Below are 57,350 nucleotides of genomic sequence, written 5' to 3' on the forward strand. Positions count from 1 at the left end.
CAGCGAGCGGGCGTGCAGCCACTGCCGGGACAGCCCCAGCCGGGCCGACAGCGTCGGGTCCGCGCCGTAGGTCAGGTCGCCCACACAGGGGTGCCGCATGCTGGAGAAGTGCACCCGGATCTGGTGCGTACGCCCGGTCTCCAGCCGCACGTCGAGCAGGCTGGCGGCGGGGAACGCCTCGAGCGTGTCGTAGTGGGTGATGCTCGGCTTGCCGCCGGAGACCACCGCCCAGCGGTAGTCGTGGTGCGGGTGCCTGTCGATCGGCGCGTCGATGGTGCCGCGCAGCGGGTCCGGGTGGCCCTGCACCACGGCGTGGTAGCGCTTCTCCACCTCGCGGTACTTGAACGCCCGCTTCAGCGCGGTGTAGGCGCGCTCACTCTTGGCCACCGCCATGATCCCGGTGGTGCCGACGTCGAGCCGGTGCACCACGCCCTGCCGCTCGGCGGCGCCGCTGGTGGAGATCCGGTGGCCGATGCCGGCCAGGCCGCCGATCACAGTCGGGCCGGTCCAGCCCGGGCTCGGGTGCGCCGCCACCCCGACCGGCTTGTCCACCACCACGATGTCGTCGTCGGCGTACACCACGGTCAGGCCGGGTACGGCCTGCGGCACCACGACGGGCGGCGCGGCCGGCGCGGGCAGCGTGACCTCCAGCCACGAGCCCGCCTTGACCTTGTGCGAGTTGGGCCGGGCCACGCCGTCGACGAGCGCGTCCCCGGCGTCGATCAGGCCGGCGGCGGCGGTGCGGGAGAGCCCGAACAGGCGGGACACGGCCTGGTCCAGGCGCATACCGTCGAGACCGTCGGGCACGGGCAGGGAACGGGTGTCGCCGCCGGCGGCGAAGGCGGAGGTCATGCGCTCTCCCGCTGCTCGGCCGGGGCGGTGTCGTCGCGCTTCTCGTCGCGCAGCCGGGAGCCGTCTCGCTGCCGGCCGGTCAGCTCCAGGAAGACCGCGAGCACCACGCCGCACACCAGCGAGCTGTCGGCCAGGTTGAACACCGGCCAGACCTGGCCGTACGGGTCGAACAGGCTGATCATGTCGACCACGTGGCCGACGAAATGGCCGGGCGCGCGGAAGATCCGGTCGATCAGGTTGCCCAGCGCGCCGCCCAGCACCAGGCCCAGCGACACCGCCCACGGCAGCGAGCGCAGCCGCAGCGCCATCCAGGTGATCCACCCGATCACCACGAACGTGATGATCGGGAAGACCCAGGTGTGGTCCGAGCCGATGCTCCAGGCCGCGCCGCTGTTGCGGGTGAGGCTGAAGTAGACGGTGCCGCCGAGCAGCGACACCGGCTCCCGGCCGGTCAGCTCGGCGAGCGCGAGCTGCTTCGTGCCGAGATCCGCCAGCAGCGAGAACAGGGACACGCCGAGCAGCAGGCCGACGGCCTTACGGCGAGGCGCGCCGGCGCCCGACTCGGTGGTGCCGGCCCCGGCGGGCGGTGCTGCGGTCATCTGCTCCCCATCGACGCTCGCGAGACGGTGCGGTCACCGTCTGCCGTACGGCCGCCGGGGAGCGGTGATCAGCGCCGCTCCTCCAGCTGCTTGCACGTCACGCAGAGGGTGGCCGACGGGAACGCGGCGAGCCGCTCCACCGGGATCGGGTTGCCGCACCGCTCGCACCAGCCGTAGCCACCCTCGTCGAGGCGCTCCAGCGCGCGCTCGACCTGCGTGATCCGTTCCTTGATGCTGTTGGCGAGAGAGATCTCCTGCTCCCGCTCGAACGTCTTGGTCCCGGTGTCGGCCTGGTCGTCCCCGGCCGAGTCGGTCAGCCGGTCGCGCTGCAGCTCGGTGATCTCGCTCAGCGTCTGATCGTACTCGGCGTTCAGCTCGTCCCGCCGTGCCGCCAGGGCGGCCCGGATCTTCTCGGTCTCCGCCGCGCTGCGGGTGGCCTTCGCCACCGGCTTGCGACCGGCGGTCCTGGTGTCGGCTGGCTTCGCCATCGTCAGCTCCCTCAGCCGCGCGGAGCGGCGGTCAGCGGTGCGTGGGCGGGACGCCGTCGTCGGCGTCGTCCGCGTACGGAAGGGTGCACGGCGAGCGGGCCCGCCGTGCACTCCGGAGGTTGGCAAGAATACGGAACGTACAGGCGTCCGACAACGTGCCGCACCGTCGTCCCACGTATCCGCCCCGGACTGCCATCAATCGGGGCAAAAGGAACGGTAGCAGATCAGCGGGCCCTCTCCTCGCCGTACTCCCCGAACCACCTCGCCAACCGCCCCCGGCGACTCACCGCCCGCAGCCGCCGCTCGGTCTCGTCCCGTACTCCGGCGGTGGCGACGATGAGCAGGCTGTCCCCGACCTTGAGCCGGGTGTCAGCGCCCGGCACGAAGCCGACCCCGTCACGCAGCACCAGCGTCACCGCGGCGCCGACCGGCAGCCGCAGCTCGTCCACGTGCACCCCGGCCAGCCGCGACCCGGCCGGCACCTCCAGCTGGAGCAGGTCGGCGCGCATCCGTTCCAGCGGGGCCGTCTCCAGCAGGATCTCGCTCGCCTCGGCCGGCGCGGTCACACCCAGCCGCCGGGCCGCCGGCGCCAGCGTCCCGGCCTGGAGCAACGTGAAGATCACCACCAGGACGAAGACGGCGTCGAACAGGCGGTCCGCCCCCGGCACGTGCAGCGACAGCGGGATGGTCGCCAGCACGACCGGCACCGCGCCGCGCAGCCCGGCCCAGGACAGGAACACCTGCTCGCGCAGGTTCACCCGGAACGGCAGCGCGGAGACCGCCACCGACAGCGGCCGGGCTAGCAGCAGCAGCGCCAGCCCGGTGATCACGGCCGGCAGCACCGCCGAGTCCAGCCGGCTCGGCGAGACCAGCAGCCCGAGCAGCACGAACAGGCCGATCTGGGCCAGCCAGGCCAGCCCGTCGGCGAACCCGAGGATCGCCTGGCGGTGCGGCAGCCGGGAGTTGCCGAGCAGCACGCCCGCGACGTACACGGCGAGGAAGCCCGAGGCGTGCATCACCGAGCCGGCCGCGTACGCCAGCACGGTGAAGCCGACCACCGCGATCGGGTACAGGCCGGCCGACGGCAGCGCGGCCCGGCGCAGCGCGTACCGGCCGGCCAGGCCCGCGCCGACCCCGACCGCCGCGCCGGCGCTCAGCTCGTAGCCGAGCAGCAGCACCTCGTACCACCAGGGGTGGGCGGCCTCGACCCCGGCGCGGGACAGCAGCAGCACCAGCAGCACGACCGGGGCGTCGTTCACCCCGGACTCGGCCTCCAGCGCGGCCACCAGCCGGGGCGGCAGGCGCAGCCGGCGCAGCGTGGCGAACACGGCCGCCGCGTCGGTGGAGGAGAGCACCGCGCCGTAGAGCAGCGACAGCCGCCAGTCCAGGCCGAGCAGCAGGTGCACCACCACGCCGACGACCACGATGCTGACCACGACACCGACCGTGGACAGCGCCGCGGCCAGGCCGAGCACCGGCCGCAACGTGGTCCACCGCGCGGTCAGGCCGCCCTCCGCGATGATCACGATGAGCGCGCAGAACCCCAGCACCCGGGTCAGCTCGACGTCGTCGAACCGGATGCCCAGGCCGGCCTCGCCGAGCAGCACGCCGAGAGCCAGGTAGACCAGCAGGCTCGGTACGCCGAGCCGGGTGGAGAACCGCACCGCGCCCACCGCGACCAGCAGCACGGCGGCGCCCACGAGCAGCGCGACGTCGAGCCCGTGGGTCATCGCCGTCCGGCCCGACCGGACCTCACGCCGTGCTGCCGTCGCGCAGCCGGCGCAGCACCTCGGGCAGCCCGTCGTGCGGGCGCTCGACCAGGAACAGCTTGTCCCGGCTGGCCGCGCCGGAGCGCAGCGACACGGTCGCCGGCCGGACGCCGAGCGCGTCGGCGAGCGCGCGCCGGGCCGCCTCGGTGGCGCGGCCGTCCACCGCCGGCGCGTGCACCGCGACGACGAGCGCGGGACCGTACGGCCCGTCGAACCGCCCGCCCACCCGGGCGCGGGCCGCCCCGGGCTTCACCCGCACCGCGACGGTGAGTGTGTCGTCCGCGATCGTCATGGTCAGCGCGGCCGGCCCTCGGCGAGCAGGGTGGTGGCGGCCTCGCAGTGCGCGCACGGGGTGAAGCCCAGCGCGACCGCCTCGGCGACCGGCAGCGGTTCGTCCTCCCGGCCCACCAGGTGCGAGCAGCCGGGCAGGTGGAAGCGGGGATGACCGTCGACCACCAGCACGTCGCCCGGTAGCCGGACCAGCCGGGCGACGTCGCCGGTGGAGAGGTACTCGGCGGGCGGGTCGCCGTCGAACGCCTCGCCCGGCGCGGGCGAGGTGGGCCGGGCGGTCTCCGCCACGCGCGGGCCGGGCGGCGAGTAGGGCGTGGCGTCCGCGACGACCGGGTCCGCGTACGCCGGATCCGTGTCCAGCGGTGCCGCGTACGGCCCGGCGGGCTCGGCATCGAACGCGTGTGTGTACGACCCGGCTTCGGCGTCGGACGCCGGCGTGTACGGCCCGGCCTCGTACGGCCCGGCGGCGGGCGCGTACGGCCCGGCGTCGGAGGGCTCGGCCGGCGGCGAGTACGCGGCCGGCGGCGGGGCGTCGTCCGGCTCGGTCACCGGCGATCCGGGCGGTTGCCGCCACCCGGATCCGCCGGCGCCGACCGTGGACGTGTGGTGCGGGACCGGGCTCACCGGCTCGTCCGGGGACGGGACGGTGTGCGTGGTCCGTGGTCGCGGTCCGGTCTCCCGGCCGGCCGTGGCCCGTGCCGCGGCAGCCTGGCGGGCGAACGCGACGAAGGCGACGGCGGACAACAGGCTGGCCGCGATCGAGACGATGAGCAGGAGGCTGGACCCGCCGGCGAGACCGGCGATCAGCAGCACGACCGCGACGAGGATGAGCAGGATGCTGGCGGCTACCACGGCTCACCCCCGGCCGCGTCGTGTCGGTCTGGGCGGTCGGTGGCCGTCACGGGGACGGCCACCGACGCGGGATCAGCGGCCGGACTCGAGCGAGCCCGCGCGGCCACCGCCGTAGGAGCCGGCGAGGCCGGCCGCGGCGAGACCGTTGCTGCCGGTGGCACGGTTGCCCTCGGAGCGGTTCATCTCCACCTCGAGACCCTGGCCGCGACCGTCGAGGTCACGCAGCTGGCTCTCCAGGTACGCCTTGAGGCGGGTGCGGTACTCGCGCTCGAACTGCTTGAGCTCCTCGATGTGCTTCTGCAGCGCGGTGCGCTTGGCGTCCAGGCCGCCCATGGCCTCCTGGTGCCGCTGGCGGGCGTCCCGCTCCAGGGCGTCGGCCTTGGCACGCGCCTCCCGGGTGACCTCCTCGGCCTTCGAACGGGCCTCGGAGAGCAGCTGGTCGGCCTCGCGACGGGCGTCGGAGACGTGGTCGTCGGCGGTGCGCTGGGCCATCATGAGCACCCGCAGCGCCTGCTGCTCGCCGTCACCGGTCACGCCGCCGGCCGGGCCGCCCTGCGTGCGGACCTGCTCCAGCTCGGCCTGCATCGCGCGGGCCGCCTGCTCGGCGGCCGCCTTGTCGCGCTGCACCCGGTCGAGCTGGGCCTTGACGTCGTTGAGCTCCGCCGCGAGGCGGGCGTCACCGCCGGGGCCGGCGGGAGCGCCACCCCGACCGCCGCGCTCCACCTGGGCGCGCAGCTCGTTGTTCTCCTCGATCAGACGGGCCAGCTCGCGCTCGACCTCGTCCAGGAAGGCGTCGACCTCCTCCTCGTCATACCCCCGCTTGCCGATCGGCGGCTTTTTGAAGGCGACGTTGTGGACGTCGGCCGGGGTCAGCGGCATCGAAACTCCTCGGGTCAGTTGCGGCCGCGAAAGCGCTCTGGTCAGGCAAACGCGAAGATCAGGCGCCTAAACACGAACTCCATCAGCACGAACAGGATAACCAGGAGCACAAGGGAGGCCAGGTCGATGCTCACGGTACCAATTCGCAGTGGTGGGATCACACGCCTCAACGCTCGCAGGGGCGGATCAGTGACGCTCCACACGACTTCCAGTCCCGCCGACGCTCCCCGTCCCGGTTGCCAGCGGCGACCATAGGCCAGCACCGCCCCGAGAACAAATCGCGCCAATAGGACAATCAGGAAGATGTACAGCAGCAGGTAGAGCACCTGGAACAGGATCGACAACACGGCAGGCGACGTCCCTCGGTCGTGCGGCTCAGCTCAGGCTGAAGAAGCCGCCCTCAGCGATCTTGGCCTTGTCCTCCGCGGTGACCTGGACGTTGGCCGGTGAGAGCAGGAACACCCGGTTGGTCACGCGCTCGATCGTACCGCGCAGACCGAACGCGAGCCCGGCGGCGAAGTCGACGAGCCGGCGGGCGTCCGCCTCGTCCATCTCGGTGAGGTTGATGATCACCGGTACGCCGTCGCGGAAGTGCTCGCCGATGGTCCGCGCCTCGCGGTACGTGGTCGGGTGCAGCGTGGTGATCTGGTAGCGCTGCTCGTCCTCCGGCGCCACACGCTCCCGCTCGCGCGGCTGGGCCTGCGGCGCGAGCGCGAGATTGTCCCGGGTGTGGTAGCTCAGGGCACCAGAGGTGTCACCGCCGGAGGACCGGGTGATCGACCGCACGCTGGACCGCTCGGCCCGCTCCGGGCGCTCGGTCTCAGCCCGGTCGACGTCGGCGGCGCGGCTGGAGGCGCGCTCGGACAGCCGGCCCCGCTCGCCGAGCCGGCTACGCGTCGTCGGCGGCTCCTCGGCCTCGTCGTCGTCCTCGTCGGCGAACTCCTCGGCGTACCGGCTCGACCGGTAGCGCGACGAGTCCCGGTAGCCACCCTTGTCGTAGCCACCGTCCTCGTACGCCCGCTCGTCGTCCTCCTCGACGAGACCGAGCCAGACCCCCGCCTTGCGCAGTGCACCCATCCCCGCGCCCTTCCGTCCGCCGTGCGGCACGCGCCCCCGTGCCGTGTCGCTTGATCACGAGTGGACGATCATGCCCACCGGACCGGATCGGCAATCCCCTGACGTGCGGTTCGCGGTCCGCCCGTCACGGCCCCCGGCTACGGGAACGCCGTCCTGAACAACACTGATGTAATTTGCTTCCGTCGTGGTGAGGCTACCGCAGCGCAGGGCGCATTCCGAGCAACGCGCTGCCGACACGGACATGTGTCGCGCCGTGACCGATCGCGCTCTCCAGGTCGCCGCTCATCCCCGCCGACAGCACCGTCGCGCCCGGATGGTCGGCCCGCAGCGCCTCCGCCACCTCGGCCAGCCGGGCGAACGCCCGGTCCGGCTCCCAGCCCAGCGGTGCCACCGCCATCAGGCCCGCCAGCCGCAGCCCGGTGGCCCCGGCCACCGCCGCGGCCACCGGGTCGAGCCCGCGCTGCGGATCGGCCACGCCCGGCAGCGCGCCGCCCCGGGCCGGGTCGCCGTCGATGCTCACCTGCACCAGCACGTCCAGCGGCCGGTCCCGGACCGCCCCGGCGGCGGCGTCCAGCGCGGCGGCCAGCCGGACGCTGTCCACCGACTGGACCACGTCGGCGTACCGGACCACCGAGCGGGCCTTGTTGCGCTGCAACTGGCCGATGAAGTGCCAGCGCGGTGCGGCCCCGGTCTCTGCCACGGCCTCCGCCTTCGGCGCCGCCTCCTGGTCGCGGTTCTCCCCGACGTCGGTCACGCCGAGCCCGGCCAGCGCGACCACGTCCGCCGCCGGGTACGTCTTGGTCACCGCGACCAGGGTGACCTCGTCGCGCGGCCGCCCGGCCGCCGCACAGGCGTCGGCGATGCGGGCCCGGACCCGGGCCAGTCCGGCCGCGAGCTCGGCGCGCCGCTCGGGCCGCACCGCCGTCTGTGACTCCGTCATCGGCGCGGCTCAGGACCCGTTCTTGAGGAAGTCGGGCACGTCGACGTCGTCGAACAGCACCCGGCGCGACGGCTGCTGCGGCGCCGGCATGGTGGCCGGCGGGCTCACCGGAGCGTTCGGCTGGGCCGGCGGGTTCTGGTTGCTCTTGCGCGGCGGCTCGACCGCCTTGTACGCCGGCGCGCCCCCGTCGAAGCCCGCCGCGATCACCGTCACACGCACCTCGTCGCCGAGCGCGTCGTCGATGACCGCGCCGAAGATGATGTTCGCGTCCGGGTGCGCCGCGTCGGTGACCAGTTGCGCCGCGTCGTTGATCTCGAACAGGCCGAGATCCGACCCGCCGGCGATGGAGAGCAGCACGCCGCGCGCGCCGTCCATGCTCTGCTCCAGCAGCGGGCTGGAGATGGCCGCCTCGGCCGCCTCGACGGCGCGGTTCTCGCCCCGGGCGCTCCCGATGCCCATGAGCGCGCTGCCGGCGCCGCTCATCACGCTCTTCACGTCGGCGAAGTCCAGGTTGATCAGACCCGGCGTGGTGATCAGGTCGGTGATGCCCTGGACACCGGAGAGGAGCACCTGGTCGGCGGTGCGGAACGCGTCCATCATGGAGATGTTGCGGTCGCCGAGCGCGAGCAGGCGGTCGTTCGGGATCACGATGAGCGTGTCGCACTGGTTGCGCAGCTCCTCGATGCCCGCCTCGGCCTGGACCTGCCGGCGCTTGCCCTCGAACGAGAACGGCCGGGTGACCACACCGATGGTGAGCGCGCCGAGCTTGCGGGCGATGTTCGCCACGACCGGCGCGCCGCCGGTGCCGGTGCCGCCGCCCTCGCCGCAGGTCACGAACACCATGTCGGCGCCCTTGAGGACCTCTTCGATCTCGTCGCGGTGGTCCTCGGCGGCGTTCTTGCCGACGTCCGGGTTGGCGCCCGCGCCGAGCCCCCGGGTCAGCTCCCGGCCCACGTCGAGCTTGACGTCGGCGTCGCTCATCAGCAACGCCTGCGCGTCGGTGTTGATCGCGATGAACTCGACGCCCTTGAGCCCAACCTCGATCATCCGGTTGACGGCGTTGACGCCGCCGCCCCCGATGCCGACGACCTTGATGACCGCCAGGTAGTTGTGCGGAGGTGTCATCTCCGGTCCTTTCCCTTCGAGATTGGCATGGGCCGACCCCACACGGCTTGGCCGGATCAGCGGCCGGACACTCCCCCGGTGGCTCCGACGGCTGAACCCTCACCCTCTACTAGAGGCTTAGAGTTATGTCAACCACTGATCTCTTCGGGGCAACGTATGCGCCGCCGCGCCAGGAGCCAAGGACCTGTTCCGGCGTGTCGCCGACCGAGCGACAGGGGACACATCGCCCGCTCGCTGAGCCGCGGGTCACTCGAACGTGACCACGTCCGGCGCGCTGACGTCGATCCGGTCCGCCTTGCGGCTCAGCAGAGCGGTCGCCACCGTCGACTTGTCGGTGCCACGGGAGGCGTCGCCCCAGAACACCTGACGCTCGCCGCGCAGCAGCAGCGTGATCCGGGCCAGCCCGGCCACATCCACCGCGACCAGCTCCGCGCGCAGCTTCTCCCCCAGCGCGGCGAGCACCGCCAGCCCGGCCCGCGTACCCGGGTCGTCCGGGCCGGGCCGGGCCACCCGGACCTGCGGCAACCCGTCCGGCGCCCGGTCCAGGCGCTGGAACACCACGCCCGAACCGTCGACGACCACGAAGCCCTCGCCCTGCGGCACCGCCGCCACCGGGGTGCGCTCCCGCACTCGGATCACCAGCGTGCCCGGCCACTCCCGTTCCACAGTGGCGTCCGCCACCGGCGGCAGCGTGCCGACCTTGCGGGCGGTCGCGTCCAGGTCCACCCGGGCCAGCGGCGCGTTGTCCGGCACCGCCGCGGCGTCGCGGATCTGCACCGGGGTGACCAGCCGCGCGCCGACCACCCGCACCTCACGGACGCCGAACAGGCCGGTGCCCAGCACCGTCCACGCCACCAGGCCCACCACGGCGAGCACCGCCGCCGCGACCGCCCACGGCAGCGCCGCGCGCATCCGCCGCTGCCGGGCCCGGGCCATGAACCGGCGGGTCGACGGCGGCACCGCGTCCGCGTTCGCCCGCACGAGCTGCCAGCGCCGGGCCGGGCTGCGCCGCCCGCCGCCACCGTCCGGTCCAGGGGTACGGCCGCGGGCCGGACCGGGACTCATCCGGCCCGGGTCGCCGCGCCGTCCGGGTCGACGCCGGCGCCGAGCCCCGTGCCCCCGGCGGAGCGGGCGAGCAGGGCGTCGAGCAACTGGTCACCCATCAGCGAGATCGGCGGCGCGCCCATGGTCACCACCACGTCGCCCGTCCGCGCCCGCCGGGCCACCTCGGCCGGCACGTCGTCCCACGACTCGACGAACACCTTGCGTTCGGCCGGCAGCGACACCTCCTGGATCAGTGCGGCCGAGCCCTCGCCGGGGCGGCGCGTCTCGCCGGGGCCGAAGACCTCCAGCAGCACCACCTCATCGGCGATGCCGAGCGCGGCGGCGATCTCCGCCTGGTTGTCCCGGGTGCGGTAGAGCCGGTACGGCTGGAACACCACGATCAGCCGGCCGTCGCCGGCGACCTCGCGCAGCGTCTGCAACGCCAGCGTCATCGAGGTCGGGTGGTAGGCGTACTCGTCGTAGACCAGCACGCCGTCAGCCACGCCCTTGCGCTCGAAGCGCCGCCGCACGCCGGGGAACGCGCCGAGCGCAGCCTCCGCCGCGGCCACCGGCAGTTCCAACAGGTACGCGGCGAGCACCGCGGCGGCGCTGTTGAGCGCCATGTGCCGGCCCGGTACGGGCAGCCGGATCTCGCCCAGCGGCCGGCCCTCGACCTCGGCCTGGTAGCGCACCCCGTGCGCGGACGAGACGACCTCGCTCATCCGCAGGTCGGCGTCGGCGGACTCGCCGTACGTCCAGACCCGGCGGCCCTCGGCCCGCAGCGTCTCGGCCAGCCGGCGCCCGCCCGCGTCGTCGGCGCAGGTGATCACGAAGCCGGCCGGGTCGGTGAGCCGGGCGAACTCGGCGAACGCCGCCTCCAGGGTGGCCAGGTCACCGTAGGTGTTGAGGTGGTCCGCCTCGATGTTCGTGATGATCGACACGAACGGGCGGTAGATGAGGAAGGAGCGGTCGCTCTCGTCCGCCTCGACCACGAAGTGCTCGCCGGTGCCGTGGTGCGCGCCGGAACCCACCTCGGAGATCTCGCCGCCGATCACGAACGACGGGTCGGTACCGGCCTGCTGGAGCACCATGGTGACCATCGACGTGGTGGACGTCTTGCCGTGGGTGCCGGCCACCGCCACCGTGCGGCGGCCGGTCATCGCCGCGGCGAGCGCCTCGGAGCGGTGCAGCACCCGCAGCCCGCGCCGGCGCGCCTCGACCATCTCCAGGTGGTCCTGCGGGATCGCCGAGGAGTAGACCACCGTGTCCACCCCGTCGAGGTTGGACGCCTCGTGCGTGGAGTGGATCGTGCCGCCCAGCGCCCGCAGACCGGCCAGCGACGGCCACTCCCGCAGCTCGCTGCCGGAGACCGGCAGGCCCCGGGTGAGGAACAGCCGGGCCAGCCCGGCCATCCCGACCCCGCCCACCCCGATCAGGTGGATCCGGCCCAGGTCCTCCGCCGTCATGGTGCCGGCGGGCGTGAACTGCGCGGTGTTCATCAGACGTACCTTCCCGTCGCGGTGTCCCTCATCAGCGGGAGACCGCCTCGTAGACGAAGTTCAGCAACGCCACGTCGCCGTCGCGGCGGCCGTAGCCGGCTGCGGCGTGGCTCATCGCGTACAGCCGCTGCGGGTCCCGGATCAGCGGGATCACCGTCCGCTCCACCCAGGCCGGGGTCATCTCGGCGTCGTCGACGAGCAGGCCACCGCCCGCCTCCACCACCGGCAGCGCGTTGCGCTTCTGCTCCTGGTTGCTGTGCGGGTAGGGCACGTAGACGGTGGGCAGGCCGATCGCGGCCACCTCGGCGCAGGTCATCGCGCCGCCCCGGGCAAGCATCAGGTCGGCCGCGGCGTAGCCCAGCTCCATCTCGGACAGGTACGGCAGCGTGACGTACGGCACCGGCAGGTCGGTCGGCACGGAGACCGGCTCGTTACGGGCGCCGATGACGTGCAACACCTGCACACCGTTGCGGGCCAGCTCCTTCGCCGCGCCGGAGACGGCCAGGTTGATCGAGCGGGCACCCTGCGAACCACCGGCGACGAACAGCACCGGCAGGTCGGGGCGGAGTCCGAAGTGGGCGCGCGCGGCGTCCCGCAGCGCGGCCCGGTCCAGCCCGGCGATGCCCCGGCGCAGCGGCACACCGACCACCCGGGCGTCGCGCAGCGCCTCGGCCTGGGCCGGCTGGTGCGGGAAGCCCACCGCGACGTTCTTGGTGAACTTCATCCCGAGCCGGTTCGCCACGCCCGGCGGCACGTTCACCTCGTGGATGACGATGGGCAGCTCCCGCCGCCACGCGGCCAGGTAACCGGGCACCGAGACGTACCCGCCGAAGCCGACCACGGCGTCGGCCTGGACCTCGTCGATCACCTTGCCCGCCGCGCGCGCCGCCTTCCACATCCGGTCCGGGGTACGCACCAGGCTCATGTTCACCGACCGGGGCAGCTGGTAGGCCGGGATCTGCCGCAGGTCGTAGCCGGCCGGCGGGATCAGCTCGTTCTCCAGCCCCTTGGGTGTGCCCAGACAGGTGATCCGGACGCTCGGGTCGTGTCGGCGCAGGCAGTCGGCGAAGGCGAGCAGCGGGTAGATGTGCCCGCCCGTACCCCCTCCGCAGAGCACCACCGAACGCAGCGGACCCATCAGCGTCTCCTCTCGCTCGCCGCGCCGGCGCGCGCCCGGTCGGACCGGGCGCCGCGGGGCGCGGCCTGGTCGTCCTGCCGCCGCTGACGGGACCGGGGCACGGACCCTCGGTCGGCCGGGGGCGGCGCCGGTCGGCGGCGCCGGCCGGGAAGCGGCGGCAACGGGGCCCACACTAGTCGGACCCATCGGGCGGGCGGACGGGCGTGCAGCGCTCGCGCCGCATCCGGCTCGGCGCGGGCGAACGAGGCGAGCATGCCGATCGCGGCGAGCGTCACCACCAGGGCGCTGCCGCCGTCGGAGATGAACGGCAGCGGTACGCCGGTCAGCGGCAGCAGTCCGGTCACGCCACCGATGTTGATGACGGCCTGGCCGACCAGCCAGGCGGTCACGCCGGCGGCGGCGAGCCGGCGGAACGGGTCCTCGACCCGGCGGGCGATCCGCATCCCGGTGTACGCGAGCACGGCGAACAGCGTCAGGACCACTGTGCAGCCGACCACGCCCAGTTCCTCGGCGACGATGGCGAAGATGAAGTCGTTGTGCGCCTCGGGCAGGTAGTTCCACTTCAGCGAGCTCTGCCCGAGGCCGACGCCGAACCAGCCGCCGTTGCCGATCGCGTAGCGGGCCTGCACGAGCTGGTAGCAGTAGTCGAGCTGCTGCTCGAAGCAGGTCTTCGGGTCCGGCGGGTCGAGCCACATGGTGAGGCGGCCCAGCCGGTAGTTGTCGGCGTCCCGGGAGCCGGAGCCGGCGCCGAGCGAGGCGGCGGCCACCAGCAGGCCGACGCCGGCCAGGCCGATCGTGGACAGCGCGGCGAAGACGCGGGCCCGTACGCCCGCCGCCCAGAGCATCCCGACCACCAGCGCCAGCAGGCAGAGCATGCTGCCCAGGTCGTTGTAGCCGACGAGCACGAACAGCAGGCCCACCACCGGGAACAGCGGCGTGGCCAGTTCCTTCCACCAGCCCAGCGCGGCGCCCTTGCGGGCCAGCACGTGCGCCGCCCACAGCACCAGCGCGAACTTCGCCACCTCGACCGGTTGCAGCGAGATCGGGCCGAGGGAGAGCCACAGCAGTTCGGCCTTCAGCGGCCCGATCGAGGTCACCCCGAACAGCGAGTTCAGCGCGACGAGCAGGTTGAGCGTGAGCAGCAGCGCCACCGCAACGCCGAGCGCCGGGCGGCTGACCGCCCGGAACGTGCGCGCGGGCAGCCGCTGGCAGGCCCAGAACGCGCCGATGCCGATCACCGCGAACACGGCCTGCTTGGTCAGGGACGCGGACGCGTCGCCGCCCTCGGCGAAGTCCTTCACGCTCGTGGCGGAGAAGACCATGGTGAGGCCGATCAGCAGCAGCAGGCCGGCGCTGGACAGCAGCAGGTAGTACGAGGCCAGCGGCCGGGCCAGCAGGCCGCGCAGCGCGGCCAGGCCACCGGCCGGATCCCAGCGTGCGGCCGGCGGTTCGGCCGGTGGCGTGGCCGCCGGGGCACGGCGGGCCGGCGGGTCGCTGGTCACCTGGATGTCTCGTCCCTCCCCCACAGGCCCATCATGGCCGGTCGACCCGCCCGCCCGTGGCGCAACCGCCCGGTCGGCGTGTCGGATCTGAAGCAAGGGCCCCTTATCAACAGACGTCTGTTGATGAGGGGCCCTTCCTTACACCCGAGCCGTCAGCTGACCGCGGCAAGGAACTCGCTGTAGAACAGGCCCAGCGCGATGGCCACCCCGATACCGGCGATGATCCAGAACCGGACCACGATGTTGACCTCGCTCCAGCCGGCCAGCTCGAAGTGGTGCTGCAACGGCGACATCCGGAACACACGCTTGCCGGTGGTACGGAAGGAGATGATCTGGATGACCACGGACATCGTGATGATCACGAAGAGGCCGCCCAGGATCGGCAGCAGCAGGATGGTGCGGGTGGACATCGCCATGCCGGCGATCAGGCCGCCCAGTCCGAGCGCGCCGGTGTCGCCCATGAAGATCCGCGCCGGGGACGTGTTCCACCACAGGAAGCCCACGCAGGCGCCGGCCGCCGCGCCGGCGATCAGCGCGATCTCCAGCGGGTCGCGCACGGCGTAGCAGTACGACTCGGTGTAGTTCGGGTCGGCGCACCAGTGCCGGTACTGCCAGAACGCGATCAGCGCGTACGCCGCCAGCACCATCACCGAGGCGCCGGTGGCCAGGCCGTCCAGGCCGTCGGTGAGGTTGACGCCGTTGGTGGCCGCCATGACCACCATGATGATGACGATCACCGCGCCGATCTTGCCGATCTCCAGCGCCGGGATGTCCCGGATGAAGCTCAGCGTGGTGCTGCCCACGGTCTCGGTGTTCGTCGCGTTGCCGCCGGCGTCGGTCATGCTCGACGGGAAGTAGACGGCCACCGCGCCGAAGACCGCGCCGACCAGGATCTGCCCGGCCAGCTTGCCCCGCTTGTTGAGACCGCCGCTGTGCCGCTTGCGCACCTTCAGGAAGTCGTCGATGAAGCCGACCGCGCCGGAGAACACCATCAGCCCCAGCAGCACCAGCGCCGTAATGGTCGGCTCGACCTGCGCGATCTGCGCGTCCGGCAGCGTGGTCAGGGCCAGGTGCCCGGCGACGTACGCGATGACGGTGGCCAGGATGAAGACCACGCCGCCCATCGTCGGCGTGCCCTTCTTTCCCTCGTTGCTGGCGAGCCCGAGGTTCGATCGGATCGGCTGGCCGGCCTTCAGCCGGGCGAACACCTTGATCGCGATCGGCGTGCAGAACAGCGAGATCAGGAACGCGACCCCGATGGCGACGATGACCGCCCTCATGCGGCGCCGCCCTCCGTCGCACCCTCCCGGGCGTCCGCGCGCAGCGCGTCGGCCACCTCCCAGGTCCGGTACCGGGAGCCCTTCACCAGCACCACGTCTCCCGGACGCAGCTCGCTCCGCAGCACCTCGACGGCCGCCGCCTGATCGGTGAGCAGCACCGACTCTCCTCCCCAATTGCCTACCGCTGTCGCGCCCTCGTGGATCGGCGCCGCCGGCTCGCCCACCACGAGCAGCCGGTCCACTCCCAGTTCGGCCGCGAGCCGGCCGACCTGCTGATGGCCCTCCCGTTCAAAGTCACCCAGCTCGGCCATGTAGCCGAGCACCGCGACGGTACGCCCGTCGCCGCGCATGCTGGCCAACGCCCGCAGCGCCACGCCGGTGGAGGCCGGGTTGGCGTTGTACGAGTCGTCGATCACGGTCACCCCGTCGGGGCGTTCGAAGACGTCCATCCGCCGGGTCGAGACCAGGCCCAGCTCGTTCAGCGCCGCCGCCAGCTCGGGCAGCGGCAGGCCCAGCTCCCGGCCGACCGCCGCGGCGGCGAGCGAGTTGGAGACCTGGTGCCGGCCGGTCAGCCCGAGCCGTACCGGCGCGCTGCCCTCCGGGGTGACAAGGGTGTACGAGGGCCGTCCCCGGCCGTCGAGCGTCACGTCCACGGCGCGCACATCGGCCCGCTCCGACTCGCCGTAGCGCACCACCCGGGCCCGGGTACGCGACGCCATCGCGTCGACCCGCGGGTCGTCGGCGTTGAGCACCGCCAGCCCGTCCTCCGGCAGCGCCTCGACCAGCTCCCCCTTGGCGAGCGCGATGGTCTCCACCGAGCCGAACTCGCCCAGGTGCGCCACGCCGACGTTGAGCACCACGGAGATCCGCGGCGGCACCACGTCGCACAGGTAGCGGACGTGCCCGACCCCGCGGGCGCCCTTCTCCATCACCAGGTAGCGGGTCTCCGGCGTGGCCTGCAGCGCGGTGTACGGGTGCCCCAGCTCGTTGTTGAACGAGCCGGGCGGCGCCACGGTCGGGCCGAGCCGGACCGCGAGCTGGGCGATCAGGTCCTTGGTGGTGGTCTTGCCGGACGAGCCGGTCAGCCCGATCACCGTCAGCCCGGGCAGCCGGTCCACCACCGCGCGGGCCAGCCGGCCCATCGCGTCGAGCGCGTCGCCGACGAGCACCATCGGCACGCCCGGCAGCTCCCGGGTGCCGAGCACCGCCACCGCGCCGGCCGAGACCGCGCCGGCCGCGTAGTCGTGGCCGTCGACGTGCTCGCCGGGGAAGGCGACGAACAGCCCGCCCCGGTTCACCTTGCGGGAGTCGAACTCGACGGTGCCGGTGACCCGGGCGTCCGGGTCGGCGCCGACGAGCCGGCCGTCGACGGCGGTGGCCACCTCGGCCAGCGTCAGCGGGATCACCGCTGCCCCACCAGGTCACCGAAGCGGGCGCGCAGCGCCGCCGCCAGCTCCACCCGGTCGTCGAACGGCAGCACCTCGCCGCCGATCTCCTGGCCGCGTTCCTGGCCCTTACCAAGCACCGCCACCACGTCACCCGGTTCGGCCACCCGGACCGCCTCCTCGATCGCCGCCCGCCGCCCGGGCACCTCGATGACGCGGGCCGGGGTCGCGGCGGCGTACGCGCCGGCCAGCACCTCGGCCCGGATCGCGGCCGGGTCCTCGGTCCGCGGGTTGTCGTCGGTCACCAGCACCACGTCGGCGCCGCGCGCGGCCACGCCGCCCATCACCGGCCGCTTGCCCCGGTCCCGGTCGCCGCCCGCGCCGAGCACGCAGATCAGCCGGCCCTCGGTCAGGCCGCGCAGCGCGGTGAGCACCGCCTCGATCGCGTTGGCCTTGTGCGCGTAGTCGACCACCCCGCGTACCGGGGCGTCGCCGCTGACCAGTTCCAGCCGGCCGGGCACGCCGCCGCAGGCGGCCACGCCGCGCGCCGCGGTCTCCGGGTCCACCCCGGCGGCGACCAGCAGGGCGACCGCGAGCAGCGCGTTCGCCACGTTGTGCCGGCCGGGCAGCGCCACGCCGGTGGGCAGCGTCAGCCCGTCCGGGCCGTGCAGGGTGAACCGCTGGGCGTACCCCTCGCCGTCGATGCCCTCGGCCCACCAGGTCGCGTCCGGGTCACCGGCCGCCGAGTAGGTGACGGTGCCGGGCTTGTCCAGCGTGCGCAGCGCCGGGTCGTCGTGGTTGAGCACCTCGACCCGGCAGCGGCCGTCGAACAGCTTGGCCTTGGCCGCGAAGTAGTCCGCCTCGTCGGCGTGGAAGTCCAGGTGGTCGGAGCCGAAGTTGGTGTAGCCGCCGACGTCGAACCGGACGCCGCCGACCCGGCCCATCGCCAGCGCGTGGCTGGACACCTCCATCACCACCGTGTCCACCCCCTGCTCGCGGGCCACGGCGAGCATGGCGTGCAGGTCGGTGGCCTCCGGGGTGGTCCGGACGCTGTCGATCACCAGGTCGCCGAGGCGGGTCTCCACGGTGCCGATCAGCCCGGTGACGTGCCCGGCGGCGCGCAGCCCGGACTCGACCAGGTAGCTGGTGGAGGTCTTGCCGGCGGTGCCGGTCACCCCGATCACGGTCAGGCCGGCGGTCGGGTCGCCGTAGACGATCGCGGCCACCTCGCCGAGCGCGTCGCGCGGGTCGTCGACGACGAGCACGGGCAGGTCGGTGCCGGCGGCGAGCGCCGCGCCGGCCGGGTCAGTCAGCAGGGCCACCGCGCCCGCCTCCGCCGCCGCGGCGGCGAACTCCGCGCCGTGGCGGCGGGCACCGGGCAGGGCGGCGTACAGGTCGCCGGGGCGTACCTCCTGGCTGGCGTGGGTCACGCCGGTGACGGCCGATTCGTCGGCCTCCTCCGGCAGAGTCGCCGCCACGCGGGCGGCGAGGTCGCCGAGCCGTACGGGACGCACGGTTGTGGGACGTGGATTGCCGGGCACGGCGTCAGACCCTACCCGGTCGTCCGGTTCCGACCGCACAGCCGCCCCGGTGGTTCGTCGCCACTCACCGATGATGTCCCGCCGCCCCCGCTCAGCGCGGAAAGACCTCGAACTTCGGGGACTTGTTGGTCAGCGACGGCGGCACCCGGTAGTGGCGGAGAGTGAAGCCCATCATCTCCCGGAACGCGGGCGCGGCAACCGCGCCGCCCTCGCCGCCGGGGCTCCAGACGAACACCGCCACCACGTACCGGGGGTTCTCCGCCGGGGCCATGCCGATGAACGAGCCGACCGGCCCGGGCTGTTCCTTGCCGTTCTCGTATCGCAGCCCGGTGCCGGTCTTGCCGGCCACCCGGTAGCCGGGCACGGCGGCGGCCAGTCCGGTGGCCTGGCCGTCCGGGCCGTCGACAGTGGTGACCGCCTCCATCATCCGGCGCAGCGCCGCCGCGTTGTCGGGGCTGAGCACCGAGCGGGTGGTGGGCGCGGCGGCGGGGCTGCGCTTGCCGTCCGCGCCGATGGTCTCCTTGACCAGGTGCGGCTGCACGTACGTGCCGTTGTTGGCGATGGTGGCGTACGCGGCGGCCATCTGCAGCGGCGTGGCGTCCACGCTGTGCCCGATCGGCACCGACCCGTACGCCGAGCCGCTCCACTGGTCCGGCGGGAGCAGCCGGCCGGAGGCCTCGCCGGGCATACCCTCGCCGGTCGCCGCGCCCAGCCCGAACCGCTTCTGGTAGTCGAACAGCCGGTCCTTGCCCAGCTTCTCGGCGATCTCGATGGTGCCGACGTTCGACGAGAAGGCGAGCATGCCGGGGATGCTCATGGTGCGGCCGCCGGCCGGGTGGGTGTCGCGGAAGGTGACGCCGCCCCGGACGATCGTGTCGGAGACCGGGAACTTGGTGTCCGGCGTGATCACGCCCTCCTGGAGCGCCGCGCCGTACGTGATCGCCTTGTGGATCGAGCCGGGGTCGACCACGAACGTGGTGGCCGCGTCGTCCCGGTCCGCCGGGGAGCCGACCTTGGTGGGGTTCGCCGCGTCGTACGTCGGCTGGCTGGCCTGCGCCAGCACCTCGCCGCTCGGCACCTCGATGATCACCGCGGCGCCGACGCTGCCCTTCACCTTGGCCGTCTGCTTGGCCAGGATCCGCTGCGTCATGAACTGGAGGTCCCGGTCGACGGTGAGCTTCAGCGAGCTGCCCGGCTGCGGCTGGGTGGTGCGGCTGTAGCCGCCCGGGATGGGCGCGGCCAGGTCACCGAGGCCCACCTCGTAGGTCCGCTTGCCGGCCTGTCCGCGCAGCACGTCGTCGTACTTGGCCTCCAGCCCTTCCAGGCCGTTCATGTCCTGGCTGACGAACCCGAGGAGATTGGCGGCCAGGTCGCCGCCGGGCACCTCGCGCCGCTCGTCGCGGTGCACGTTGATGCCGGCCAGGTCGAGCGCCATGATCTTCTTCGCAGTGCTGATCTCGACGCCGCGGGCCAGGTAGACGAACCGCGACTGCGTGTCGGTGCCGGGCAGGGTGCGCGGGCGCATCTTCTCCTCCAGATCGGAGGCGGGCACACCGAGCAGCGGGGACAGCTCCCGCGCGGTGGCGGCGCGGTCCTTGACCAGGGTCGGGTCGGCGAACACGTACCGGGCCTCGACGCTGTGCGCCAGCGGCTCGCCGTCGCGGTCGAGGATCGCCCCGCGCGGGGCCGGCAGCTCGACCACGGCGAGCCGGTCGGGCAGGCCGCCGTCGGCGTACGCCGGGGTGTCCACGGTCTGGAGGTAGACCAGCCGCACACCGATGCTGGCGAACAGCGCCAGCGCCAGCACGGTGCCGAGCCGCAGCCGCCGGCGCGGGTCGCCGAGTCGCGGCGGCCGGCGCGGCTTGCGTACCGGCCGGCGGGGTTGCGCGGCCGGGCGGCGCGGCTGGGACCGGCGGCGCGGTGGCGGCGCGTCCTCCTCGTCGTCGAACGGTTCACGCACCGGCCGGGACGAGACGGTCCGCACCACGCCGGCCCGGCCGCCCGCGGCGGTGGACCGGCGGCCGGACCGGGCGCCGTCGGTGGCGGGCTCACGCGTGCCGGCCCGCCCGGCCCGGCCGCCGTCGAGCACCTGCAACGCGGGCCGGAACGGGTCGCCGGACCGGGTGCTGCGGGGGGTACGCCGTTGCTCGGCGCCGCCGCCCTCGCGCACGGTCCGCCCGCGCGGGGTGTACGCCCGGGCGTCGGAGATCCCCCCGAGGCCCGGCTCGCGCGGCTCCGACCCCCGCGACGATCCGCGCCGGGAGCCCGTGGCGTCCCGGCGCGGATCATCCGATCTCGGCGGCATGACTCAGCCTCCGTTGCCCTGCCGGCTGGTGACCGACGGGTCGCCCTGCGCGGGGTGCGGCACCCCGATGGTCTGGCCGTCCGGCAGCCGGATGTAGGCCGGGTCCTCGGACTCGACCAGGCCGAGCCGCCGGGCGTTGGCGGTCAGGTTGCCGGGCGCCTCCTGCTTGGCGATCTCCTTGCGCAGCTCCTGCTCGTCCACGTCCAGCTTGGCCTGCTGCTGCTGGAGCTTCTCCAGCTTGAACGCGTTCTCGTTGATCTTGGTGTTGACCGCCAGGATGCCCAGCACCCCGCCGACCACCAGCACCAGGATCAGCGCGACGAACGGGGCCCGGGGCACCCGGATCGGCGCCGGCGGGGCGACCCGCAGGCGCGGCGCGGGCGCACCGGTGACCCGGGTACGCTCGGCCGGCCGCAGCGCGGCGCTGCCCTGCGTCGGAAACTCGCGCGCCCCCCGGGCGCGAGCCTGCTCCCGGCGGTCGGTCGCGGTCGTGTCCCGCGTGGTGCGCTGCGCCGCGGTCCGGCCCCCCGACCGCGGTGCGCGCTGCCCGACGGCTCCCCGGCCGTCGCGCTTCTCGACGTTCATGTCCCCTCCCCCTCCTCGTCCGTCCCGTTCGCGTCCCCCGGGGCCGACCGCGGGTCCTCGCCGGACCCCGGTGACCCCGTCCCCGGTTGGTGCATCGCCTTCACCCGGCGGCGGTACCGTTCGCGGTCGGTACGCCCCTGCCGGGCCGCCTCCGGGTCGAGCCGTTCCGCGGCCCGCAGCCGCACCGAGGCGGCACGCGGGTTCGCGGCCACCTCTGCCTCCCCGGGCAGCTCGGCGCCCCGGCTCAACAGCCGGAACGTCGGGCCCGACCCGGGCAGTTCGACCGGGAGGTCGATCGGGCCCTTACTGCGGACCCGATCGGCGAGCGCCTGCTTGGTGAGCCGGTCCTCCAGCGAGTGGTAGGACAGGACCACCATGCGGCCGCCCACTGTGAGCTTGTCCAGAGCAGCCGGCAGCGCCGTCTCCAGCGCTGCCAGTTCTCTGTTTACCTCGATCCGTAAAGCCTGAAACGTTCTCTTTGCCGGGTGTCCACCGGTTCGTCGGGCCGGTGCCGGAATGGCGTCGCGGACCAGCTCGGCCAGCCGGGCCGAGGACGTGATCCGGTTGCGCTCCCGTTCCCGGATGATCGCCGAGGCGATCTTCCCGGCGAACTTCTCCTCGCCGTACACCCGCAGCAGGCGGGCCAGGTCCGGGTGGGAGTACGTGTTGACCACCTCTTCGGCGGTCACCCCCCGGGTCTGGTCCATCCGCATGTCCAGCGGCGCGTCCTGCGCGTACGCGAACCCGCGGTCGGGCGCGTCCAGTTGCAGGGACGAGACGCCGAGGTCGAACAGCACCCCGTCGATCGCCGGGTAACCGAGCCGGTCGAGCACCTCGGGCAGCTCGTCGTAGACGGCGTGCTCCAGGTGGATCCGGTCGGCGAACCGGGCCAGGCGGACCCGCGCGTGGGCGAGCGCCTCGGTGTCCCGGTCCAGGCCGATCAGCACCGTGTCCGGATGCGCCGAGAGCACCGCCTCGGCGTGCCCGGCCAGGCCGAGCGTGGCGTCGACGTGCACGGTGCGACCGGGCCGGCCCAGTGCGGGGGCCAGCAGCTCGAGACACCGCTCGAGCAGCACCGGCACGTGCGTGCCGCGTAGCTCCCCCATCTCGACCCCCACCCCGTTCGCCAACCGTTCCGTCACGTGTCCGTCGTCGCCACGACGCCTCGCCATACCGCCAGATCCCCATCCGCTCCCGCCCGCCGGAGGCCGCGGCCCTCCGTGTCGGATCGTGCGCCTGGCACCGGGGAAGGGGTGCCAGGAACTCGAAAGCGGCTGGAGATCTCGCAGTACGTCGGGCGCCGTCACGCCCTACAGACCGCCGGGCAGCACCCCCTCCTCGATGTCGGCGAAGTCGTCTTCGCTCTCCGCGAGGTAGGCCTCCCAGGCCGCCCTGTCCCAGATCTCCACCCGGGTGCTCGCTCCGATCACGACCAGATCCCGGTCCAGTGCCGCGTACGACCGCAGGTGGCCGGGAATCGTGACCCGCCCCTGCTTGTCCGGCACCTCGTCGTGTGCGCTGGCGAAGAAGACCCGGCTGTAGGCCCGGGCCGCCTTGCTCGTCATCGGCTGCGCGCGCAACTGGTCCGCGATCCGCTGGAACTCGGGCATCGGGAAGACGTAGAGGCAGCGCTCCTGCCCTTTGGTGATCACGACACCCCCCGCCAGTTCGTCCCGGAACTTCGCCGGCAGGATCAACCGGCCTTTGTCGTCCAGGCGCGGAGTGTGGGTGCCGAGGAACATCGGCCCAACCCCCTCGCCCTGAGCGGCGTTCGCGGCGCCGCTGACCCCCCGGGCCGGTGTGGCCCTCCCGGCCTCACCATCGCGCCCCACTCTACTCCACTTCCCTCCACCTGCAACCAGAATCGCCCGCGTGGCGTGGCGTTTCCGCGCGCAAAACCGCACGTCAACGCGGGTGGGGCGGAGTGGAGGGGGTGGGGCGCGCCCCACACCGTCCGCTACCCGACATCGACCGCCGCCGTCCGGCCCCACGCGCTCCGCCCGTCCGCCGGGCCGTCCCCGGCCGAACGGTTCGCCGTCGGCGGCGATCTGGTGGAGGTGGCGGTCCGGTAACCTCGCTCGCGTGACGGACGCGAAGATGCCCTTGCGGGCAAAGGTGGCCAGCTCCGTGTCGCGCACCGCCGCGGCGCTGTCGCGGGCCGCGGGCCGTGGCGACGGCTCGGTGATCGGCGGCTGGATCGGCCTCAAGATCGACCCGGACCTGCTCGCCCACCTCTCGGCCGGGCGGGCCATCGCCCTGGTGTCCGGCACCAACGGCAAGACCACCACCACCCGGCTCACCACCGCCGCGGTCGGCGTGCTGGGCCGGGTCGCCACCAACTCCTTCGGCGCGAACATGCCCACCGGCCACACCTCGGCGCTGGCAAAGGCCGGCAGCACGCCGTACGCGGTGCTGGAGGTGGACGAGCACTACCTGGCCCAGGTGCTGGAGGCGACCGAGCCGCACGTGGTGGCGCTGCTCAACCTCTCCCGCGACCAGCTCGACCGCGCCAAGGAGGTCGCCATGATGGCGCAGCTCTGGCGCGCCGCCCTGGTCCGGCACCCGCGGGTACGGGTGGTCGCCAACGCCGACGACCCGATGGTGGTGTGGGCCGCCTGCCCGCCGGCCGACCCGGCCCAGGGCCACGTGCCGCCGCACGTCACCTGGTTCAGCGCCGGGCAGCGCTGGCACGACGACTCCTGGGTCTGCCCCGAGTGCGGCTCCACCATCCAGCGCTCCGGCGAGCAGTGGTGGTGCACCGGCTGCCCGCTGCGCCGTCCCGAGCCGAACTGGACGGTCGAGGACGACGGCGTGCTCGACCCCACCGGCGCCTGGCACAAGATCCAGCTCCAGCTCCCCGGCAAGGTCAACCTCGGCAACGCGGCCACCGCGCTGGCCGTAGCCGCCGAGTTCGGCGTACGCCCGGTGGACGCGGTGTCCCGGCTCGGCACCGTCACCTCGGTGGCCGGCCGCTACGCCCAGGTCGACCGCGACGGGCGCAACATCCGGCTGCTGCTGGCGAAGAACCCGGCGAGCTGGCTGGAGGCGTTCGACATGGCCGACGTCGCGCCGACACTGCTGTCCATCAACGCCCGCGACCCCGACGGGCTGGACACCTCCTGGCTGTTCGACGTGGACTTCTCCCCGCTGACCGGCCGGCAGGTGCTGATCACCGGCGACCGGGCGTACGACCTGGCGGTGCGGCTGGAGGTGAACGGCGTGCCGTTCCAGCACGTCCGCAGCTTCGACGAGGCCGTCCGCGCGGTGCCGCCGGGCCGGCTGGAGGTCATCGCCAACTACACCGCCTTCCAGGACATCCGAGCGGAGCTGGACCGTGTCAACTGAGAGCCTGCGCATCGTCTGGATCTATCCCGACCTGCTGTCCACCTACGGCGACCGGGGCAACGCGCTGATCCTGGCCCGCCGGGCCCAGCTGCGCGGCATGCCGGTCGAGGTGCTGGAGGTCCGCTCCGACCAGCGGCTGCCCGCCACCGCCGACATCTACCTGCTCGGTGGCGGTGAGGACGGTCCGCAGGCGCTCGGCGCCCAGCGCCTGATCGCCGACGGCGGCCTGCACCGGGCGGTGGCCCAGGGTTCGGTGGTGTTCGGCGTCTGCGCCGGCTACCAGCTGCTCGGCACCTCCTTCTTCGCCAAGGGCACCCGCTGCGCCGGCCTGGAGCTGCTCGACCTCTCCTCCGACCGCGGGCCCACCCGGGCCGTCGGCGAGCTGGCCGGCGAGGTCGACCCGCGGCTGGGCATCCCGCACCTGTCCGGGTTCGAGAACCACGGCGGCCGTACCCACCTCGGCCCGGGCGTGTCCCCGCTGGCCCGCGTCACCACCGGCGTCGGCAACGACGGCGCCACCGAGGGCGCCTGGCGGGGCAAGCTGCTCGGCACCTACTCGCACGGCCCGGCGCTGGCGCGCAACCCCGACCTGGCGGACCTGCTGCTGCGCTGGGCGACCGGCATCCACCAGCTCCCGCCGCTCGACGACACCTGGGCCGACCGCCTCCGCTCCGAGCGCCGCACCGCGGTGGCCGCCGCCCCGAGGCCGTGACCGGCGCCGCCCGGCCGGGGCGGCGACCGGTGGCCCGCCGGCTCGCCGGGTTGCTGCGGCAGCCCTCGGCGCGCCGGTTCGGGCTGCTTCTGCTGCTGCTCGCCGGGTTCGGCGTGACGCTGCTGCTGGTGCCCCGGCCGGACCCGGCCGACCTGCCCCGGTTCGCCGACTCGCTCGGCGGCTACGGCCCGCCCGCGGCGGTGATCGGCGGTGCGCTGCTGCTGGTGGCGCTGGTGCCGCGGACATTCGTCACGCTTGCCGCGGGCGCGATCTTCGGCCCGGTGCAGGGCGCCGCGTACGCGCTCGGCGCGGCGCTGCTCGCGGCGGCCATCGGCTTCACAGTGGGCCGGGTGCTCGGCCGCGACTTCGTCGCCGAGCGGGTACGCGGCCGGCTGGCCCGCCTCGACGGCTGGTTCGCCCGGCAGAGCGTCTTCGGCGTGATCACCGTACGGCTGCTGCCGATCGCCGGGTTCGGCCTGGTCAGCTACGGCTACGGCACCACCGCCGCCCGGGTGGCGCCGTTCCTGGCCGGCAGCGTGATCGCCTCCGCCCCGACCGCGATCGGCTACGCGGCGATCGGTGCGGCGGTGACCACGCCCGGTTCGATCAACTGGTACGCGGCCGCGCCTGCGAGCCTCGGCCTGATCGCCAGTCTGCTGATCATCCACCGCTGGTGGCGGGCCGAACGGCGCCGGTCTGCCGGACCGGCCGGCTGACCCGGCGGCGAAGGCGGCCGACACGGTCCGGCCGGCGGGTTGAGGCGCGTCCCGCGAACGGGACGCGCCTCAAGCACACGGTGGACGGTCAGGCGACGACCGAGACCATCCGGCCCTTCACCACGATCACCTTGCGCGGCTCCTTGCCACCCAGCGCGCCGGTGACCGCCTCCAGCGCCGCCGCGCGGACGGTCTCCTCGGTCGCGTCGGCCGGCACCTCGATTCGGCCCCGGACCTTGCCGTTGACCTGCACCGGGTAGGTGACCGACTCGGCCACCAGCAGGGCCGGGTCGGCGACCGGGAAGTCCGCGTACGCCAGGGAGGTGTCGTGGCCCAGCTTGCGCCACAGCTCCTCGGCCATGTGCGGGGCGAACGGGGCGACCATCAGCACCAGCGGCTCGGCCACCTCGCGCGGGGTACGCGTCAGCCGGGTCAGGCCGTTGGTCAGCTCGATCAGCTTGGCGATGGCGGTGTTGAAGCGGATCCCGTCCATGTCGGCGCGGACCCCGTCGATCGTCTTGTGCAGCAGCCGCCGGGTCGCCTCGTCGGCCGGCTCGTCGGTGATCCGCAGCTCGCCGGTCTGCTCGTCGACGACGGTGCGCCAGACCCGCTGCAGGAACCGGTACGAGCCGACGACGGCCCGGGTGTCCCACGGGCGGGACACCTCCAGCGGGCCCATCGACATCTCGTACACCCGGAACGTGTCGGCGCCGTACGCCGCGCACATGTCGTCCGGGGTGACCACGTTCTTCAGCGACTTGCCCATCTTGCCGTACTCGCGCCGCACCTCGGTCTCGCCGTGGAACCAGCGGCCGTCGACCTCGACGACCTCCTCGGCGGGCACGTAGGCGCCGCGCGGGTCGACGAACGCGTACGCCTGGATCATGCCCTGGTTGAACAGGCGGCGGAACGGCTCGAACGACGACACGTGGCCCAGGTCGTACAGCACCTTGTGCCAGAAACGCGCGTACAGCAGGTGCAGCACGGCGTGCTCGGCGCCGCCGACGTACAGGTCGGTGCCACCGCAGTCGCCGTCGCGGCGCGGCCCCATCCAGTACGCCTCGTTCTCCGGGTCGGCGAAGCGCTGCGAGTCGGCCGGGTCCAGGTAGCGCAGCTCGTACCAGCAGGAGCCGGCCCACTGCGGCATCACGTTGGTCTCGCGGGTGTAGCGCTTCGGCCCGTCGCCCAGGTCCAGCTCCACCTCCACCCAGTCGCGCCGCCGCGACAGCGGGGTCTCCGGGGTGCTGTCGGCGTCCTCCGGGTCGAACGTCTTCGGCGAGAAGTCCTCCACCTCGGGCAGCTCGACCGGCAGCATCGACTCGGGCAGCGCGATCGGCGCCCCGGTCTCGTCGTAGACGATCGGGAACGGCTCGCCCCAGTAGCGCTGCCGGGAGAACAGCCAGTCGCGCAGCCGCCAGGTGACCGCGCCGGCGCCGTGCCCGTTCGCCTCCAGCCACTCGATGATGCGCGCCTTGGCGTCGGCGACGCCCAGGCCGTCCAGGTCGATGCCGCGCTCCGGCGCGGCGCTGTTGATCGCCGGGCCGTCACCGGTGTACGCCTTGCCGTCGAAGCCCTCCGGCGGCTGCACGGTCCGCACGATCGGCAGCTCGAAGACCTCGGCGAAGTCCCAGTCCCGCTCGTCCTGGGCCGGCACCGCCATGATCGCGCCGGTGCCGTACCCGGCCAGCACGTAGTCGGCGATGAAGATCGGGATCTGCCCGCCGGTCACCGGGTTGGTCGCGTAGGCGCCGACGAAGACGCCGGTCTTCTCCTTGCTGTCCGCCTGCCGTTCCACGTCCGTCTTGGCCGCGGCGGCCTTCCGGTACGCCTCGACGGCCTCACGCGGGCCGGCGTGTCCGCCGGTCCAGGCGTCCCGGGTGCCCTCCGGCCAGGCGGCCGGCGTCAGCACGTCGACCAGTTCGTGCTCGGGCGCCAGCACCATGTAGGTGGCGCCGAAGACGGTGTCCGGCCGGGTCGTGAACACCCGCACCGGGGCGGCGTCGGTCGGGAAGTCGATGTGCGCGCCGGTCGACCGGCCGATCCAGTTGCGCTGCTGCAGCTTGATCGGCTCCGGCCAGTCCAACGTGTCCAGATCCTCCAGCAGCCGGTCGCCGTACGCGGTGATCCGCATCATCCACTGCTTCAGGTTGCGCTTGAAGACCGGGAAGTTGCCGCGCTCGGACCGGCCGTCGGCGGTGACCTCCTCGTTGGCCACCACGGTGCCCAGGCCCGGGCACCAGTTCACCGGCGCCTCCGAGACGTACGCCAGGCGGTGGTCGTCGACGACGCGCCGCCGCTCCCCCACGGTCAGCTCGGCCCACGGACGCCCGTCCGGGGTGGCGCGGGTGCCGCCCTCGAACTCGGCGATCAGCTCGGCGATCGGCCGGGCCTTCTTGGCGTCCGCGTCGTACCAGGAGTTGAAGATCTGCAGGAAGATCCACTGGGTCCAGCGGTAGAAGTCGGTGTCGATGGTCGCCACCGAGCGCCGCTCGTCGTGGGCCAGCCCCAGCCGGCGCAGCTGCGCCTTGAACCGCTCGATGTTGGCCTCGGTGGTGGTCCGCGGGTGGGTGCCGGTCTGCACCGCGTACTGCTCGGCGGGCAGGCCGAACGCGTCGAAGCCCATCGCGTGCAGCACGTTGCGCCCGGCCATCCGCTGGTAACGGGCGTAGCAGTCGGTGCCGATGTAGCCCAGCGGGTGACCGACGTGCAGGCCGGCACCGGACGGGTACGGGAACATGTCCAGCACGTACATCTTCTCGGCGCCCGCCCGCGGGTGGCCCGGGTCGGCCAGCGGGCCGACCGGGTTCGGCGCGTGGAAGGTGCCCTCCCGCGCCCAGGTGTCCTGCCAGCGGTGCTCGATCTCGTCGGCCAGGGCGGCGGTGTACCGGAACGGGGGGATGTCGGTCGCCGGTGCGGCTGCCTCACTCATGGCGTCTCCTCGGCGCGGATCGATTCGAAAAAATTGTGGCGGTCTGCTGCGGGCACAAAAAAGCCCCTCGCGCAGGAGGGGCGGCCGTGCTGTCGCGCTTTCAGCGCATCAACACGGCTCGGTAAGAAGCAGGAAGAACCCGGCCATGCAGGCAGTGTACCTCGCACCCCTCGGTGGCGGCGCGCCCGTTCCACCCGCGGCGGCCGGTCCCCCGGTCCGGCGAATATTCCGGGCGTAACCGACCGACCACCTGCGGGAGTCGGCAGTAACGACAAACATGGTTAGCCTGAGATACCAATGAGATTTCTGCGGCAGACGAGGCTCGGCGTCGCGAACCCAACGGCGGGTCCAGGTGCTCTATAAAGAGCTGCCGTCCAGGCGACGAGGAGGAGGCCCGTGACACAACAGACCTGGGACGAGGTGGGCGGTCTGCTGCCGCACGACGAGTTCCGCGCCGCCAGCGAGGCCATCGTGGCCAACATCGAGCAGGTCATCGAGGGCAAGACCGCCACCGTCCGGCTCGCCCTGGCGGTGCTGCTGGCCGAGGGCCACCTGCTCATCGAGGACGTGCCCGGCGTCGGCAAGACCAAGCTCGCCAAGGCGATGGCCCGGTCCATCGACTGCTCGGTCCGGCGGATCCAGTTCACCCCCGACCTGCTTCCCAGCGACGTCACCGGCGTCAGCGTCTACAACCAGGAGACGCACGACTTCGAGTTCCGCCCCGGCGCGGTCTTCGCCAACCTGGTGGTCGGCGACGAGATCAACCGGGCCTCGCCGAAGACCCAGTCGGCGCTGCTGGAGTGCATGGAGGAGCGGCAGGTCACCGTCGACGGGGTCACCTACCAGTTGCAGACGCCGTTCATGGTGATCGCGACGCAGAACCCGATCGAGATGGAGGGCACCTACCCGCTGCCCGAGGCGCAGCGCGACCGGTTCACCGCCCGCATCGCCATGGGCTACCCGGACCCGCGCGCCGAGCTGGCCATGCTCGACGGGCACGGCGCCACCGACCCGCTGCCCGGGCTGCGGCCGGTCTCCGACGCGGCCACCGTCCGCCGGCTGATCGGCCACGTCCGGCAGGTGCACGTCGCCGACGCCGTCAAGCAGTACGCGATCGACCTGGTCACCGCCACCCGGGAGGCGCCCGACCTGCGCCTGGGCGCGTCCCCGCGGGCCACGCTCCAGCTGCTGCGCACCGCCCGCGCGGTGGCCGCCCTGGAGGGCCGCGACTACGTCCTGCCGGACGACCTCCAGGTGCTCGCGGTGCCGGTGCTGGCGCACCGGATCATCCCGACCGCGGACGCGCAGCTGGCCCGGCGCACCACCGACGCGATCGTCTCCGAGCTGGTGCACCGCCTGCCGCTCCCGCACGACCGGCAGCGCTCGCCGTACGACACCCGCCCCGGCGGCGGCAACAACGGCCGCGGGCCGTACGAGCCGCGGAGGCCGTGACGTGCGCGACGGCCTGCGTGGGCTGACCACCCGCGGCCGCTCCTTCCTGGCGGCCGCGGTGGCCGCGGCGATCTCCGCCGGCATCCTGGGCGAGAAGGACCTGCTCCGGGTGGCGGTCCTGCTCGCCGTGCTGCCGCTGCTGGCCGCCGCGTACGTCGGGCGCAGCCGGTACAAGCTGGCCTGCAACAGGTCGCTGGAGCCGCACCGGGTGCCGGTCGGGGCCAGCTCCCGCGTGGTGCTGCGGCTGCAGAACCTGTCCCGCCTGCCCACCGGCACGCTGCTGCTGGAGGACCGCCTGCCGTACGCGCTGGGCAGCCGGCCCCGGGTGGTGCTGGAGCGGCTCGGCGCGCACCAGGCCAGCTCCGTGGCGTACACGGTCCGCGCGGACGTGCGCGGCCGCTACGAGGTGGGGCCGCTGGTGATCCGGCTGACCGACCCGTTCGGCCTGTGCGAGCTGACCCGGTCGTTCCCCAGCACCGACCACCTCACGGTGATCCCGCAGGTCACCCCGCTGCCGTCGGTCCGGCTACCAGGTGAGTACGCCGGCAGCGGCGACAGCCGGGCCCGGTCGGTGGCGGTGCACGGCGAGGACGACGCCGCCACCCGGGAGTACCGGAGGGGCGACGACCTGCGCCGGGTGCACTGGAAGTCCACCGCCCGCACCGGTGAGCTGATGGTGCGCCGCGAGGAGCAGCCGTGGGAGAGCCGCGCCACGGTGGTGCTCGACACCCGTGCCGGCGGGCACCGGGGCGAGGGCCCGACGGCCAGCTTCGAGTGGGCGGTCTCGGCCGCCGCCAGCATCGCCGTGCACCTGCGCGAGGCCGGCTACAAGCTGCGGCTGGTCACCGGCAACGGCGCCGACGTCGGCGCCACCGAGGCAGGCGGCGAGGGACTGCTGCTCGACCACCTCGCCGACGTGCACCTGGACCGGCGCGGCGAGATCACCACGCTCGTGCAGCAGGTCCGGCAGCGGGCCGACGGCGGTCTGATCATCGCGCTGCTCGGCACGCTGGGCACCGCCGAGGCGGAACTGCTGGCCGGGCTGCGCGGCAACGGCGCCACCTGCGTGGCGTTCCTGCTCGACAGCAACACCTGGCTCAACCTGCCACCGAACGCCCGGGCCGAGGCGGAGCGGGCACACGGCGCCGCCGCGCTCACGCTGCTGCAGAGCGGCTGGCGGGTCATCGGGGTGGAGCACGGCACCCGGCTGCCGATGCTGTGGCCGCAGGCCGGACGGGGCTCGCAGGGCTTCGCGCTGCGGGCCGCCATGGCCGAGACGGTGGCCGGCGGACGACGATGACGGGAAGGATCCCCCTGTGACCCCGCACCGCAACATCGGGTTCGTCGCCGCGGCGGCGACACTGCTGGCGGCGGCCCCCCTGTCGGCGATCTTCGAACGCTGGACCTGGCTGATCCAGGCCGCCGTCGTGGTCGCCGTGGTGGCCGGCGCGGCCGCGTTGAGCCGGCTGGGCCGGTTCCCGCTGTGGGGGCAGGTACTGGCCATGCTGGCCGGGCTGACCCTGGGCCTGACCTGGGTCTTCCCCGGCGGCACCGAACTGCTCGCGTTCGTGCCGACCCCGGCCACGTTCGCCCACTTCGGCGACCTGCTCCAGACGTCGTTGCAGGACATGCGCTCGTACGGCGTGAAGGTGCCGGACGTCGACTCGCTGCTGTTCCTCGCGGTGCTCGGCATCGGCGCGGTCGCGGTGGTGGTGGACGTGCTCGCGGTCGGGTTGCGCCGCCCGGCGCTGGCCGGTCTGCCGATGCTCGCCATCTACTCGGTGCCGGTCGCGGTCTACGTGGACAGCGTCCCGGCCACCCCGTTCGTGGTCGGCGCCGCCGGTTACCTCTGGCTGCTGGTCACCGACAACGTCGACCGGGTACGCCGGTTCGGCCGCCGGTTCACCGGCGAGGGCCGTGACGTGGACGTCTGGGAGGCGTCCCCGCTCGCCGCGGCCGGACGGCGGCTCGCCGTGGTCGGCGTGATCGTGGCGGTGGCGCTGCCGCTCGCAGTGCCCGGGATGACCGGCGGGCTGCTGAACAACGTCGGCGCCGGGCCCGGCGAGGGCAACGGGCGCCCGGGCCAGGGCGGCAGCTCGGGCCGGGTCGACCTGTTCGCGGCGCTCAGCGGCCAGCTCAACCAGAACGAGGAAGTCGAGCTGGTCAAGGTCAGTACCAACGAGACGACCCCGTTCTACCTGCGTCTGGGCGTGGTGGACGACCTGCGGCCGAGCGGCTTCCAGGCACGCGTGCCTACCGGGCGGCCGATCACCCGCCCGCTGCCCGACCCGGGGGAACGCGCCACGCGCGGTGTCGAGCAGCAGCGCTACCGCGCCACGGTCGAGGTGACGAAGAACCTCAACATGCCGTTGCTGCCGGTCTACGCCGAGCCGGTCAACACCGACGATCTCAACGGCAACTGGCTGTACGACCCGAACCAGCAGGTCGTCTTCTCCAACCGGGACAACGCCCGCGGCAAGAGCTACTCGTTCGACTACGTACGGTCCACCTTCAGCCCGGCGGCGCTGCGCGCGGCCCCGTCGCTGCCCTCGGACAGCCCGGTGATGCGGCAGCAGACCGAGCGGCCGTCCGTCCCGGCCGTCGAGGAACTGGTCGCGCAGCTGGTGAAGGGCAAGTCGAACGACTACGACAAGGTCCGGGCGATCTACGACTACTTCTCCGTGGAGAACGGCTTCACCTACGCGCTGTCCACCCGCAACGGCAGCAGCGGGGAGGACATCACCGACTTCCTCGCCACCAAGGTCGGCTACTGCCAGCAGTACGCCGCGGCGATGGCCTGGCTGGTCCGGGCCGCCGGTATCCCGGCCCGGGTGGCCGTCGGGTTCACCAACGGCGGCAAGGCCGACGGCAGCACGTACGTGCTGACCAACCGCAACCTGCACGCCTGGACCGAGGTCAACTTCAGCGGGATCGGCTGGGTGCCGTTCGACGCCACCCCGGCGGCGGCCGTGACGGGCTCGGTTCGCTCGGCCTGGGCGCCGGACATCGACGCCCCCGAGGAGGTCACCCCGTCGGCCGGCAGCACCAGCGCTCCCGACGCGGCCGGCCCGTCGGCCGGGCCGAACGAGGCGGACCGGCTGGACAAGGACACCGACCAGGGCCTGACCCTGAACCAGGGCGGCCCGGCCGAGGAGAGCCCTGTCTGGCCGTGGTGGCTGGCCGGTGCGCTGGCGCTGCTGGCGCTGCTCGCCGTACCGGCCCTGCGCCGCTCCGCGCTGCGCCGACGCCGGCGCGTCCGGGCGGTCCCGCCCGCGGCCACCGCGCTGCCGGTGCCGGGCCAGCGCGGCGAGACGCGGCCGGTCGTCGTCGGCGTGGACGCCGAGGCGGCCCGCGCCGACGCGCACGCCGCCTGGGACGAGCTGCTCGACACGCTCGTCGACTTCCACGTCCGGGTGGACCGCACGGAGACCCCACGGGCCACCGCCGAACGGCTGGCCCGGGAGGCACTCGCCGAGCGGGGGGACGCCGCGACCGGGGTACGCCTGCTCGGCCGCGCCGAGGAGCGCGCCCGTTACGCGCGTGACCCGCTGACCGACGCGGAGTTGCAGCCGGCGCTGCGCACGGTCCGGGGCGCGCTGGCGGCGGGCGCGGACCGCCGTACCCGGCTGCTGGCCGCGCTGCTGCCCCCGTCGGTGCTGCAGCGTTGGCGCACCGCCCTGGCCGAGCGGTCGGCAATGGTGGTGACCGCGAGCGGTCAGGTCCGGCAGCACATGACCCGCTGGAGCCCGCGCCGCCTCCTGGCCCACCGTCCCACCCGCTGACCCACCCGCCCTGCCCCTCCCACCCGCCCCCGGCCCTCCCCTCCCGCGCGGCCCGCCCGCCCTTCGGCGGTGATCAAGGAGTTTGTGTCCGAATCGAGCCCCGCTGAAGACACAACCTCCTTGATCACCGCTTCTGGCCCGGACGCGCCGTAGATCTTGGTAGGAAACGGCCCCCATAGGGGCCCTTTCCTACCAAGATCTACGGCGGCTCCCGGATTACGGGCAGCGCATCCCGCCTGCCGGGCGCGCATGGCTGATCAGGTGAGCTGGACGCCCCGGCCCGCCCGGCCCGCCCCGGCCCGGCCCGGCGATCTTGCAGTTTGCGCCCGGGTGAAGGGGACATTCGGGGCACCGCTCGGACCGAAAGTGCAAGATCGCGGGTGAGGGCGGGTGTGGCGCCTGCTGGCGGGCGCGAGGAGGCGCTTGGCGTGGCGCTGAGGCGGGGAGGTTTGGGCACGACGGGGAGCTGCCCTGCCGCGACCCGGGCGCGGTGCGCATGCTCACGTGCGGGGCGACCGGGGCGCGGTGCGCACGCTCACGGGCGGGGCGCTCCGGGCACGGTGCACACGCTCATGTGTGGGGCGGACCCGGCAGCACGTGCCGGCTGGAGACGTCCGAGGGTGTGCAGAGGCGGCGGGCCGCGGGGGTGCGTCGAGTGGCGGGGACGGTGGGTGGGTCGATCGCGGGCATGACTGAGCGCCGGCCCTCGCCCGCGCTGCCCGGCGACCGGCAGCAATACGCCCCGGCGGCGCTGGCCGGCCGGTTACGGAGGCGCCGCCGGTTCCCGCCCCGGGTCAGGGGCGGGACGCGGTCAGCGGTGGCCCTCCGGGCGCTGCCGCCAGCGGTCCTCCATCCGATCGAGGAAGGAGCCCCGGCGACCACCACCACTGCGGCCACGGGGACGACGCCGGCTCGTTGTGCCGCCGACCACGTGCAGGTCGGGCGACTGGGATCGGCGGTGCGACTGCACCGCGTAGCCCAACGAGGCCAGCATGACGACGAAACCCGCCACGGCCACCGCGGGAATCTTGATCACGGCACCGTAGATCAACAGGGCCAGACCAGCGACGACCACGCCGGCAGCGACGAGCACGCGACGCCGCGCGTGGAAACGCGGGTCGCTGGCGCGCACGGCCGAGGCGAACTTGGGGTCCTCGGCAAGCGACCGCTCGATCTGCTCGAACAGCCGCTGCTCGTGCTCCGAGAGCGGCACGGCACTCCTCCCCGGTCACGTTGGTCGGCCCGGGCGGGCCGACAGACCGTGGCAGCCAACCGGCTGCTTACCCGCAAGTCTACGAGGGCCCCCGCGCGTCGGAAAGCGGGACGACCTACGGCCGGGTCGGTTTTTCGACTTGTCGTGTATCACGACGGCCGAGAAGACTGGCCGGACCTATGACGGACCGCCCGAATCGGGCGGCCGCCGCGTCGGCCGCCGCCTCCGCCTCGCGCCAGCCGCGCTCGGGCGCACCGAGGGTGAGCTGCTGCGGGGTCTCCCCGGCAGGGGCGAGACCTTCCATCCGGACCCCGACCAGCCGAACCGGCTCGCCCGGGGCGAGCGCGCCCCACAGCGCCCAGGCCGTGTCGAACATCTCCCGGGCGGTGTCGGTGGGCACGGCGAGGGTGCGGGAGCGGCTGATCGTCCGGAAGTCGGCGAAACGGACCTTGAGCGACACCGTACGGCCCACCTGCCCGGCCGCCCGTAGCCGAGCGCCGGCCTTGTCGGCGAGCGCGAGCAGGGACCGCCGGATCTCGTCCGGGTCGGTCACGTCGGTGTCGAACGTGACCTCCGCGCCGATCGACTTCTCCACCTGGTCGGGCGTGACGCCACGCGGGTCACGCCCCCAGGCCAGCTCGTGCAGGTGGGCGGCGGACGCCTCGCCCACGGCCCGGCGCAGCAGGCCGGCCGGCGCTTCGGCGAGGTCGCGTACGGTGCGCAGGCCGAGGCGGCGCAGCGCGTCCGCGGACCGCTCCCCCACGCCCCACAGCGCCGACACCGGCAGCGGGTGCAGGAACTCCAGCACCTGTGCGGCCGGGACCACGAGCAGGCCGTCGGGTTTGGCCCGGGTGGAGCCGAGCTTCGCCACGAACTTGCTCGGCCCCACGCCCACCGAACAGGTCAGCTGTTGCTCCTCGGCGACCCGGCGGCGGATCAGCGCGGCGATGTCGGCGGGCCGGCCGAACAGCCGTCGGGCGCCCGCCACGTCGAGGAACGCCTCGTCCAGCGACAGCGGCTCGACCAGCGGCGTGACGTCCCGGAAGATCCGCATGACCGCCCGCGACGCCTCGGTGTAGGCGGTGAAGTCGGGCGGTAGGTAGACCGCGCCGGGGCACAGCGCGCGGGCACGGGCGGTGGGCATCGCGCTGCGGACGCCGTACCGCCGGGCCTCGTAGCTGGCGGAGCTGACCACGCCGCGCGGGCCGACGCCGCCCACCACCACCGGCCGGCCACGCAGCTCGGGGCGGCGGCGCACCTCCACGGAGGCATAGAACGCGTCCATGTCGACGTGCAGGATGGTGCAGCCGGTGTCGTCGGCGTCCGGCCCGAAGCGGGGGTCACCGCCTCGGGGCAACGACTGGCTGCGGCCCATGCCAGCAGGCTAGCCCGCCGGTCCGACAACCCCACCGCCCAGCCCACGGCCATCGGGGCGCCACCCCACGCACCGGCCAGAACCGGGCCCGCTCAGCCCCGGACCACCAGCAGCGGGACTGTCATCTCGGCGGCGGTGTCCGCGCCGTGGTACGCCACCAGCCGCGACGCCATCGGCGGTTCGGAGCGCGTGGCGACCACCGCGTACGTGTCCCGGCAGACCACCACCACGTCGCCGATGCGGGTCAGGTGTGCCTCGGGCACCGGCCCGAACCAGCCGGTCGCCACCGCCTCGGCGCGGGTCAGCACCTGCGCGGCCGGGCCCAGCACCTCGGTCCAGGCAGCCACCACGTCGGCCTCGGCGCCCGGCTCGACGTGCAGGTAGCGGACCCGGGGCTCGCCGGCGACCACCCGTACCCCGGCCCGCAGCCGGGGGTCGGTGTCCAGGTCGATGCGGTGCCCGGCGGGCACGTCGAGCTGGCCGTGGTCGGCGGTGACCAGCAACGCGGCGTCCGGCGGCAGCCCGTCGACGAGCCGGGCCAGCAGGATGTCCACCTCGGCGGCGGCGGTCCGCCAGGGCGCGGAGTCGACGCCGCTGAGGTGCCCGTGCCGGTCCAGGTCGGGGTGGTAGCCGGAGACGAGTGCGGGCCCGTTCCCGGCGGCGAGCGCCGCCAGCATCCGGGCGGCGAGCGCGTCCACGCCTGCCGCGCCCCGGTAGTCGCCGCCCCGGTTGGCGGCGAGCGTGAGGCCGCTGCCGGCGAACTCGGGACGGCTGACCACAGTCACCGCGACCCCGGCGGCGCGCGCCCGCTGGTACCAGGTGGGCACCGGCTGCCAGCTCACCGGATCGGGGTCGCCGGCCCAGTCGACGTGGTTGAGCACCCGGTCGGTGCCGGGCACCCGGACCGTGAAGCCGAGTACGCCGTGCGCGCCCGACGGGGTGCCGGTGCCGAGGCTGACCAGGCTGGTCGGGGTGGTGGACGGGAAGCCGGTGGTGAGCGGCCGGCCGGCGGTGGCGGCCAGGCCGGCGAGCGTCGGGGCGTACGGGGCGGCGGTGGGGATCTGGTACCAGCCGAGGCCGTCGATGAGCAGTACCGCGATCCGGCGTACCCCGGCCAGGCGCGGGGTCAGGCCGAGCCGGTCGGCCGCGCCCGGTACGCCGAGCAGCGCCAGCGCGCTGGGCAGCACGTCGGTCAGGGCGCCGCCGTCGTAGCGCGGCGCCACCCGGTCCAGCGGGCCGGGAGCCGGGCCGGGCGTCGGATCGGGAGCCGGACCGGTCATGCCGGGCGGCGGGCGAACAGGTGCAGCTGGGCGGCGAGATCCCGGTACGGGGACCGGGCTGCGAGGGCGCGCTCCAGCTCCACCAGGGCGGCCTGCTGGCCGTCGGCCACCGCGGCCGGGAGAAGGTCGGCGAGCACGCGTACCCCGTGGATCTCCTCCACGACGAGGCCGGCGGCGGTGAGCAGCGCGGTCGCGTCGGTGGCGTCGTAGCGGCGGCGCAGCGTGTCCCGGCCGCCGGTGGTGCCGTGCGGGTCGGCGGCGAGCGCGGCGGCGGCGTCCAGTTGCCCGTTCATCGCCCGGCCGAACACGGCGGCGGCCCGGCCGGCGACGAGCACGCTCGCCGCGCCACCTGGCCGCAACGCGGTGACCAGCGCGGACATCACCGGTTCCGGGTCGTCGACCACCTCGAGGACGGAGTGGCAGAGCACCAGGTCCACGGTGGCCGGTTCGACGAGTCCGGTGAGCGCGTCGGCGTCGCCCTGCGTCGCGCGTACCCGATCGGCGACCCCGGCCTCGGCGGCCCGGCGGGTCAGCGCGGCGAGCGCGTCGGGGCTGGCGTCGACCACTGTGACCCGGTGACCGGCCTCGGCGAGCGGGACGGCGAAGCCGCCGGTCCCGCCGCCGACGTCGAGCACGGAGAGTCGTTCGCCGGCCCGCCGGTCCAGCTCGGCCCGGAGCACCGACCAGATGACGGCGGTGCGGGGGGTGAGGGTTCGGATCTGCTCCACGCGCCGAGCCTAGTCACCCCCCGGCCCGGGTTCAGGACTCGCCGCCGCCGGCGGGGTCGTCCTCGGCGCGGGAACGCTGGTGGTTGGCCACCGGGCCGTCGGTCACCTGGTATTCCCGCGGCTCGGCCTCGTGGGTGGGCGCCCAGTCGGCGCCGAGGCGGGTCCGTCGGGCGTTCGCCACGCCACCGGCGTTCGTGCGGTGAAAGGTCATCTGTTCATCCCCCATACCCCGGGTGGGCCACTCTGCCCACCCGCGTCGGGAGTCTCCCGCCTCCGGCTCACGGAAACCGTAATGTGGATCACTCCATCAACGGAAATCCCTGGATGCCGGTGTGACGGGGGGCTCGATCGCGTCCAGCCGGTCCGCGGTGAGGTTCGTGACGCCCTCGTGCCGCTGCAGCCGGCCCCGCACCACGAGTGCTCCGCTGGTGCGGGCGATTCGACGGTATCTCTGCCACAGCCCGGGGGAGCAAGTGACATTGAGCATCCCGGTCTCGTCCTCCAGGTTGAGGAACGTGACGCCGTCGGCGGTCGCCGGGCGCTGCCGGTGGGTGACGATCCCGCCGACCCGGATCCGCTGCCCGGGTGGCACCTGGCCGAGGCGGGCGATCGGCACCGCGCCCAGTTCGTCGAGGCGGTCCCGGATGAACCGGGCCGGGTGGCTCTCCGGGGACAGGCCGGTGGCCCAGACGTCGGCGACCAGGCGGTCCACCGCGGCCATGCCGGGCAGGGTGGGCGGGTCCGCGCCGGTCACCGTGCCGGGCAGCCGGCCGGGCCGGTCCTGGGCCGCCGCGCCGGCGGCCCAGAGGGCCTGCCGCCGGGTCAGCCCGAAACAGGCGAACGCGTCGGCGGTGGCCAGCGCCTCCAGCTGCGTGGCGGTGAGACCGACGCGGCGGGCCAGGTCCGGCATGTCCCGGTACGCCCCGTGCGCGGCGCGTTCCGCCTCGATCCGCTCGGCCACGTCCTCGCCGAGGGTACGGACGCTGCCCAGCCCGAGCCGTACCGCCGGGCCGCCCAGCCCCCAGGCGTGCGGCGGCTCCCCCGGCACGCTGCCCCACCGGGTTTCCGGCGTGGACTCCAGCACCGCCTTGGCGCCGCTGGCGTTGATGTCCGGCCGGCGCACCTCCACGCCGTGCCGGCGGGCGTCGTCGGCGAGTGTCTGCGGCGAGTAGAAGCCCATCGGCTGGGCGTTGAGCAGCGCGGCCAGGAACGGGCCCGGGTGGTAGCGCTTGAGCCACGAGCTGGCGTACACCAGGTAGGCGAAGCTCATCGCGTGGCTCTCCGGGAAGCCGTAGCTGGCGAACGCGGTGAGCTTGCGGTACACGTCGTCGGCCAGCTCGCCGGTGATGCCCCGCTCGGCCATCCCGGCGTAGAGCCGGTCGGCGATCTGCGCCATCCGCTCCACCGACCGCTTCGCCCCCATGGCCCGGCGCAGCTGGTCGGCACCCGCCGCGTCGAACCCGGCCAGGTCGATGGCGAGCTGCATGAGCTGCTCCTGGAACAGCGGCACGCCGAGCGTCTTCTCCAGCGCGTTGCGCATCAGCGGGTGCGCGTACGTGACCGGCTCCTGGCCGTTCTTGCGCCTGATGTACGGGTGCACCGAGCCGCCCTGGATCGGGCCGGGCCGGATCAGCGCCACCTCCACCACCAGGTCGTAGAACTCGCGCGGCTTGAGCCGGGGCAGCGTGGCCATCTGGGCGCGGCTCTCCACCTGGAACACGCCCACCGAGTCGGCCCGGCAGAGCATGTCGTAGACCTCGGGGTCGTCCAGCGTCATGTCGCCCAGGTCGAGGCGGGAGCCGATCAGGTCGTAGCCGTAGTGCAGCGCCGAGAGCATGCCGAGGCCGAGCAGGTCGAACTTGACCAGGCCGACGGCGGCGCAGTCGTCCTTGTCCCACTGGAGCACGCTGCGGCCGGGCATCCGGCCCCACTCCACCGGGCACACCTCGATCACCGGCCGGTCGCAGATCACCATGCCGCCGGAGTGGATGCCCAGGTGCCGGGGGAAGGTCTGCAGCTCGTTGGCGTACGCGACCACCTGCTCGGGGATGTCCGCCACGTCGACCGCGGCGACCGAGCCCCACCTGTCGATCTGCTTGCTCCAGGCGTCCTGCTGGCCGGGCGAGAAGCCGAACGCCTTCGCCACGTCCCGCACCGCCGACCGGGGCCGGTACGAGATGACGTTGGCGACCTGGGCGGTGTGCTCCCGGCCGTAGCGGGCGTAGACGTGCTGGATCACCTCCTCCCGGCGGTCGGACTCGATGTCCACGTCGATGTCGGGCGGGCCGTCGCGTTCCGGGGCGAGGAACCGTTCGAACAGCAGCCGGTGCCGGACCGCGTCCACGTTTGTGATGCGCAGCGCGTAGCAGACCGCCGAGTTGGCCGCCGATCCCCGGCCCTGGCAGTAGATGTCCTGCGCACGGCAGAACGCGACGATGTCGTAGACCACCAGGAAGTAGCCGGGGAAACCGAGGTCTTCGATCATCCGCAGCTCGTGTTCCAGCTGCGCGTACGCCTCCGGGTGCGCCTCGGGCGGGCCGTAGCGCTCGCGGGCGCCGTCCATGGTCAGCCGGCGCAGCCAGCTCATCTCGGTGTGCCCGGGCGGCACCGGGTACGCCGGCAGCTGCGGCGCCACGAGCTGCAGGTCGAAGGCGAGTTCCGCGCCGTACTCGGCGGCCCGTGCCACAGCGCCCGGGTACGCGGCGAACCGCGCCGCCATCTCCCCGCCGCTGCGCAGGTGGGCGGTGGCCGCGGCGGGCAGCCAGCCGTCGATCTCGTCGAGGCTGCGCCGGGCCCGGACCGCCGCGACGGTGGTGGCCAGCCGACGCCGTCCCGGGGTGGCGTAGTGCACGTTGTTCGTGGCGACGGTGGGCAGCCCGGCCGCGGCGGCCAGGTCGGCGAGCGCGTCGTTGCGGTCGGCGTCGACCGGGTGGCCGTGGTCGGTCAGCTCCACCGCCACCGTCTCCGCGCCGAACAGCGCGGTGAGCCGGTCCAGTTCCCGGGCCGCCGCGTCGACCCCCTCGGTAAGCAGCGCCGCGGGCACGTGCCCCTTGCGGCAGCCGGTGAGCACCAGCACGTGGTCGCGCAGCTCGGCGGCGATCTCCTCCAGCTCGCCGTAGACCGGACGGCCCTTCTCCCCGCCGCGCAACTGGGCCCGGGAGATGGTGGCGGCCAGGCGCGCGTACCCCTCGTGCCCGTGCGCGAGCACCAGCAGGTGCCGGCCGAGCGGGTCGGGCTCGCCGTTCTGCGGGCCGGGCAGCCCGAGGGACAGCTCCGCGCCGAAGATCGTCGGCAGCCGCAGCGCGCGGGCCGCCTCGGCGAAGCGCACCACGCCGTAGAAGCCGTCGTGGTCGGTGACGGCGAGCGCGGTCAGCCCGAGCCGAGCCGCCTCCTCGGCCAGTTCCTCCGGGTGGCTGGCACCGTCGAGGAAGCTGAAGTTGGAGTGCGCGTGCAGCTCCGCGTAGGGCACCACGCCGTCCGGGCGGGCCAGCTCCGGCGGCCGGTATTCCTGGCGCTTGCGGCTCCAGGCCGGTGAGTCGCCGCCGTCGGCGTCGACCGCGAGCGGGTCGACCACGTGCAGGTGCCGCTCGCCCCCGGCCCGGCCGGAGAGCACCTGCTCCAGCTTGGACCACGGCATCTTCGGGTTGTGGAAGCTCACCGGCGCCCGCCTCGCCCACCACCCGACCGCCCGAGATCTTGGTACGAAACGGCCCCTGGAGGGGCGCATTCCTTCCAAGATCTTCCCCGGCGCTCAGTCATAGATCGCCTCCACCAGCCACCGGCCGCCCTCGACCGCGAGCAGCAGGGCGGCACCGTCGGCCAGGCTCACCTGGAACCGGGCCCGGCGGCGCGCCTCGACCGGCGCCCACCAGCGTTCGTCCACCGGCCACGGCCCGGCCCAGCCGGTGATCTCGGCCGGGCGCCCGTCGCCGACGATGAGCCGGGCCGGCGCCGCGCTGACCGCCAGCCGCGCGCTCACCACGACCGGCTCCCCCGCGGCGTCACGCACGTCGGCCGGCAGCGGGGTGGGCAGCACCACGGCCGGCGACGGCGGCGGAATCCGCCCCGGCCACGGCGGCTCGGCCACCGCCCGGCCCCGCCCGGCACGCAGCCCGGCACGCACACCCGAAGCCGGTACGACGACCGAGGCGGACGCGGCACCAGGAGCGGCCCCGACACCCGGGACGGGCGATGCGGCCGGAGCCGGGGACGCCGGGACCGGAGGCGCTACGGCGGGTGGCGGGCCGGGGCGGGCGGGCACCCGCTCGTCGCCCCACGGGACCAGGCGCACCTGGTCGGCCGGGGACCGTCCGCCGCCGAGCACGGCGGTGACCACCGCCTCGGGACCGAGGATGCCCTGCACCCGGTTCAGCGCGCGGTGCGCCCGCTCCCGCTCCTCGCCGGTCTCCCCCCACAGCCCGGCTTGCAGGCCCGCCTGGGCGAGCACCCCGTCCGGCACCAGCCGCAACCGGACGATCCCGGCGGTGGGGCGGGCCGGACGTGTCCCGCCCCGGCCGTTGCTGCCGGAGAGCCAGCCGTCGAGCTGCCAACGGACCCGGTCGGCGACGGCCGCTGCGGTGAGCAGGCCGTCGTGCCGCCAGACGCGGTGCAGTTCCTGGCCGTGTGCGGTGACCGCCTCGATGCCGAGGCGGGTGCAGGCCAGGCCGTACCCGGCCAGCCGCTCGTGCAGCCGCTCGGCGAGCATGCGGGCGGCGAACGCGGCGGCGTCGACCCGGTCGACCGGCTCGTCGTAGTCGGCGGTGACGGTGAGGTCGGCGGGCGGCTGCCGGACCGCCAGCGGGCGGTCGTCCCGGCCGCCGGCGAGCCGGTGCGCCAGCGCCCCGTCGAAGCCGAACCGGGCCAGCACGTCCCCGGCCGGCAGCGCCGCGAAGTCGCCGAGGGTGCGGACGCCGAGCCGGCGCAGCAGGTCGGCCAGGGCGGGCCGGCCGAGCGCCTCGACCGGCCGGGCGGCCAGGAACTCGCGGGTGCCGCCGGGGGCCACGATCCGGCCCTCCCGGGCGGCCAGCCCGGCCGCGAACACCCCGTCGGCGATGCCGACCTGGCTCTCCACCGCGCAGCTCTGCGCGACGTGCTCCACGATCCGCTCGGCCGCCGCCTCCTCGCCGCCGAGGTAGCGGCTCGGCCCCCGGGCCGCCGTGGCACAGGCGCCGGGCCGGATCACCTCGACGCCGGCGACCACCTCCTCCACGGCGGCCACCACCGGTTCGAACGCGCGCACGTCCCGGCCGGGGTCGTGGTCGACCACCGTGAGGTGCGGGCAGCGCCCCTGCGCCTCGCGGCGGCGCAGCCCGCGCCGGATGCCCTCGGCGCGGGCCCGTTCGGAGCAGGCGATCACCCGGTTGGCGTGCAGCACCACGACCGGGTCGGTGGCGGGCACCCCGTCGATGATCTCGGCGGCGAGGACCGGCCAGTCCGGGCACCAGAGCAGCAGCGTCCGCTGCGGTCCGCCGCTCACGCCGGACCGGCCGCGACGAGCGTACGGGCGGGTGGGGCGACCACGCGCAGCCGGCGTGACGGCGTGGCGGACGGGGCGCCGAGCCCGGCCGAGCGGGGGATCACCCGGGTCAGTTCGTCGCCGGGCAGCCACACCTTGATCTCCTTGGGACGGGCGGCGGCGCCCCGGCCCCGGGCCGAGACGGTCACCTCACGGCGGCGCAGCCGCCCGCGACCGGCGCCGAGCCCCTGCCAGACGCCCCGGACCACCTGGAGCGTGACGTCCGCGCCGTCCCACCGGCCGTACGGGACGAGCACGCTTCCGCGTTGCCGGGCGCGGGCGGCCAGCCGGGTGGCGACCGAGGCGGAGACAGTGGCCGGCACGGCGGTGACCACCACGTCGACCCCGTCGATGAGCGCGGCGACCACTGTGGGCCACTCCGGCCCGGGGTCGGGCACCAGGGCCAGCCGCTCCAGGGCGATGCCCGCCTCGGCGGCGGCGCCGGCCCCGAAGGTGGGTACGCCGACCACCGCGCACCACGAGCCGGCCCGGGACGCCTCGGCGAGCAACGCGAGGATCAGCGAGGTGGCGCCGCTGCGCCGGGGCTGGCCGGCGCCGACCGCGACGGTGCTGCCACGCCGCAGGCCACGGTTGGGCAGCAGCCCGGTCAGCTCGGCCCGGACGGGCAGCACCCGGTGGCCGCCGGCCGGGTCGGGCGCGCTCGCCGGACGGACCAGATCGGCCAGGGCGGCGGAACCGACCACCATGCGGCCCGCCATCGGACCAACCCCCCGTCGTGTTTCGCCACGGGCCCGCCCGTGGATGGTGCTGTGGATCGTGTCGTGCGCGGCACGCGTGTGCCGTGGGTGCGGCGCCCGGCCACCCGGGGTCCCGCCGGTGGCGGCCGGGCGCCACGAATCAGGCGGCGGCTGCTCCGGGCCGGGGCGGGGAGCCGGAGGCGCCGGGCCGCAGCGGGCGGGGCAGTCCGTCGAGCGCCGGCTGGTGGGCCAGGCCGAGCGCGGTCTCCACCACCGTCACGAACTCCTCGGCGGCGCGCAGCAGGTCGTCGGCCTCGCGGGCGGTGACCACGCGGGGGATGCCGGCCTCGGCGGCGGCCCGCTTGCTCGCGCCGGCGGCGAAGTAGGCGGCCCACTCGTCCAGCTCGGGGGCGACGGTGGCGAGCAGCACCCAGACGCTGGTGATCCGGTGCCGGCGGGTGGGCGCGGGACGGGCCCGGGCGGCGAGCACGGCGGCGGCGGCGCGCAGCGCCGCGAGGTGGGCGGCGGCGTACCGGAGGCCGTCGGGTCGGGTGCGGGCGGCCTCGGCCAGCCCGTCGCGGGCCACCGCGAGCAACTGGGCGGGGGTGCGGTGCGGCAGCACGTGCGCGGGCACCGTGGGCGCCTGGGCCGGACTGGTCGGCATGGGTCTCTCCTCCGCGTGTGGCCGGGGCGGGCGGTCGCGCGACGGGGAACGTCGCCCGGTCGCCCGGAGCGGTCGGTGCGGAGGAAGACGCACCCTTTCAGGTGGCGGCCGGCCGGATGTGGACGCTTCCCCACACCCACACCCGGCCGGCGTGCCGGCGGGTCCGTCGCCCGCCGCCCGGGGGTCGTGGGCGGCGGGCGACGACCTGCCTGACGGGCCCGGACTCGCGACTGTCCGAGACCCGGTGCGGCCCGCGGTGCCGCACCTCCCGGAAGCCGGTGCCGCGAAACACCGCTTCCGGAGCGTTCGACGGGTGCGCAACCGGCTCGGATCAGGCCGGGCCAGCCGGGGAGCTGAGCCGCTTGCCGTGTGAGCCGAATCGAACACTCGTTCTAACTACCCTGACAGTACACCTCCCCTCCGACGAAAACGCAACGTGTGACGCGCCGGGGACGCACGGGAGGGCGACGGCCCCCGGCGGGGGCGTACCGGGGTGGGGGAAGAATGGGTGCATGCAGCCACACCCGAACGTGCAGGCGGTGCAGCGCGCGCTCGACGACGCGGGCGCGCGGAACGGATCGGGCGAGGCCAGCCTCGTCCGACTGCTGCCCGACGCGGTGCACACCGCCGCCGCGGCGGCCGAGGCGCTCGGTGTCGCCGTCGGCGCCATCGCCAACTCGCTGATCTTCGACGCGGACGACGCGCCGCTGCTGGTGCTCACCTCCGGCGCGCACCGGGTGGACACCGCCGGGCTGGCCGCCACGCTGGGCGTGACCCACCTGCGCCGGGCCACCCCGGAGTTCGTCAAGCGGCACACCGGGCAGGTCATCGGCGGCGTCGCACCGGTCGGCCACCCCGCGCCGCTGCGCACCGTCGTGGACACCGCCCTGGCCGGGTACGACGAGGTGTGGGCCGCCGGCGGCGTACCCCGGGCGGTGTTCCCCACCACGTACGCGGAACTGCTGCGGATCACCGCCGGCACCCCGGCCGAGGTGGCGTGAACCCCGGACTCGTCACGCTGCACGTGTGGCGTGTGCCCCGCCGGGCCGTACCCGGTGTGCTGGGCCGGATGGCCACCCACCCGGCGCGGCTGCGCCGGCTGCCCGGGGTCCGCTTCGCCAAGCTGCTCGGCACCGGGACCGGCACCGGCTTCGGCCCCGGCGACGCCGACCTGACCCGGTGGGCCGCGCTCGTGGTGTGGGACTCCCCCGCCGACGCGGCCGGCTTCGACGCCTCCCCGGTCGCCCGCTCCTGGGCCCGGATCGCCGACGCCGCGGTACGGGTCGACCTGCGCCCGCTGACCAGCCGCGGCCGGTGGTCCGGCCGGGAACCGTTCGGCGCGCCGGCCGGCGGCCGGGTCACCGGGCCGGTGCTGGCGCTGACCCGGGCCCGGCTGCGGGCCCGCCGGGCGGCCACGTTCTGGCGCGCGATCCCGCCGGTCGCCACCGAGCTGCACGCCGCGCCCGGCCTGCTCGCCCGCTTCGGCGTCGGTGAGGCGCCGCTGGGCTGGCAGGGCACGGTGAGCGTGTGGCGCGACCCGGCGGACCTGGTCGCGTTCGCGTACCGTTCCCCGGAGCACCGCGCCGCGATCACCCGTACCCCCACCGAGGGCTGGTACGCGGAGGAACTGTTCGCGCGGTTCGCGGTGGGCGACGTGGTCGGCGACCGTACGGTGCTGGGCTGGGCCGCCGCCGAAGGCGACCCGGAAACATCGAGAGGGCACGCATGAGGCTGGTGCGGTGGACACCGGACGACCTGGTCCGGCGGCTGGACGACGTGGTGGCCGTCTACGGCGAGGCGATGGGCTACCGGCCCGACCTGCTGGAGGCCCGCCGCGGCTACATCGCCACCCACGTCCGACGGCCCGGTTTCCGCGCCGTCGCCAGCCTGACCAGCGAGGGACACCTGGCCGGTTTCGGGTACGGCTACCGGGGCGCCACCGGGCAGTGGTGGCACGACCAGGTGCACCGGGCGCTGAACGCGCAGGACCGGCAGCGCTGGCTGGCCCACCCGTTCGAGGTGGTGGAGCTGCACGTCCGGCCGCCCGCGCAGGGGCACGGCCTGGGCGCCCGCCAGTTGCGCGCACTGCTCGCCGTGGCCGAGGGCGACACCACGCTGCTGTCCACGCCGGAGGCCGACGAGGAGAAGTCCCGGGCCTGGCGGCTGTACCGCCGGTTCGGCTTCGTCGACGTCCTGCGGCACTTCCACTTCCCCGGCGACGAACGGCCGTTCGGCGTGCTCGGCCGGGACCTGCCGCTGCCCCCGCCGGACGCCCCGTGAGCGCGGTGATCCGCGCCCGGCTGCCCTGGGCGCTGCTGGCCGTGCTGGTACTCGCCCAGATCTGCTACCCGCTCACCGGCGGCGCGACCCGGGCCGGGCTCACGGTGGCCACAGTGGTGCTCGGCTGGCTGCTCTCGGTCGGTCACGCGCTGCTCACCCGGGGCGTCCGTACCGCCGTCGCGCTGGTCGCGGTCGTCACCGGCGGCGGGTTCGCGGTCGAGGCGATCGGTGTGGCCACCGGGTTCCCGTTCGGCAGCTACGACTACTCCGGCGAGCTGGGCCCGAAGCTGGCCGGGGTGCCGCTGATCATCCCGCTCGCCTGGACCTGGATGGCCTGGCCGGCATGGCTCACCGCGGTCCGGCTGGTCCGTTCCCGGGTCGCCCGGATCGCGCTCTCGGCGGTCGGGCTGGCCGCCTGGGACCTGTTCCTCGACCCGCAGATGGTGGCCGAGGGCTACTGGACCTGGCTCGACGCCACCCCGGCGCTGCCCGGGCTACCCGGCATCCCGGTCAGCAACTACCTGGGCTGGCTGGGCTTCGCGGTACTGCTCGCCGTCGCGCTGCGCCCGCTCGCCGGCCCGTCGGTGGACCGGGTCGACGGCCGGGACGCCCCGATGTTCGCGCTCTACCTCTGGACGTACGCCTCCAGCGTGCTGGCGCACGCGGTGTTCCTGCGGCTGCCGGCGTCGGCGCTGTGGGGCGCGGCCGGAATGGCGGTGGCGGCGGTGCCGCTGGCGGTGACGCTGTGGCGGGCCCGCCGGCGGGACCGGACCGGCACGCCGGAGCCGGCGCCGCGCGTCGACGCCCCGGCATGATCGCCGTCCTCGCGCTGGCCGTGGCGGTCGCCGCGCTCACCGGGCACACGCTGGTCAACGCGTACGCCTGGCTGCGCCGTCCCACCGCCGGCCCGGCCGAGGTGACCGAGCCGGTGGCGGTGCTGCTGCCGCTGCGCGACGAGGCCGAGCGGGTCACCCCGTGCCTGCGCGCGCTGCTCGCCCAGCGCGGCGTGCCGGACCTGCGGATCGTGGTGCTCGACGACGGCTCGACCGACGGCACCGCCGACGTGGTCCGCGCGGTGGCCGGCGACGATCCCCGGGTCACGCTGCTCACCGGCGTCGCCCCGCCGCCGGGCTGGCTGGGCAAGCCGCACGCCTGCTGGCAGCTCGCCACCCGTACCGCCCCGGAACCGGCGGTGCTGGTCTTCGTCGACGCGGACGTGGTGCTCACCCCGTACGCGGTGGCGGCGGCGGTGACCGAGTTGCGCGCGGCCGGCGCGGCGCTGCTGTCGCCGTACCCCCGGATCGTGGTGCGGACGGTGGCCGACCGGCTGGTGCAGCCGTTGCTGCAGTGGTTGTGGCTGACGTTCCTGCCGCTGCGCGCGATGGAACGCTCGCGACGGCCGTCGCTGGCCGCGGCGGGCGGGCAGTTCCTGGTCGTGGACCGGGCCGGCTACCTGCGGGCCGGCGGGCACGCGGCGGTGGCCGACAAGGTGCTGGAGGACATCGAGCTGGCCCGGGCGGTGAAACGGGCCGGCGGGCGGATCGCGCTGGCCGACGGCTCCCGGCTGGCGTCCTGCCGGATGTACGACACCTGGCCGCAGCTGCGCGACGGCTACACGAAGTCGCTGTGGGCGACGTTCGGGCACCCCACCGCCGCGGCGGCCGTGCTGGCGCTGCTGGCCGCGCTCTACGTCGCGCCGCCGCTGCTGGCGCTCGGGGCGCTGCTCGCCGGCGCGCCGGCGGTGGCCGCGGTGGCGTTCCTGGCCTACCTGGCCGGCGTCGCCGGGCGGGTGGTCAGCGCCCGCGCGACCGGCGGACGGGCGTGGCCCGACGCGCTGGGCCACCCCGTATCGGTCGTGGTCCTCGGTTGGCTGACCGTCCGGTCGTACCATCTGCGGAAGCGACACCGGCTCACCTGGCGGGGTCGCCCGGTCACCTAGGAGGGGCACGCCATGGCGCGCATCGTGGTCATCGGCGCCGGGGTGGGCGGGCTAGCCACCGCCGCCCGGCTCGCGGTCACCGGGCACGAGGTCACCGTCCTCGAACGGGCCGGCACGGTCGGGGGGAAGCTCGGCCGGTACGCCCACCACACCCCGGAGGGGGTGTGGCACTTCGACACCGGGCCGAGCCTGTTCACCCTGCCGCAGGTCTTCCACGACCTGTTCGAGGCGACCGGGGCGAAGCTCGACGAATACCTCGACCTGGTCCCGCTGGACCCGATCGTGCGGCACGTCTTCCCCGGCGGCGGGCAGGCACTCGACTCCTGCGCCGACCCGGACGAGTTCGCCGCCCGGATCGGCGCCGCGTTCGGGGACCGGTCCGCCGCCGACTGGCGCGGGCTGTGGCGGCGCGCCGACCGGGTGTGGGCGGCCTCGCACCGGGACATCCTGCGCCGTACCGTCGACTCGCCCCGCGACCTGGCCGCGCTGGCCTGGCGGCTGGGCGACCTGGCCGCCATCGGCCCCGGCCGAAGCCTGCGCGGGCTGGGCCGCCGCCACCTGTCCGACCCGCGGCTGCGGATGCTGCTGGACCGGTACGCCACGTACACCGGCGCCGACCCGCGCCGCGCCCCGGCCGCGCTCGTCGCCGTGCCCTACGCCGAACTGGCGTACGGCGGCTGGTACCTGCGCGGCGGACTGGGCACGCTCGCCGACGCGCTGCTGTCGCGCTGCCTCGACCTCGGCGTGGTGGTACGCACCGACGCCACAGTCACCCGCATCGACGCCGCGGGCGGGCGGGTGCACGGGGTACGCGTGGCCGGGGCCGCCGCACCGGTGCCCGCCGACGTGGTGGTGGCGAACGTGGACGCGCTCACCGTCTACCGGGACCTGCTGCCCGACCCGCGCCGGCTGGCCGCGCTCACCGACCGCAGCCTGGCCGGTTTCGTGCTGCTGCTGGGCGTACGCGGCGACTCCGGGCTGGCCCACCACACCGTGTTCTTCCCCCGCGACTACGACGCCGAGTTCGACGCCGTGTTCGGCGACCCGGGTCGCGGGGTACGGGCCCGCCCGGCGCCCGACCCGACCGTGTTCGTCACCGCGGCCGACGACCCGGCGGTCCGCCCCGACGGCCACGAGGCGTGGTTCGTGCTCGTCAACGCGCCCCGCCACGGCACCGCCGCGAGCGCTGTGGACTGGCGGCGGCCGGGCCTGGCCGAGGCGTACGCGGACCGGATCCTGGACGTGCTGGCCGAGCGCGGCGCCGACGTGCGGGACCGGCTGGTGTTCCGGGAGATCCGTACCCCGGCCGACCTGGACGCGGCCACCGGCGCGCCGGGCGGTGCGATCTACGGCACCGCGGGCGGGCTGCTGCGCCCGGCCAACCGGGGGCCGGTGGCCGGGCTCTGGCTGGTCGGCGGTTCCAGTCACCCGGGTGGCGGGCTGCCGATGGTGACGTTGTCCGCGGAGATCGTCGCCGAGGCGGTCGACCCGGCCTGGTGAGGGGTCGACGACCGCCGCACGGGCGCGCGGCGGTCAGCCGGCGTCGACCAGGGCGCGGCGGACGGCGGAGAGCAACTGACCGAGGCCGAACCCGGCGAGCAGCACCCAGACCGTGGTGGCCATGGTGATCGTGCCGGCGGTCAGGTCGGCGTCGATCAGCCCGGTGAGCCCGGCGACCAGCAGCCCGACCAGCGCCACGCAGACCCGGGTGGGCCGCTCCCCCACCGTCACCGCGCCGATCTCCCGCATCCCCGCCGAGACCGCGCGCGCCCGCACGTACTCGTGCAGCCAGGACAGCCCACCGGCCGCCGCGACCAGCGCGCCCGGCGCGCCGAGCAGCCAGAACGCGATCAGCCAGGCCACCTCGCCGAGCCGGTCGGCGACCGAGTCGTACACGTAGCCCAGCCGGGTGGTGCGGCCGGTCGCGACCGCCACCGCGCCGTCGACGCTGTCGGCCACCGCCGCCAGCAGCACGAACAACGCGCCCAGGAACGGCCCGTTGCCGGACCGCTCCACGAACAGGGGTACGCAGAAGCAGAGCAGCACCCCGAACACGGTCACCGGGGTGGGGCCGACGCGCAGCCGGCCCAGCACGTAGCCCACGTGGTAGGCGAAGCGCAGCCAGGCGCGCACCACCGGCGCGGCGGTACGCGGATCGAAGCCGCCGTGCAGCCGCGCCCACGCGGTCGCGTACTGGTCCCAGTTCAGCTGTGTGCCCACCACGGATCAACCGTAGAAGCACGGCGCGGGTGTCGTGTGGCGGGTGGTCACACCCGTGCGGCGGCGCGCAGCCGCTGCCACACCTCCCGGGTCGCGGGGGACCGGTTGAGCGTGATGAAGTGGATCCCCGGCACGCCCTCGTCGAGCAGCTTCTCGCACATCTCGCTCGCCTGTTCGACGCCGAGGCGGCGGACCGCCTCCGGGTCGTCGGCCACCCGCTCGAACCGCTCCGCCAGGGCGGGCGGGAACGGCGCGCCGGACAGCTGCACCGAGCGTTCGATGGTGCCGATCTGGGTCACCGGCATCACCCCGGCCAGGATCGGGGTGTCGCAGCCGGCGGCGGCGACCCGGTCGCGCAGGCGCAGGTAGTCGTCGGCGTCGAAGAACATCTGGGTGATCGCGAACTCCGCGCCGGCCCGGCACTTGCGGACGAAGTGCGCGGTGTCGCTGTCCACGTCCGGCGAGCGCGGGTGCTTGTACGGGAACGCGGCCACGCCGACGCTGAAGTCGCCGCTGTCGCGGACCAGCCGGACCAGGTCCTCGGCGTACCGGACGCCCTCGGGGTGGGCGATCCACTCGCCGCCCGGGTCGCCCGGCGGGTCGCCCCGCACTGCGAGCACGTTGCGGACCCCGACCGAGGCCAGCCGGCCGATCACGTGCCGCAGCTCGGCGACCGAGTGGTTCACCGCGGTCAGGTGCGCCATCGGCAGCAGCGTCGTCTCGGTGGCGATGCGTTCGGTCACCGCCACCGTGGTGTCGCGGGTCGAGCCGCCCGCGCCGTAGGTGATCGACACGAACGAGGGCCGCAGCGACTCCAGCTCGCGGATGGCCTGCCAGAGCAGCTTCTCCCCGGCCGGAGTCTTCGGCGGGAAGAACTCGAAGGAGAACGTGGGGCGGCCGTCACGGATCAGCTCCCCGATGGCCGGCTGGGGATTGGGAAGGACCGAGGGAAGACCGAGCGCCACGGACCGACTGTAACCGGGACGGCACGCCGCACCGGGAATCTTCCCAGCCCGCGAACACCTGTCCCGGCGCGACGTCGTACCCCGGGGGTAGAACTGCGGCAGCGCGGTGGGGCGGCCGACGGCCGTTCCGGGGGCCCGCGCGGGGGTCGCCACGACGGCGACGCGCCGGCGCCACCACCTGGCCGGGCGTCCGCGTCGCCATCCGCGCCGTCGCCCCGGAGGTTCCGATGATCCCGTCCCCGCTGCCGGGCCCACGCCTGCTCGGGCCGCTGCTGGCCGAGTTGCGGGCCGCCCGTGGCTGGAGCCAGCAGCGGCTGGCCGACGAGCTCTGCGCCGCCTCCGGCGTGCCCACGCTGACCCGCAACGAGGTGTCCCGCTGGGAGCGCCAGCTGCGGCTTCCCGGCGACTTCTGGTCCGCCTGGCTGGCGACCGTTCTGCGGCTGCCGGGCGAGGTGCTGGCCGAGGCCGCCGCCCGCAGCCGCCGGCTGGGCGTGGCGCCCGCGATGGTCGACCCGGCCGGCTCCCGGGCCCGGCTGGCCCTGCTCACGCTCGCGTACCGCTGGGCGGCCGAGCCGGGCGGCCGCACGCTGACCGGTCCGTTCGCCGCCGCGCCGCCGCGGCACGGCCGTCCCGGGCGGGACGACGGGGGCACGCCGGCGGACGAGGCCTTGTCGCTCGGCGTACCGGGCGGGCCGGACGAGCCCGCCGGTCGTGGTCACCCGGCGGACCGGGTGACGCTCGCCACGCTGCGGCGCTGGGACGACCTGCTCGGCGGCGGCGACCTCGCCGGGCACGGCGCCCGCCGGCTGCGGCACGCGGTCCGCGGCTACCGGCGCGCCGGGCCCGCCGGCCGGCGCGGGTTACTGCCCGCGCTCGCCGAGTCGGCGCAGCTCGCCGGCTGGCTGGCCGCCGACGCCGGGGACCCCGGCGGGGGCCTGGTCGCGTACCGGCTGGCGCTGCGGGCGGCGGTGGCCGCCGGGCAGCCGCCGCTGGCCGGGCACGTGCTCGCGTCGGCCAGTCACCTGCTGGCCGACGCCGGCGACCCGGCCGGCGCGCTGGTCCTGGCCCGGATCGGGTACGCCGCCGCCCGCGCCGACGCCACGCCCGGTCTGCGGGCGCTGCTGCTGCACCGGATGGCGCTCGCCGCCGCGCTCGCCGGGCGTGCCCGCGCCGCCGGGCAGGCGCTGGCCGGGGCGGACCGGGCGGGCACGCCGGAGCCCGGCCGGGAGCCGCCCTGGCTGTACTGGCTCGACGCGGCCGAACTGGCGGCGATGACCGGGCGCACGCTCGTCGCGCTGGGCCGCCCGGCCGCCGCCGTGCCGCTGCTGACGCCGGTGGTGGGCGCGCCGGGCCGCCCGCGCCGGTCGGCCGTCTACGGCGGCTGGCTGGCCCGCGGTCATCTGGGCCTGGGCGCGGTGCCCGAGGCGTGCGCGGTGGCCGGCGAGGCGCTGCTCGACGCGGTCCGGTCCGGGTCCGCCCGGGCCACCGGCCAGCTCACCGCGTTCCGGCGCGGCCTGGCCCAGGCGCCGCCCGCGCCGGCCACCCGGGGGTACGCGCGACTGGTCACCGCGGCCCGCCCGTACCTGCCGTCCGGCGTGCCGCGCCACCTGCGCGACCGTCCGGGCAGGTGAGCCACGAGGCACGCCGGGGCGCCGGGCACGGCGGGAACGGGTGTGAACCGCTAGCGTCGTGGCGTGACCCACGCTGCTCCCGTATCCCCCGTCGACCGTGCCGGCCTGCGCCAGCGGATCGACAAGGCGCTCACCGAGTTCCTCGCCGGCCAGCGCGGCTGGCTGACCGCCGTCGACGACGGCCTGCTGCCCGTCGCCGAGGCGATCGAGGCGTTCGTGCTGGGCGGCGGCAAGCGGCTGCGCCCGGCGTTCGGCTACTGGGGTTACCGGGGCGCCGGCGGGGTCGACTCCGACCAGGTCGTCGCCACCCTGGCGGCGCTGGAGTTCGTGCAGGCCAGCGCACTGATCCATGACGACCTGATGGACCGGTCGGACACCCGGCGGGGCGAGCCGGCGATGCACAGGCGGTTCGCCGCCCGGCACCGTACGGCCGGCTGGGGCGGCGACGCGGACTCCTTCGGCGACGCCGCGGCGATCCTGCTGGGCGACCTGTGCCTGGTCTGGTCCGACGAGCTGCTGCACTCCTCCGGCCTGCCGCCGGCCACGGTGGCCCGAGCCCGGCCGGTCTTCGACGAGATGCGCACCGAGGTGACCGTCGGGCAGTACCTGGACGTGCTGACCCAGGCCACCGGGGACACCTCGCTGGACCGGGCGGCGAAGGTGGCCCGGTACAAGTCGGCGAAGTACACGGTCGAGCGCCCGCTGCTGCTGGGCGCCGCGCTGGCCGGCGCGCCGCCGGAGGTGCACGCCGCGTACTCGGCGTACGGGCTGCCGCTGGGTGAGGCGTTCCAGCTCCGCGACGACGTGCTGGGGGTGTTCGGCGATCCGGAGCGCACCGGCAAGCCGGCCGGCGACGACCTGCGCGAGGGCAAGCGGACGTACCTGGTGGCGGCGGCCCTGGAGACGCTCGACCCGTCCGGCCGGGAGGCGCTGCTGGCCGGGCTCGGCGCACCGGACCTGGACGCGGCCGGGGTGGACCGGCTGCGCGAGCTGATCACCACGAGCGGCGCGCTGGAGCGGGCCGAGCGGCACATCACCGCGCTGACCGAGAGCGCCCTGGCCGCGCTGACCGCTGTCGACCTGGACACCGAGGCCCGCCAGGCCCTGGTCGACCTGGCCATCGCCGCCACCCGCCGCCCCGCCTGACCGCCACCCACCCCACCCCCACCCCCTCCCCCCTCCCCACCCGCCCCCGAAGCGGTCGATCATGAAGTTGGCGGCACTTTCGGAGATCGACTTCGCCGTCAACTTCATGATCGACGAGGGCGGGCGGGAGGGGTGGGGTGGGGTGGGGTGGGTCCGGGTGGGTGAGGGCTAGAAGGCGACGGCCTGGGCTCGGCGTTTGACCTCGCGGGCCAGGTCGCCGCCGAGGGCCACGGCGGGGGTACCGGGAAGACTGGGGTCCTCCCGGTAGAGCCAGCGCAGCGCCTCCTCGTCGTCGTACCCGGCGTCGGCGAGCAGGTTGAGCACGCCGGGCAGGTGCTTGAGCACGGTGCGGTTGGCCACCAGGTCGGCCGGGATCCGGCGGACGCCGTCGCGGCGCACCGCGATCAGTTCGCGGTCGCGGATCATCTGGTGCACCTTGCTGATCGACAGGTCCAGGCGCTCGGCCACGTCGGGCAGCGTCAGCCAGCCGGCCGGGTCGGCCGGTCCGGCCAGGTCGGGGCCGGTCTCGGCGGGTACGGAATCGGTCACCCGACCACCCTGCCACGTGCCCGCCGGACGCGGCGCACGGCACCCCGCACCGTGGCGGTCCCCCCGTGTCGCAACCCGGCGGTAGCATCCTGTTCTACCTTCACCCTTCCGACACATAGACTGCCTACCGATGGACACACAGGTCGCCGACACGTTGCTGGGCTCGCTGATCGAGGGGCGCTACCGCATCCGCGGGCGCGTCGCCCGTGGCGGCATGGCGACCGTGTACACCGCCACCGACGAGCGCCTGGAGCGCACCGTGGCGGTCAAGATCATTCACCCGACCCAGGCGCCGCAGGCCCGGGCCCGGATGGCCGGGTTCGTCGAGCGCTTCACCGACGAGGCGAAGACGATCGCCCGGCTCACCCACCCGAACGTGGTGGCGGTCTACGACCAGGGCATCCACGCCGGCCTGCCGTACCTGGTGATGGAGTACGTCCGCGGGCGCACGCTGCGCGACGTGCTCGCCGAGCGCCGCCGGCTGAACCCGGACGAGGCACTGGCGATCACCGAGCAGATGCTCGCCGCGCTCGCCGCCGCGCACCGGGCCGGCCTGGTGCACCGCGACGTCAAGCCGGAGAACGTGCTGGTCGCCGAGGTGCCCACCGGCGGCAGCCGCAACCTTGTCGACAGCGTGGTCAAGGTGGCCGACTTCGGGCTGGCCCGGGCCGTGGAGGCCAGCGCCGAGGACGAGAACGGCAACCAGCTCATGGCGACCGTGGCGTACGTGGCGCCGGAGCTGGTCACCCAGGGCCACGCGGACCCGCGGACCGACGTCTACTCGGCCGGCATCGTGCTGTTCGAGATGCTCACCGGCCGGGTGCCCTACGACGGCGACCGTCCGGTGGAGGTCGCCTGGCAGCACGTCGACCGGGACGTACCGGCGCCGTCGACGCTGGTGCCGACGCTGCCGCCGGCCCTCGACGCGCTCGTCGCCCGGGCCACCCGGCGGGATCCGGCCGGCCGCCCGGCCGACGCCGCGGCGCTGCTGAGCGAGGTGCAGGCGGTCCGCGACCAGCTCGGCGACCCGCAGGCGCACACCACCGTGCTGCCGCAGCTC

Annotated in this window: 49 protein-coding genes and 1 pseudogene (2 of these 50 running past the window's edge); 15 read left to right on the forward strand and 35 right to left on the reverse strand. The window is 74.7% G+C overall.

Annotation, left to right across the window (positions count from 1 at the left end):
* From O7546_RS19960 to mraZ, 22 genes and pseudogenes are all read right to left on the reverse strand, one after another.
* Positions 1–852 carry the 5' portion of an RluA family pseudouridine synthase gene (locus tag O7546_RS19960; protein WP_194801226.1) on the reverse strand. The gene continues 93 nt to the left of window position 1, outside the view, so the window shows 852 of its 945 coding nt (coding positions 1–852); its start codon is at positions 850–852; its stop codon lies off the left edge, out of view.
* Positions 849–1,451, reverse strand: coding sequence for a signal peptidase II (lspA, locus tag O7546_RS19965; protein ID WP_194801225.1), 603 nt, complete (start codon positions 1,449–1,451; stop codon positions 849–851). The genes O7546_RS19960 and lspA overlap by 4 nt, the downstream gene beginning before the upstream one ends.
* Before the next feature lie 68 nt (positions 1,452–1,519).
* Positions 1,520–1,939 carry a TraR/DksA C4-type zinc finger protein gene (locus O7546_RS19970; RefSeq protein ID WP_018785248.1) on the reverse strand — a complete coding sequence of 140 codons (420 nt, stop codon included), beginning with the start codon at positions 1,937–1,939 and terminating at the stop codon, positions 1,520–1,522.
* A gap of 224 nt (positions 1,940–2,163) precedes the next feature.
* On the reverse strand, positions 2,164–3,669 hold the full coding sequence (locus O7546_RS19975; protein WP_194801224.1) for a potassium/proton antiporter: 1,506 nt from the start codon (positions 3,667–3,669) through the stop codon (positions 2,164–2,166).
* Positions 3,670–3,691: 22 nt separating this feature from the next.
* Positions 3,692–4,000: a DUF167 domain-containing protein gene (locus tag O7546_RS19980; protein ID WP_120568830.1), complete on the reverse strand. Its 309-nt coding sequence runs from the start codon at positions 3,998–4,000 to the stop codon at positions 3,692–3,694.
* A gap of 2 nt (positions 4,001–4,002) precedes the next feature.
* A pseudogene (locus O7546_RS30770) lies at positions 4,003–4,203 on the reverse strand (hypothetical protein); the annotation flags it as partial.
* Positions 4,204–4,923: 720 nt separating this feature from the next.
* Entirely contained in the window at positions 4,924–5,730 is an 807-nt protein-coding gene (locus tag O7546_RS19990; protein ID WP_194801221.1) for a DivIVA domain-containing protein, read from the reverse strand.
* A gap of 41 nt (positions 5,731–5,771) precedes the next feature.
* Positions 5,772–6,077, reverse strand: coding sequence for a YggT family protein (locus O7546_RS19995; RefSeq protein WP_013287596.1), 306 nt, complete (start codon positions 6,075–6,077; stop codon positions 5,772–5,774).
* Positions 6,078–6,105: 28 nt separating this feature from the next.
* Positions 6,106–6,807: a cell division protein SepF gene (gene sepF, locus O7546_RS20000; RefSeq protein ID WP_194801220.1), complete on the reverse strand. Its 702-nt coding sequence runs from the start codon at positions 6,805–6,807 to the stop codon at positions 6,106–6,108.
* Between the two features lie 193 nt (positions 6,808–7,000).
* The gene (locus O7546_RS20005; protein WP_194801219.1) at positions 7,001–7,747 is read right to left on the reverse strand and encodes a YggS family pyridoxal phosphate-dependent enzyme; all 747 of its coding nucleotides are present in this window, start codon (positions 7,745–7,747) and stop codon (positions 7,001–7,003) included.
* A 9-nt stretch (positions 7,748–7,756) separates the two neighbouring features.
* Positions 7,757–8,872, reverse strand: a complete 1,116-nt coding sequence (gene ftsZ, locus O7546_RS20010; protein WP_030500246.1) for a cell division protein FtsZ — start codon at positions 8,870–8,872, stop codon at positions 7,757–7,759.
* Between the two features lie 246 nt (positions 8,873–9,118).
* Complete coding sequence (locus O7546_RS20015) at positions 9,119–9,937, reverse strand: FtsQ-type POTRA domain-containing protein (RefSeq protein WP_194801218.1); 819 nt, start codon at positions 9,935–9,937, stop codon at positions 9,119–9,121.
* Positions 9,934–11,415 carry a UDP-N-acetylmuramate--L-alanine ligase gene (gene murC, locus O7546_RS20020; protein ID WP_194801217.1) on the reverse strand — a complete coding sequence of 494 codons (1,482 nt, stop codon included), beginning with the start codon at positions 11,413–11,415 and terminating at the stop codon, positions 9,934–9,936. Before murC ends, O7546_RS20015 begins: the two co-directional genes overlap by 4 nt.
* A gap of 31 nt (positions 11,416–11,446) precedes the next feature.
* The gene (gene murG, locus O7546_RS20025; protein WP_120568825.1) at positions 11,447–12,553 is read right to left on the reverse strand and encodes an undecaprenyldiphospho-muramoylpentapeptide beta-N-acetylglucosaminyltransferase; all 1,107 of its coding nucleotides are present in this window, start codon (positions 12,551–12,553) and stop codon (positions 11,447–11,449) included.
* Positions 12,553–13,968 (reverse strand): putative peptidoglycan glycosyltransferase FtsW, encoded by a 1,416-nt coding sequence (locus O7546_RS20030; RefSeq protein WP_194801304.1) that lies wholly within the window; start codon positions 13,966–13,968, stop codon positions 12,553–12,555. Before O7546_RS20030 ends, murG begins: the two co-directional genes overlap by 1 nt.
* A gap of 239 nt (positions 13,969–14,207) precedes the next feature.
* A complete protein-coding gene (mraY, locus tag O7546_RS20035) occupies positions 14,208–15,335 on the reverse strand; it encodes a phospho-N-acetylmuramoyl-pentapeptide-transferase (RefSeq protein WP_091420798.1) in 1,128 nt (375 codons plus the stop codon).
* On the reverse strand, positions 15,332–16,741 hold the full coding sequence (murF, locus tag O7546_RS20040) for a UDP-N-acetylmuramoyl-tripeptide--D-alanyl-D-alanine ligase (protein ID WP_269697354.1): 1,410 nt from the start codon (positions 16,739–16,741) through the stop codon (positions 15,332–15,334). The genes mraY and murF overlap by 4 nt, the downstream gene beginning before the upstream one ends.
* Complete coding sequence (locus O7546_RS20045) at positions 16,738–18,300, reverse strand: UDP-N-acetylmuramoyl-L-alanyl-D-glutamate--2,6-diaminopimelate ligase (protein ID WP_281599934.1); 1,563 nt, start codon at positions 18,298–18,300, stop codon at positions 16,738–16,740. Before O7546_RS20045 ends, murF begins: the two co-directional genes overlap by 4 nt.
* A gap of 52 nt (positions 18,301–18,352) precedes the next feature.
* Positions 18,353–20,566 (reverse strand): penicillin-binding protein 2, encoded by a 2,214-nt coding sequence (locus O7546_RS20050; RefSeq protein ID WP_194801214.1) that lies wholly within the window; start codon positions 20,564–20,566, stop codon positions 18,353–18,355.
* 3 nt (positions 20,567–20,569) lie between these two features.
* Positions 20,570–21,151 carry a hypothetical protein gene (locus O7546_RS20055; RefSeq protein ID WP_194801213.1) on the reverse strand — a complete coding sequence of 194 codons (582 nt, stop codon included), beginning with the start codon at positions 21,149–21,151 and terminating at the stop codon, positions 20,570–20,572.
* Positions 21,148–22,257 carry a 16S rRNA (cytosine(1402)-N(4))-methyltransferase RsmH gene (gene rsmH / locus O7546_RS20060; RefSeq protein WP_194801303.1) on the reverse strand — a complete coding sequence of 370 codons (1,110 nt, stop codon included), beginning with the start codon at positions 22,255–22,257 and terminating at the stop codon, positions 21,148–21,150. The genes O7546_RS20055 and rsmH overlap by 4 nt, the downstream gene beginning before the upstream one ends.
* Positions 22,258–22,461: 204 nt before the next feature.
* Positions 22,462–22,893, reverse strand: a complete 432-nt coding sequence (gene mraZ / locus O7546_RS20065; protein ID WP_073831045.1) for a division/cell wall cluster transcriptional repressor MraZ — start codon at positions 22,891–22,893, stop codon at positions 22,462–22,464.
* A 355-nt stretch (positions 22,894–23,248) separates the two neighbouring features.
* Here mraZ and O7546_RS20070 point away from each other — a divergent pair, with 355 nt between their 5' ends.
* From O7546_RS20070 to O7546_RS20080, 3 genes are read left to right on the forward strand one after another with little or no spacing between them, the layout of a single operon-like run.
* Positions 23,249–24,496, forward strand: a complete 1,248-nt coding sequence (locus O7546_RS20070; protein WP_128138608.1) for a MurT ligase domain-containing protein — start codon at positions 23,249–23,251, stop codon at positions 24,494–24,496.
* Positions 24,486–25,208, forward strand: a complete 723-nt coding sequence (locus O7546_RS20075; protein ID WP_013287612.1) for a glutamine amidotransferase — start codon at positions 24,486–24,488, stop codon at positions 25,206–25,208. The genes O7546_RS20070 and O7546_RS20075 overlap by 11 nt, the downstream gene beginning before the upstream one ends.
* Positions 25,205–25,924: a VTT domain-containing protein gene (locus O7546_RS20080; RefSeq protein ID WP_194801212.1), complete on the forward strand. Its 720-nt coding sequence runs from the start codon at positions 25,205–25,207 to the stop codon at positions 25,922–25,924. The genes O7546_RS20075 and O7546_RS20080 overlap by 4 nt, the downstream gene beginning before the upstream one ends.
* A gap of 88 nt (positions 25,925–26,012) precedes the next feature.
* Here the strand turns inward: O7546_RS20080 and leuS are convergent, their stop codons facing one another.
* Entirely contained in the window at positions 26,013–28,853 is a 2,841-nt protein-coding gene (leuS, locus tag O7546_RS20085; protein WP_281599935.1) for a leucine--tRNA ligase, read from the reverse strand.
* Positions 28,854–29,249: 396 nt separating this feature from the next.
* Here leuS and O7546_RS20090 point away from each other — a divergent pair, with 396 nt between their 5' ends.
* From O7546_RS20090 to O7546_RS20100, 3 genes are read left to right on the forward strand one after another with little or no spacing between them, the layout of a single operon-like run.
* Positions 29,250–30,305 carry a MoxR family ATPase gene (locus tag O7546_RS20090; RefSeq protein WP_013287615.1) on the forward strand — a complete coding sequence of 352 codons (1,056 nt, stop codon included), beginning with the start codon at positions 29,250–29,252 and terminating at the stop codon, positions 30,303–30,305.
* 1 nt (position 30,306) lies between these two features.
* Positions 30,307–31,605, forward strand: coding sequence for a DUF58 domain-containing protein (locus tag O7546_RS20095; protein ID WP_262014585.1), 1,299 nt, complete (start codon positions 30,307–30,309; stop codon positions 31,603–31,605).
* Positions 31,606–31,621: 16 nt separating this feature from the next.
* Positions 31,622–34,087, forward strand: a complete 2,466-nt coding sequence (locus O7546_RS20100; protein ID WP_281599936.1) for a DUF3488 and transglutaminase-like domain-containing protein — start codon at positions 31,622–31,624, stop codon at positions 34,085–34,087.
* An 811-nt stretch (positions 34,088–34,898) separates the two neighbouring features.
* Here the strand turns inward: O7546_RS20100 and O7546_RS20105 are convergent.
* The 9 genes from O7546_RS20105 to O7546_RS20145 form a co-directional block, all read right to left on the reverse strand.
* The gene (locus O7546_RS20105) at positions 34,899–35,300 is read right to left on the reverse strand and encodes a DUF3040 domain-containing protein (RefSeq protein WP_128139017.1); all 402 of its coding nucleotides are present in this window, start codon (positions 35,298–35,300) and stop codon (positions 34,899–34,901) included.
* A 115-nt stretch (positions 35,301–35,415) separates the two neighbouring features.
* Complete coding sequence (locus tag O7546_RS20110) at positions 35,416–36,675, reverse strand: DNA polymerase IV (RefSeq protein WP_281599937.1); 1,260 nt, start codon at positions 36,673–36,675, stop codon at positions 35,416–35,418.
* A gap of 92 nt (positions 36,676–36,767) precedes the next feature.
* Entirely contained in the window at positions 36,768–37,955 is a 1,188-nt protein-coding gene (locus tag O7546_RS20115; RefSeq protein WP_194801207.1) for a nucleotide pyrophosphatase/phosphodiesterase family protein, read from the reverse strand.
* Positions 37,952–38,683 (reverse strand): methyltransferase domain-containing protein, encoded by a 732-nt coding sequence (locus tag O7546_RS20120; RefSeq protein WP_269697359.1) that lies wholly within the window; start codon positions 38,681–38,683, stop codon positions 37,952–37,954. Before O7546_RS20120 ends, O7546_RS20115 begins: the two co-directional genes overlap by 4 nt.
* A 31-nt stretch (positions 38,684–38,714) precedes the next feature.
* Complete coding sequence (locus tag O7546_RS20125; RefSeq protein WP_013287622.1) at positions 38,715–38,894, reverse strand: hypothetical protein; 180 nt, start codon at positions 38,892–38,894, stop codon at positions 38,715–38,717.
* Positions 38,895–38,990: 96 nt separating this feature from the next.
* Positions 38,991–42,341 carry an error-prone DNA polymerase gene (locus O7546_RS20130; protein WP_281599938.1) on the reverse strand — a complete coding sequence of 1,117 codons (3,351 nt, stop codon included), beginning with the start codon at positions 42,339–42,341 and terminating at the stop codon, positions 38,991–38,993.
* A gap of 93 nt (positions 42,342–42,434) precedes the next feature.
* Positions 42,435–44,159 carry a DNA polymerase Y family protein gene (locus O7546_RS20135; RefSeq protein ID WP_281599939.1) on the reverse strand — a complete coding sequence of 575 codons (1,725 nt, stop codon included), beginning with the start codon at positions 44,157–44,159 and terminating at the stop codon, positions 42,435–42,437.
* The gene (locus O7546_RS20140; RefSeq protein WP_281599940.1) at positions 44,156–44,917 is read right to left on the reverse strand and encodes a hypothetical protein; all 762 of its coding nucleotides are present in this window, start codon (positions 44,915–44,917) and stop codon (positions 44,156–44,158) included. The genes O7546_RS20135 and O7546_RS20140 overlap by 4 nt, the downstream gene beginning before the upstream one ends.
* Positions 44,918–45,056: 139 nt before the next feature.
* The gene (locus tag O7546_RS20145) at positions 45,057–45,560 is read right to left on the reverse strand and encodes an SAV_6107 family HEPN domain-containing protein (RefSeq protein ID WP_194801202.1); all 504 of its coding nucleotides are present in this window, start codon (positions 45,558–45,560) and stop codon (positions 45,057–45,059) included.
* Between the two features lie 512 nt (positions 45,561–46,072).
* Here O7546_RS20145 and O7546_RS20150 point away from each other — a divergent pair.
* The 6 genes from O7546_RS20150 to crtI are packed head-to-tail and all read left to right on the forward strand — an operon-like array spanning position 46,073 to position 51,279.
* A complete protein-coding gene (locus O7546_RS20150) occupies positions 46,073–46,561 on the forward strand; it encodes a YbaK/EbsC family protein (protein WP_135241301.1) in 489 nt (162 codons plus the stop codon).
* Entirely contained in the window at positions 46,558–47,289 is a 732-nt protein-coding gene (locus O7546_RS20155; protein WP_194801201.1) for a monooxygenase, read from the forward strand. The genes O7546_RS20150 and O7546_RS20155 overlap by 4 nt, the downstream gene beginning before the upstream one ends.
* Positions 47,286–47,840 carry a GNAT family N-acetyltransferase gene (locus tag O7546_RS20160; protein WP_120568805.1) on the forward strand — a complete coding sequence of 185 codons (555 nt, stop codon included), beginning with the start codon at positions 47,286–47,288 and terminating at the stop codon, positions 47,838–47,840. Before O7546_RS20155 ends, O7546_RS20160 begins: the two co-directional genes overlap by 4 nt.
* Before the next feature lie 5 nt (positions 47,841–47,845).
* Positions 47,846–48,655, forward strand: a complete 810-nt coding sequence (locus O7546_RS20165; protein WP_194801302.1) for a carotenoid biosynthesis protein — start codon at positions 47,846–47,848, stop codon at positions 48,653–48,655.
* Positions 48,652–49,779, forward strand: coding sequence for a glycosyltransferase family A protein (locus O7546_RS20170; RefSeq protein ID WP_194801200.1), 1,128 nt, complete (start codon positions 48,652–48,654; stop codon positions 49,777–49,779). Before O7546_RS20165 ends, O7546_RS20170 begins: the two co-directional genes overlap by 4 nt.
* Before the next feature lie 12 nt (positions 49,780–49,791).
* On the forward strand, positions 49,792–51,279 hold the full coding sequence (gene crtI, locus O7546_RS20175) for a phytoene desaturase family protein (RefSeq protein ID WP_281599941.1): 1,488 nt from the start codon (positions 49,792–49,794) through the stop codon (positions 51,277–51,279).
* A 33-nt stretch (positions 51,280–51,312) separates the two neighbouring features.
* Here crtI and O7546_RS20180 read toward each other — a convergent pair whose 3' ends face one another.
* Together O7546_RS20180 and metF are read right to left on the reverse strand one after the other, a co-directional pair.
* Positions 51,313–52,002 (reverse strand): CDP-alcohol phosphatidyltransferase family protein, encoded by a 690-nt coding sequence (locus O7546_RS20180; protein WP_194801198.1) that lies wholly within the window; start codon positions 52,000–52,002, stop codon positions 51,313–51,315.
* Between the two features lie 44 nt (positions 52,003–52,046).
* A complete protein-coding gene (gene metF, locus O7546_RS20185; protein WP_194801197.1) occupies positions 52,047–52,964 on the reverse strand; it encodes a methylenetetrahydrofolate reductase [NAD(P)H] in 918 nt (305 codons plus the stop codon).
* A gap of 227 nt (positions 52,965–53,191) precedes the next feature.
* Here metF and O7546_RS20190 point away from each other — a divergent pair, with 227 nt between their 5' ends.
* Together O7546_RS20190 and O7546_RS20195 are read left to right on the forward strand one after the other, a co-directional pair.
* Positions 53,192–54,595, forward strand: a complete 1,404-nt coding sequence (locus tag O7546_RS20190) for a helix-turn-helix transcriptional regulator (RefSeq protein WP_194801196.1) — start codon at positions 53,192–53,194, stop codon at positions 54,593–54,595.
* Between the two features lie 63 nt (positions 54,596–54,658).
* Positions 54,659–55,741 carry a polyprenyl synthetase family protein gene (locus O7546_RS20195; protein ID WP_194801195.1) on the forward strand — a complete coding sequence of 361 codons (1,083 nt, stop codon included), beginning with the start codon at positions 54,659–54,661 and terminating at the stop codon, positions 55,739–55,741.
* A 168-nt stretch (positions 55,742–55,909) separates the two neighbouring features.
* On the opposite strand, the gene O7546_RS20200 is transcribed toward O7546_RS20195, so the two are convergent.
* On the reverse strand, positions 55,910–56,290 hold the full coding sequence (locus O7546_RS20200; RefSeq protein WP_135241310.1) for an Rv2175c family DNA-binding protein: 381 nt from the start codon (positions 56,288–56,290) through the stop codon (positions 55,910–55,912).
* Between the two features lie 130 nt (positions 56,291–56,420).
* Here O7546_RS20200 and pknB point away from each other — a divergent pair, with 130 nt between their 5' ends.
* A protein-coding gene (gene pknB / locus O7546_RS20205) for a Stk1 family PASTA domain-containing Ser/Thr kinase (RefSeq protein ID WP_194801194.1) crosses the window boundary here: on the forward strand, positions 56,421–57,350 show its 5' end (the start). The gene runs 1,056 nt beyond the window's last position; the window shows 930 of its 1,986 coding nt (coding positions 1–930); the start codon lies at positions 56,421–56,423; the stop codon falls past the right edge of the window.

It is taken from the genome of Micromonospora sp. WMMA1976 (genome assembly GCF_027497335.1).
In the GTDB taxonomy this organism is placed as follows: domain Bacteria; phylum Actinomycetota; class Actinomycetes; order Mycobacteriales; family Micromonosporaceae; genus Micromonospora; species Micromonospora aurantiaca.

What these genes read in the sequence shown, in the direction of transcription:
- lspA (WP_194801225.1), bottom strand. Translation starts at nt 1,451, where the DNA reads ATGACCGCAGCACCGCCCGCCGGGGCCGGCACCACCGAGTCGGGCGCC.
- O7546_RS19970 (WP_018785248.1), bottom strand. Translation starts at nt 1,939, where the DNA reads ATGGCGAAGCCAGCCGACACCAGGACCGCCGGTCGCAAGCCGGTGGCG.
- O7546_RS19975 (WP_194801224.1), bottom strand. Translation starts at nt 3,669, where the DNA reads ATGACCCACGGGCTCGACGTCGCGCTGCTCGTGGGCGCCGCCGTGCTG.
- O7546_RS19980 (WP_120568830.1), bottom strand. Translation starts at nt 4,000, where the DNA reads ATGACGATCGCGGACGACACACTCACCGTCGCGGTGCGGGTGAAGCCC.
- O7546_RS19990 (WP_194801221.1), bottom strand. Translation starts at nt 5,730, where the DNA reads ATGCCGCTGACCCCGGCCGACGTCCACAACGTCGCCTTCAAAAAGCCG.
- sepF (WP_194801220.1), bottom strand. Translation starts at nt 6,807, where the DNA reads ATGGGTGCACTGCGCAAGGCGGGGGTCTGGCTCGGTCTCGTCGAGGAG.
- O7546_RS20005 (WP_194801219.1), bottom strand. Translation starts at nt 7,747, where the DNA reads ATGACGGAGTCACAGACGGCGGTGCGGCCCGAGCGGCGCGCCGAGCTC.
- ftsZ (WP_030500246.1), bottom strand. Translation starts at nt 8,872, where the DNA reads ATGACACCTCCGCACAACTACCTGGCGGTCATCAAGGTCGTCGGCATC.
- O7546_RS20015 (WP_194801218.1), bottom strand. Translation starts at nt 9,937, where the DNA reads ATGAGTCCCGGTCCGGCCCGCGGCCGTACCCCTGGACCGGACGGTGGC.
- murC (WP_194801217.1), bottom strand. Translation starts at nt 11,415, where the DNA reads ATGAACACCGCGCAGTTCACGCCCGCCGGCACCATGACGGCGGAGGAC.
- murG (WP_120568825.1), bottom strand. Translation starts at nt 12,553, where the DNA reads ATGGGTCCGCTGCGTTCGGTGGTGCTCTGCGGAGGGGGTACGGGCGGG.
- mraY (WP_091420798.1), bottom strand. Translation starts at nt 15,335, where the DNA reads ATGAGGGCGGTCATCGTCGCCATCGGGGTCGCGTTCCTGATCTCGCTG.
- O7546_RS20050 (WP_194801214.1), bottom strand. Translation starts at nt 20,566, where the DNA reads ATGCCGCCGAGATCGGATGATCCGCGCCGGGACGCCACGGGCTCCCGG.
- O7546_RS20055 (WP_194801213.1), bottom strand. Translation starts at nt 21,151, where the DNA reads ATGAACGTCGAGAAGCGCGACGGCCGGGGAGCCGTCGGGCAGCGCGCA.
- rsmH (WP_194801303.1), bottom strand. Translation starts at nt 22,257, where the DNA reads ATGGGGGAGCTACGCGGCACGCACGTGCCGGTGCTGCTCGAGCGGTGT.
- mraZ (WP_073831045.1), bottom strand. Translation starts at nt 22,893, where the DNA reads ATGTTCCTCGGCACCCACACTCCGCGCCTGGACGACAAAGGCCGGTTG.
- O7546_RS20070 (WP_128138608.1), top strand. Translation starts at nt 23,249, where the DNA reads ATGCCCTTGCGGGCAAAGGTGGCCAGCTCCGTGTCGCGCACCGCCGCG.
- leuS (WP_281599935.1), bottom strand. Translation starts at nt 28,853, where the DNA reads ATGAGTGAGGCAGCCGCACCGGCGACCGACATCCCCCCGTTCCGGTAC.
- O7546_RS20110 (WP_281599937.1), bottom strand. Translation starts at nt 36,675, where the DNA reads ATGGGCCGCAGCCAGTCGTTGCCCCGAGGCGGTGACCCCCGCTTCGGG.
- O7546_RS20115 (WP_194801207.1), bottom strand. Translation starts at nt 37,955, where the DNA reads ATGACCGGTCCGGCTCCCGATCCGACGCCCGGCCCGGCTCCCGGCCCG.
- O7546_RS20125 (WP_013287622.1), bottom strand. Translation starts at nt 38,894, where the DNA reads ATGACCTTTCACCGCACGAACGCCGGTGGCGTGGCGAACGCCCGACGG.
- O7546_RS20140 (WP_281599940.1), bottom strand. Translation starts at nt 44,917, where the DNA reads ATGGCGGGCCGCATGGTGGTCGGTTCCGCCGCCCTGGCCGATCTGGTC.
- O7546_RS20145 (WP_194801202.1), bottom strand. Translation starts at nt 45,560, where the DNA reads ATGCCGACCAGTCCGGCCCAGGCGCCCACGGTGCCCGCGCACGTGCTG.
- O7546_RS20150 (WP_135241301.1), top strand. Translation starts at nt 46,073, where the DNA reads ATGCAGCCACACCCGAACGTGCAGGCGGTGCAGCGCGCGCTCGACGAC.
- O7546_RS20160 (WP_120568805.1), top strand. Translation starts at nt 47,286, where the DNA reads ATGAGGCTGGTGCGGTGGACACCGGACGACCTGGTCCGGCGGCTGGAC.
- O7546_RS20170 (WP_194801200.1), top strand. Translation starts at nt 48,652, where the DNA reads ATGATCGCCGTCCTCGCGCTGGCCGTGGCGGTCGCCGCGCTCACCGGG.
- crtI (WP_281599941.1), top strand. Translation starts at nt 49,792, where the DNA reads ATGGCGCGCATCGTGGTCATCGGCGCCGGGGTGGGCGGGCTAGCCACC.
- O7546_RS20190 (WP_194801196.1), top strand. Translation starts at nt 53,192, where the DNA reads ATGATCCCGTCCCCGCTGCCGGGCCCACGCCTGCTCGGGCCGCTGCTG.